Origin of the sequence: Streptomyces sp. NPDC004629, from assembly GCF_042873595.1 — a bacterium.
Taxonomy (GTDB): Bacteria; Actinomycetota; Actinomycetes; order Streptomycetales; family Streptomycetaceae; genus Streptomyces.
The window spans coordinates 114,105-161,233 of sequence record NZ_JBIALO010000021.1 but is presented as its reverse complement, the minus strand read 5'-3'; the positions used below and the strand labels follow the sequence as shown (position 1 = coordinate 161,233).

At 70.6% G+C, this 47,129-nt stretch carries 50 protein-coding genes, 1 tRNA gene and 1 pseudogene (1 of these 52 only partly in view); 30 read left to right on the top strand and 22 right to left on the bottom strand.

The window, feature by feature from the left end; genetic code table 11:
- Window positions 1-424: 424 nt before the first annotated feature.
- Window positions 425-1,081, top strand: coding sequence for an SDR family oxidoreductase (locus ACFYTE_RS29000; RefSeq protein ID WP_388716489.1), 657 nt, complete (start codon window positions 425-427; stop codon window positions 1,079-1,081).
- A 95-nt stretch (window positions 1,082-1,176) separates the two neighbouring features.
- Here ACFYTE_RS29000 and ACFYTE_RS28995 read toward each other — a convergent pair whose 3' ends face one another.
- From ACFYTE_RS28995 to ACFYTE_RS28980, 4 genes are all read right to left on the bottom strand, one after another.
- Window positions 1,177-1,389 carry a hypothetical protein gene (locus ACFYTE_RS28995; protein WP_388716517.1) on the bottom strand — a complete coding sequence of 71 codons (213 nt, stop codon included), beginning with the start codon at window positions 1,387-1,389 and terminating at the stop codon, window positions 1,177-1,179.
- 83 nt (window positions 1,390-1,472) lie between these two features.
- Window positions 1,473-1,973: a Dps family protein gene (locus ACFYTE_RS28990; protein ID WP_388716486.1), complete on the bottom strand. Its 501-nt coding sequence runs from the start codon at window positions 1,971-1,973 to the stop codon at window positions 1,473-1,475.
- A gap of 486 nt (window positions 1,974-2,459) precedes the next feature.
- Complete coding sequence (locus tag ACFYTE_RS28985) at window positions 2,460-3,227, bottom strand: GntR family transcriptional regulator (RefSeq protein ID WP_388716483.1); 768 nt, start codon at window positions 3,225-3,227, stop codon at window positions 2,460-2,462.
- A gap of 1 nt (window position 3,228) precedes the next feature.
- The gene (locus ACFYTE_RS28980; protein WP_388716481.1) at window positions 3,229-3,774 is read right to left on the bottom strand and encodes a GntR family transcriptional regulator; all 546 of its coding nucleotides are present in this window, start codon (window positions 3,772-3,774) and stop codon (window positions 3,229-3,231) included.
- Between the two features lie 1,413 nt (window positions 3,775-5,187).
- Here ACFYTE_RS28980 and ACFYTE_RS28975 point away from each other — a divergent pair.
- From ACFYTE_RS28975 to ACFYTE_RS28890, 18 genes and pseudogenes are all read left to right on the top strand, one after another.
- Complete coding sequence (locus ACFYTE_RS28975; protein ID WP_388716478.1) at window positions 5,188-5,457, top strand: DUF6284 family protein; 270 nt, start codon at window positions 5,188-5,190, stop codon at window positions 5,455-5,457.
- Window positions 5,454-5,900, top strand: coding sequence for a Pycsar system effector family protein (locus ACFYTE_RS28970; protein WP_388716476.1), 447 nt, complete (start codon window positions 5,454-5,456; stop codon window positions 5,898-5,900). Before ACFYTE_RS28975 ends, ACFYTE_RS28970 begins: the two co-directional genes overlap by 4 nt.
- Window positions 5,897-6,163, top strand: coding sequence for a hypothetical protein (locus ACFYTE_RS28965; protein WP_388716473.1), 267 nt, complete (start codon window positions 5,897-5,899; stop codon window positions 6,161-6,163). The genes ACFYTE_RS28970 and ACFYTE_RS28965 overlap by 4 nt, the downstream gene beginning before the upstream one ends.
- Window positions 6,160-6,414, top strand: coding sequence for a hypothetical protein (locus tag ACFYTE_RS28960; protein WP_388716471.1), 255 nt, complete (start codon window positions 6,160-6,162; stop codon window positions 6,412-6,414). The genes ACFYTE_RS28965 and ACFYTE_RS28960 overlap by 4 nt, the downstream gene beginning before the upstream one ends.
- A pseudogene (locus ACFYTE_RS28955) lies at window positions 6,411-7,085 on the top strand (protein spdB); the annotation flags it as partial. The gene ACFYTE_RS28960 and the pseudogene ACFYTE_RS28955, both read left to right, overlap by 4 nt.
- A 410-nt stretch (window positions 7,086-7,495) precedes the next feature.
- The gene (locus tag ACFYTE_RS28950; RefSeq protein ID WP_388716468.1) at window positions 7,496-7,843 is read left to right on the top strand and encodes an RRQRL motif-containing zinc-binding protein; all 348 of its coding nucleotides are present in this window, start codon (window positions 7,496-7,498) and stop codon (window positions 7,841-7,843) included.
- Window positions 7,844-7,845: 2 nt separating this feature from the next.
- Window positions 7,846-8,163 (top strand): hypothetical protein, encoded by a 318-nt coding sequence (locus ACFYTE_RS28945; RefSeq protein ID WP_388716465.1) that lies wholly within the window; start codon window positions 7,846-7,848, stop codon window positions 8,161-8,163.
- Between the two features lie 161 nt (window positions 8,164-8,324).
- Window positions 8,325-8,627: a hypothetical protein gene (locus ACFYTE_RS28940; RefSeq protein ID WP_388716461.1), complete on the top strand. Its 303-nt coding sequence runs from the start codon at window positions 8,325-8,327 to the stop codon at window positions 8,625-8,627.
- Between the two features lie 95 nt (window positions 8,628-8,722).
- Window positions 8,723-10,849 (top strand): FtsK/SpoIIIE domain-containing protein, encoded by a 2,127-nt coding sequence (locus tag ACFYTE_RS28935; RefSeq protein WP_388716458.1) that lies wholly within the window; start codon window positions 8,723-8,725, stop codon window positions 10,847-10,849.
- Window positions 10,850-11,055: 206 nt separating this feature from the next.
- Window positions 11,056-11,547, top strand: coding sequence for a hypothetical protein (locus tag ACFYTE_RS28930; RefSeq protein WP_388716455.1), 492 nt, complete (start codon window positions 11,056-11,058; stop codon window positions 11,545-11,547).
- An 11-nt stretch (window positions 11,548-11,558) separates the two neighbouring features.
- Complete coding sequence (locus ACFYTE_RS28925) at window positions 11,559-11,741, top strand: hypothetical protein (protein WP_388716452.1); 183 nt, start codon at window positions 11,559-11,561, stop codon at window positions 11,739-11,741.
- A gap of 19 nt (window positions 11,742-11,760) precedes the next feature.
- Window positions 11,761-12,066 (top strand): hypothetical protein, encoded by a 306-nt coding sequence (locus ACFYTE_RS28920; RefSeq protein WP_388716449.1) that lies wholly within the window; start codon window positions 11,761-11,763, stop codon window positions 12,064-12,066.
- 86 nt (window positions 12,067-12,152) lie between these two features.
- Window positions 12,153-13,403 (top strand): DNA cytosine methyltransferase, encoded by a 1,251-nt coding sequence (locus ACFYTE_RS28915; RefSeq protein ID WP_388716446.1) that lies wholly within the window; start codon window positions 12,153-12,155, stop codon window positions 13,401-13,403.
- Window positions 13,404-13,414: 11 nt separating this feature from the next.
- A complete protein-coding gene (locus tag ACFYTE_RS28910; RefSeq protein WP_388716514.1) occupies window positions 13,415-14,293 on the top strand; it encodes a bifunctional DNA primase/polymerase in 879 nt (292 codons plus the stop codon).
- Window positions 14,290-14,631: a hypothetical protein gene (locus tag ACFYTE_RS28905; protein WP_388716444.1), complete on the top strand. Its 342-nt coding sequence runs from the start codon at window positions 14,290-14,292 to the stop codon at window positions 14,629-14,631. The genes ACFYTE_RS28910 and ACFYTE_RS28905 overlap by 4 nt, the downstream gene beginning before the upstream one ends.
- A complete protein-coding gene (locus tag ACFYTE_RS28900) occupies window positions 14,628-15,773 on the top strand; it encodes a DUF3631 domain-containing protein (protein WP_388716442.1) in 1,146 nt (381 codons plus the stop codon). Before ACFYTE_RS28905 ends, ACFYTE_RS28900 begins: the two co-directional genes overlap by 4 nt.
- Window positions 15,774-15,964: 191 nt before the next feature.
- Window positions 15,965-16,150, top strand: a complete 186-nt coding sequence (locus tag ACFYTE_RS28895; RefSeq protein WP_388716439.1) for a helix-turn-helix transcriptional regulator — start codon at window positions 15,965-15,967, stop codon at window positions 16,148-16,150.
- A 63-nt stretch (window positions 16,151-16,213) separates the two neighbouring features.
- Complete coding sequence (locus tag ACFYTE_RS28890) at window positions 16,214-17,593, top strand: tyrosine-type recombinase/integrase (RefSeq protein ID WP_388716436.1); 1,380 nt, start codon at window positions 16,214-16,216, stop codon at window positions 17,591-17,593.
- 174 nt (window positions 17,594-17,767) lie between these two features.
- Here the strand turns inward: ACFYTE_RS28890 and ACFYTE_RS28885 are convergent.
- A tRNA-Tyr gene (locus ACFYTE_RS28885) sits at window positions 17,768-17,849 on the bottom strand.
- 227 nt (window positions 17,850-18,076) lie between these two features.
- Between ACFYTE_RS28885 and ACFYTE_RS28880 the strand changes: the two genes are divergently transcribed.
- Window positions 18,077-18,565 (top strand): YajQ family cyclic di-GMP-binding protein, encoded by a 489-nt coding sequence (locus ACFYTE_RS28880; protein ID WP_388716433.1) that lies wholly within the window; start codon window positions 18,077-18,079, stop codon window positions 18,563-18,565.
- A gap of 110 nt (window positions 18,566-18,675) precedes the next feature.
- On the opposite strand, the gene ACFYTE_RS28875 is transcribed toward ACFYTE_RS28880, so the two are convergent.
- Window positions 18,676-18,942 carry a GlsB/YeaQ/YmgE family stress response membrane protein gene (locus ACFYTE_RS28875; RefSeq protein WP_388716430.1) on the bottom strand — a complete coding sequence of 89 codons (267 nt, stop codon included), beginning with the start codon at window positions 18,940-18,942 and terminating at the stop codon, window positions 18,676-18,678.
- Between the two features lie 201 nt (window positions 18,943-19,143).
- Complete coding sequence (locus ACFYTE_RS28870; RefSeq protein WP_388716427.1) at window positions 19,144-19,620, bottom strand: carboxymuconolactone decarboxylase family protein; 477 nt, start codon at window positions 19,618-19,620, stop codon at window positions 19,144-19,146.
- A gap of 72 nt (window positions 19,621-19,692) precedes the next feature.
- On the opposite strand from ACFYTE_RS28870, the gene ACFYTE_RS28865 reads away from it, so the two are divergent.
- Window positions 19,693-20,577 carry a sigma-70 family RNA polymerase sigma factor gene (locus tag ACFYTE_RS28865; RefSeq protein WP_388716424.1) on the top strand — a complete coding sequence of 295 codons (885 nt, stop codon included), beginning with the start codon at window positions 19,693-19,695 and terminating at the stop codon, window positions 20,575-20,577.
- Window positions 20,578-20,901: 324 nt separating this feature from the next.
- Here the strand turns inward: ACFYTE_RS28865 and ACFYTE_RS28860 are convergent, their stop codons facing one another.
- Entirely contained in the window at window positions 20,902-21,468 is a 567-nt protein-coding gene (locus ACFYTE_RS28860; RefSeq protein ID WP_388716422.1) for an SMI1/KNR4 family protein, read from the bottom strand.
- A 549-nt stretch (window positions 21,469-22,017) separates the two neighbouring features.
- Between ACFYTE_RS28860 and ACFYTE_RS28855 the strand changes: the two genes are divergently transcribed.
- Complete coding sequence (locus ACFYTE_RS28855; RefSeq protein WP_388716420.1) at window positions 22,018-22,419, top strand: YccF domain-containing protein; 402 nt, start codon at window positions 22,018-22,020, stop codon at window positions 22,417-22,419.
- Window positions 22,420-22,482: 63 nt separating this feature from the next.
- Here the strand turns inward: ACFYTE_RS28855 and ACFYTE_RS28850 are convergent, their stop codons facing one another.
- The 12 genes from ACFYTE_RS28850 to ACFYTE_RS28795 form a co-directional block, all read right to left on the bottom strand.
- Window positions 22,483-22,995, bottom strand: a complete 513-nt coding sequence (locus ACFYTE_RS28850) for a DUF2231 domain-containing protein (protein WP_388716418.1) — start codon at window positions 22,993-22,995, stop codon at window positions 22,483-22,485.
- Between the two features lie 123 nt (window positions 22,996-23,118).
- Window positions 23,119-23,982: a zinc metalloprotease HtpX gene (gene htpX / locus ACFYTE_RS28845; protein ID WP_388716416.1), complete on the bottom strand. Its 864-nt coding sequence runs from the start codon at window positions 23,980-23,982 to the stop codon at window positions 23,119-23,121.
- A gap of 241 nt (window positions 23,983-24,223) precedes the next feature.
- Window positions 24,224-25,747, bottom strand: coding sequence for an NADH-quinone oxidoreductase subunit N (locus tag ACFYTE_RS28840; protein WP_388716413.1), 1,524 nt, complete (start codon window positions 25,745-25,747; stop codon window positions 24,224-24,226).
- Entirely contained in the window at window positions 25,744-27,372 is a 1,629-nt protein-coding gene (locus ACFYTE_RS28835; protein ID WP_388716410.1) for an NADH-quinone oxidoreductase subunit M, read from the bottom strand. Before ACFYTE_RS28835 ends, ACFYTE_RS28840 begins: the two co-directional genes overlap by 4 nt.
- Before the next feature lie 6 nt (window positions 27,373-27,378).
- Complete coding sequence (locus tag ACFYTE_RS28830; RefSeq protein ID WP_388716407.1) at window positions 27,379-29,373, bottom strand: NADH-quinone oxidoreductase subunit L; 1,995 nt, start codon at window positions 29,371-29,373, stop codon at window positions 27,379-27,381.
- Entirely contained in the window at window positions 29,370-29,750 is a 381-nt protein-coding gene (nuoK, locus tag ACFYTE_RS28825; RefSeq protein WP_388716404.1) for an NADH-quinone oxidoreductase subunit NuoK, read from the bottom strand. The genes ACFYTE_RS28830 and nuoK overlap by 4 nt, the downstream gene beginning before the upstream one ends.
- Window positions 29,750-30,361: an NADH-quinone oxidoreductase subunit J gene (locus tag ACFYTE_RS28820; RefSeq protein ID WP_388716401.1), complete on the bottom strand. Its 612-nt coding sequence runs from the start codon at window positions 30,359-30,361 to the stop codon at window positions 29,750-29,752. Before ACFYTE_RS28820 ends, nuoK begins: the two co-directional genes overlap by 1 nt.
- Entirely contained in the window at window positions 30,358-30,909 is a 552-nt protein-coding gene (locus ACFYTE_RS28815) for a NuoI/complex I 23 kDa subunit family protein (RefSeq protein ID WP_388716398.1), read from the bottom strand. The genes ACFYTE_RS28820 and ACFYTE_RS28815 overlap by 4 nt, the downstream gene beginning before the upstream one ends.
- 2 nt (window positions 30,910-30,911) lie before the next feature.
- Window positions 30,912-31,880 (bottom strand): NADH-quinone oxidoreductase subunit H, encoded by a 969-nt coding sequence (locus ACFYTE_RS28810; protein ID WP_388716396.1) that lies wholly within the window; start codon window positions 31,878-31,880, stop codon window positions 30,912-30,914.
- Entirely contained in the window at window positions 31,877-33,883 is a 2,007-nt protein-coding gene (locus ACFYTE_RS28805; protein WP_388716393.1) for an NADH-quinone oxidoreductase subunit C, read from the bottom strand. The genes ACFYTE_RS28810 and ACFYTE_RS28805 overlap by 4 nt, the downstream gene beginning before the upstream one ends.
- Window positions 33,880-34,503: an NADH-quinone oxidoreductase subunit B gene (locus ACFYTE_RS28800; RefSeq protein ID WP_388716390.1), complete on the bottom strand. Its 624-nt coding sequence runs from the start codon at window positions 34,501-34,503 to the stop codon at window positions 33,880-33,882. Before ACFYTE_RS28800 ends, ACFYTE_RS28805 begins: the two co-directional genes overlap by 4 nt.
- Complete coding sequence (locus ACFYTE_RS28795; protein ID WP_388716387.1) at window positions 34,494-34,901, bottom strand: NADH-quinone oxidoreductase subunit A; 408 nt, start codon at window positions 34,899-34,901, stop codon at window positions 34,494-34,496. Before ACFYTE_RS28795 ends, ACFYTE_RS28800 begins: the two co-directional genes overlap by 10 nt.
- A 239-nt stretch (window positions 34,902-35,140) precedes the next feature.
- On the opposite strand from ACFYTE_RS28795, the gene ACFYTE_RS28790 reads away from it, so the two are divergent.
- From ACFYTE_RS28790 to ACFYTE_RS28770, 5 genes are all read left to right on the top strand, one after another.
- Window positions 35,141-36,334, top strand: a complete 1,194-nt coding sequence (locus ACFYTE_RS28790) for a sensor histidine kinase (RefSeq protein ID WP_388716384.1) — start codon at window positions 35,141-35,143, stop codon at window positions 36,332-36,334.
- A 120-nt stretch (window positions 36,335-36,454) separates the two neighbouring features.
- Window positions 36,455-37,792 carry a sensor histidine kinase gene (locus ACFYTE_RS28785; RefSeq protein WP_388716511.1) on the top strand — a complete coding sequence of 446 codons (1,338 nt, stop codon included), beginning with the start codon at window positions 36,455-36,457 and terminating at the stop codon, window positions 37,790-37,792.
- A 536-nt stretch (window positions 37,793-38,328) separates the two neighbouring features.
- Entirely contained in the window at window positions 38,329-38,988 is a 660-nt protein-coding gene (locus tag ACFYTE_RS28780; RefSeq protein ID WP_388716509.1) for a LuxR C-terminal-related transcriptional regulator, read from the top strand.
- A gap of 303 nt (window positions 38,989-39,291) precedes the next feature.
- On the top strand, window positions 39,292-41,220 hold the full coding sequence (locus ACFYTE_RS28775) for a 2-oxoacid:acceptor oxidoreductase subunit alpha (protein WP_388716380.1): 1,929 nt from the start codon (window positions 39,292-39,294) through the stop codon (window positions 41,218-41,220).
- Window positions 41,213-42,292 carry a 2-oxoacid:ferredoxin oxidoreductase subunit beta gene (locus tag ACFYTE_RS28770; protein WP_388716377.1) on the top strand — a complete coding sequence of 360 codons (1,080 nt, stop codon included), beginning with the start codon at window positions 41,213-41,215 and terminating at the stop codon, window positions 42,290-42,292. The genes ACFYTE_RS28775 and ACFYTE_RS28770 overlap by 8 nt, the downstream gene beginning before the upstream one ends.
- 611 nt (window positions 42,293-42,903) lie before the next feature.
- Here the strand turns inward: ACFYTE_RS28770 and ACFYTE_RS28765 are convergent.
- Window positions 42,904-43,326, bottom strand: a complete 423-nt coding sequence (locus tag ACFYTE_RS28765; RefSeq protein WP_388716374.1) for a winged helix-turn-helix transcriptional regulator — start codon at window positions 43,324-43,326, stop codon at window positions 42,904-42,906.
- Window positions 43,327-43,417: 91 nt separating this feature from the next.
- Here ACFYTE_RS28765 and ACFYTE_RS28760 point away from each other — a divergent pair, with 91 nt between their 5' ends.
- The gene (locus ACFYTE_RS28760; RefSeq protein WP_388716371.1) at window positions 43,418-44,272 is read left to right on the top strand and encodes an SDR family oxidoreductase; all 855 of its coding nucleotides are present in this window, start codon (window positions 43,418-43,420) and stop codon (window positions 44,270-44,272) included.
- A gap of 145 nt (window positions 44,273-44,417) precedes the next feature.
- Window positions 44,418-45,446, top strand: a complete 1,029-nt coding sequence (gene rarD / locus ACFYTE_RS28755; RefSeq protein WP_388716368.1) for an EamA family transporter RarD — start codon at window positions 44,418-44,420, stop codon at window positions 45,444-45,446.
- A 486-nt stretch (window positions 45,447-45,932) separates the two neighbouring features.
- On the opposite strand, the gene ACFYTE_RS28750 is transcribed toward rarD, so the two are convergent.
- On the bottom strand, window positions 45,933-46,124 hold the full coding sequence (locus ACFYTE_RS28750) for a hypothetical protein (RefSeq protein ID WP_388716365.1): 192 nt from the start codon (window positions 46,122-46,124) through the stop codon (window positions 45,933-45,935).
- A 557-nt stretch (window positions 46,125-46,681) separates the two neighbouring features.
- Between ACFYTE_RS28750 and ACFYTE_RS28745 the strand changes: the two genes are divergently transcribed.
- Window positions 46,682-47,129 carry the 5' portion of a VOC family protein gene (locus tag ACFYTE_RS28745; protein ID WP_388716363.1) on the top strand. It continues 29 nt past the right edge of the window, so 448 of the gene's 477 nt are visible here — the first part of the coding sequence; its start codon is at window positions 46,682-46,684; its stop codon lies beyond the right edge, outside the window.

The window sequence follows — 47,129 nt, the reverse complement described above, 5'->3', positions numbered from 1 at the left end:
TCTGATCAGCGTCTCCGACGGACACCTCCCGGGCCCGGTGAACACCACCCCCCAGGTCATGCCTTCGACAGGGGGACACAGTCATGCCGGGCCCGGAGGCCAGCGGCCCTCTTGCAGGACCGCGAAAAAGATAACGGGGACAGAGGGGCTGGGCTGGGGGGGTGTGGGGCCGGGAGACGGCGGGCCGGGGCGGCGCCGACCGGCAGGGGAATCGGGTGGAGCGGGGGGAATCGGGTGGACGAGGTGAAGGGGAGCGAGGGGAAGGGGAGCGCTCGATACGGGCTCGCACGCGGGGCGCTCGCCGCGAAGAGACCGGCGGCCGACAAGGGGTGCGCGCCGGGCCGGGAGCGGCCCATGCGCTCGACGCGGGAACCGGGCCGAACTCATGCGGCGGATGCGGCTCTTCGGGCGTACGGTCGGAAACATGCGCATTGTCATTGCAGGTGGTCATGGTCAGATCGCGCTGCGGCTGGAGCGGCTCCTCTCGGCCCGCGGGGACGAGGTCGCGGGGATCATCCGCAAGGCCGAACAGGAAGGCGATCTGCGGGAAGCCGGTGCCGAACCGATCGTCCTCGACCTGGAGTCGGCCTCGGTCGAGGAGGTCGCGGAGCGGTTGCGGGGCGCGGACGCCGCCGTGTTCGCGGCCGGCGCGGGACCGGGCAGCGGCACGACCCGCAAGGAGACGGTGGACAAGGGTGCGGCGGTGCTGTTCGCGAGCGCGGCCGTCCAGGCGGGTGTGCGTCGCTTCCTGGTCGTCTCCTCGATGGGCGCGGACCCGGCGCACGAGGGAGACGAGGTCTTCGACGCGTATCTGCGCGCCAAGGGCGCGGCCGACGCGTACGTGACCGGCCTGGACGCACTGGACTGGACGATCCTGCGCCCCGGCAGGCTGACGAACGACCCGGGCACCGGCGTGGTACGTCTGGAGGCGCACACCGGGCGCGGCTCTGTCCCGCGCGCGGATGTGGCCGCCGTACTCGCGGAGCTGGTGGAGAGCCCGGCGACGGCCGGTCTGACGCTGGAGCTGATCGGCGGGTCGACGCCGGTGTCGGTCGCCGTGAAGTCGGTGGCGGGGAACTGAGGCCGCCCGCGGCCCGTTGGACCTGTTGACCGGCAGGACCCGCAGACCTCGCAGGACCGGTCGGCGTCACCCGGCAAAATCCATCAGAAGATCCATCAGAAAAGGGGCAACTGCCCGGGGAAGTCCGGCACGGCGTACCCGTCCAACGTCGGCTGGGCCGCGTCCAGTTGAGCCTGTCGCCGTGAGCCGGCGCACGAGACGAGTTCGCCGCTCTCGCGCGCGCCGGGCGGGTCGTGCCGCGCGAAGCGTCCCGCGACGACGGCGATGTCACGACGGCACACCGGGCAGGTTCTACGACGGGAGGCCATGGAGCCAGTCTCCTCCATGCCCACGCGATCCCGGCCGCGCGCAGGAACCGCCGTGGCGAACACGGGCAACGCGGGGATCGGTATCAGCCGGTCCGGTTCTCCGCGCTGATCATCCAGGCGTGCTTCTCCAGGGAGTCGATGATCGCGTGCAGCAGGTCGGCGGTCGAGGGATCCTCGTTGTCGACCTGGTCGTGATAGGTGCGCACCGTGTCGACGGTGGCACGCAGGCGCGCGGTGACAAGATCGACGACGGCACTCACGCTCACCTCCCCCTCCGGGAACGCGGGCAGTGTGGTGTTCGCCGCCACGGTGTCGGAGCGACCGTCCGGCCAGTGGTCGAGAGCACGCATGCGTTCGGCGATGACGTCGGCCGACTCCCGGGCGTCGTCGACGATTTGATCGAGTTGCAGATGCAGGTCACGGAAGTTGTGGCCGACCACGTTCCAGTGGGCCTGCTTCCCCTGGATGTGCAGTTCGACGAGATCCGCCAGGATCTGTTGCAACGCCTGGGCCATCTGCCGTGAGGCTGTGAAGCCGCTGACATCGGCCTCCGAACGCCGGGAGCCCACAGAGGAAGCGGTCATGGCATGTCTCCTTTTGGCAGCAGTGCACAGCAACACCCGGAACGGGTGACCCGTCTCCCTACGTGATCAAGGCTACGTAGGTCCCCCACCACCGCCACCGCGCCTGATCCGCTCGGGCGACGTCCCTTCCGACAGCAACGGGGGGACACCACGCCCTGTTGGCACGGCTGGGCTCTTTATGATCTTCGTCACGACACCGGGCCCGTCCGAAGCGGCTCCGGACCCGCGCCCTCGACGAGGGGGAACGCGCACGAGCGCCGGCCCCTCCGCCCGGCCGGGCCGGGTCGCGCGCCGTGATCACACGACGAAGGGCCCGTGACCTGTCGTCTGACAGATCACGGGCCCTTCGTTCCCGTGTGGCGGCGCCAGGATTCGAACCTGGGAAGGCTGAGCCGGCAGATTTACAGCGGGCCCCTTTCGGTACCCCTGACCTGCTGTCTTCCCGGCGATCTCCTCATCCGGGGAACACCTGGGGGAATGCTCGGGTCAGACGAACTCGTACTGAAGCTCATACAGATGCCCCGCCTTGGCCATCACCGTGACCTCAATCGGGCGTTCGTCGTCGCTGTAGACCACCCGGAACGTGCGAAGCACGGGTAGGTCGCTGGGCAATTGCAGGGCCTCGAACTGCTCCTGAGTAGGCACACGGGCCGACACTCGATCCACCGTGTGGCGCGGCGGGTACCCCATCCCGGCGAGCAGGGCGGGCGTTCCGCCGCGAATCTTCCGTCGCTCGGTCATCGCTGTCCCCCTGGCAAGCTCGACAGGGTAGTAGGACTTCACCAGTTCAACTGGCACGTCGTCATACGAGAGGACTTGGCTCCTCATGACGGCCGTTCCCCCCTCGCTCAGCCCGAGCGCTGCGGTCACGTCCGCTGGTGGCTGCACTTCCGCGACCTCCAACAACTCGATGCTTCCGCGTTTGCCTCTCCTGCTGGCCACGGTGAGCCATGAGTACTGCTCACCAGGGGGTGCAGGCTGCCCGGTGTCGGCCGGTCGGATGGTTTCCTGCCGGTGCTCCCGAACGGTGACGCTCGCACCGGCGCGGCCGATGACGAGTCGTTCATCCTTTAGGACTTGGAGCGCCTTCTGTACGGTCGCGTTGGACGCCTCGAACCGATCCTTGAGCCGCTGAGTCGACGGGAGACTGACCCCGGGCGGGAGATCGCCCGACATGATCTCGTCGCGCAGATCGGCCGCGATGCGCTCGTGAAGGGGACGCCGATCGTGGGCGTCCTGCTCTGCCTTGGGCACGTCAGCTCCTCGGTTCGAGTTCGTAGCAAAGTCGCTGCCCGCTTGCAGGGAAGACGGACACGTCAACCTGGAAGGGCCGACCGGCGACATCCAGCGTCACTCGGGTCATGCACAGAACGGGGACCGTGTCTGCGAGGACGAGTACTCGCCGCTCGGCCTCAGTAGGCATCCGCGCTGAAACCTCCTCGCGGACGCGATGCGCGGTGTAGCCCAGTTCGGCGAGGAGCGTGACCGCGCCACCCCGAATCTTGGCGGTCCCCTCCAGTCGCGTGCCCCGGGCCACGTCCACCGGATAGTAGGTGTCGGTCAGCTCGGTCGGCTGGTCATCCAGATAGATCACCCTCTGTCGCACTACGACGTCAGTGCCGCCCTCGATCGCGAGCAGCGCCGCTACCTCCGCGGGCGCGGGCACCTCACCAGCCCAGACGATGCGCTGACTGCCCACACCCCCCTTGGCTGCGGCTTCGTCCTGCCACGCGTCACCCTCGCCCTTCGCCCTGGGCACCACGTACGGCACCGAGCTACTGACCCAATCACTGCTACTCATCTGGTCCCCATCTCAGGCCGTTCGGCTGCCAACCTCACTGCTTTACACGGTAAGCGATACGCCCACCACCCCAACCTTGCCACCTTTCGCGAATAGCGATACGGTCAGTCTATCGCCGCCGCGCATGCGGAAGCGAAACGGAGGGGCCTTCTTTGGGCTGCTTCGAGCTGCACGACCGCAGAGCGCCCGGCGGGTCTCGTGAGGACGAGAGCCCCTCTGACCAGGGGTTACCGCGCTTGCCGGGGAGGGTCTGTTCCTTGAGAACTGCATAGGTGGGTCCCGTCTCCCCGAGTCGAAAAGACGGACCGCGCGGCTACGTCGCGCATCGACCTCTCCGCAGCTCATCTGCTGCGGCCGGTTGCCTCCGCTGCGCGTCTCGTACGTGCAGCGCTGAGGGGAGCCGGAAGGGTTCCACACAAGAGCGGTCCCTCGGGTGGCACCCCGGGGGACCGCGTACAGACACCTGTGTTGGAGGCATCTGTAGTGCTGAGTCTGACAGATCAGGAGCGCGACGAGTTGTCGCGGAAGAACGCTGAGCAGAACAAGCGCAGCGAGGACAACGCCCGTGCGCGGGGTGGTCGTTGATGGCCGACACCGAGCACGGGAAGACCAAGCCGCCGCTTCCCGTCCGTCCCCCTCGCCCGCACCCGCACGCGGCCGGTCACCCGGCTGCGGGAGCTCCCGCGGGGGTGTGCTGATGGGGGCCGACCCGGCGGCATGGCACCTGCAAGCCCACGCGGACGCGTCGGCCGCTGACCTCAGTCGGCAGGACCCTGCGCCGAGTGCGGCTGAGCTGGCCTGGCAGCAGCAGGAGATCCGCACCGCCTACGAGGATGCGGCTCACCTGACCGAGCAGCCCCGCTAGCACCTCTCACGGTCCGTCCCGGTCCGCAGCTCCTCTGCTGCGGCCGACTGCCTCTCCCGCCCGTACGGGCCCTGCGTCATCGGGGTCCGGACGGGCGGGGGCGCGGGGAGTCGGAGCTACCGGCTCCAACGGCAAGTACCACCAACAACCGTCGACAGCTGGAAGGACCCGTCATGCGGTACGTCCACAATGCGCGCAGCTTTTTGACCAAGAAGGGTCTGTGGATGTGGGAGTGCTCCTGCGGACGCAGGTCGGCGCGAGGGCACGCCTGGGATGTGAATCTCAACAACAAGATGGCCCATGAGCGAACGCACCTCCAGACGCGGGCCTGACCTGCCACAACGCCGGGCCCGCATACATCCCAGGCGTGAGCCGGGGCTGAGCTTCAGGCCCGCCGGGTCATGGGATCCGGCCCGGCTATCGACTGTCCCACGCTGCCCGCCGCACCGCCGATGTGCGGTTTCAGTCCACAACGGCGCGCACCCCCGGAGTTGCAGCTCCGGGGGTGCTTTCGGGCCGTTTCCACCTACTGAGGAGAACCACGACCCATGAACCCCATCGTCACTGTTCAGGACGCTGTTACCGCGTTCGCCGACCGGATCGAACCGACGGCCGCGGAGCTGGACGCGATCGAGCAGGAGATGCCGCTGATCCTGGCGGACGTCGACCTGATCGACGCGCAGATCATCACGCTCGACCGCACCCCGAACGAGCTGGACACCCGCCGTACGCGCCGTGCCCTGGCGCGGGTGCTTGCCGAGCGTGCGGTGCTCGCCAACCGCACCACCGGCCGCGTTGCCCCGGGCGGTGCCGCGTGAGCGCCGCCGACGCGAACCTGACGGCCGCGCACGCTGAGGTGAAGGCGGAGATTGCGCGGACGGACAACAAGACTGCCCTGTTGCTGGCGTTCGTCGGTGCGGTGCTGGCCGGTTGCTGGACGGTCGCCCGCGGGCTGCCGCTGAACCTGCCCGCCGCGATCGTCGGCGGTATGGGCACGGCGACGTTGGTCGCTGCTGCGGGACTGCTGCTGCGGTCGGTCCGTCCGAACCTGAGCGGCCGGCACGGCTTCCCGCTGTGGGCCACCCTCACCCCCGACGAGGTCAGCGAGGCTGTCTCGCGTGACCTTGCGGCGGACATCGCCGGACTGTCCCGGCTGGCCGTGGTCAAGTTCATGTGCCTGCGCCGCGCCGTCGACCTCATCCGGGCCGGCGGGGCCCTGCTCATCCTCGCCGCCCTGCTCGCGGTCGGGGGTGCGGCGTGAACGACGACACCCGCGAGTTCCTGGCCGCCGTCCTGGACGCCATCAGCATCCCCGCACCGGCCACCTTCGCCGACCGCGAAGCGTTCCGGCTCCTGCTGGAAGACCGTGTGCTGGACGCGGTCATTGCTCTGACCGGCGCGTTGGGTGAGCCGCCGGCCGCTGACTGGGGGCTGGGCTGGCACACCGATTACCTGCGTAAGCAGCTCGCGAAGAAGCCGCCGACCACCTACCGCCACTACGGCGCGGACGGGGGTGCGGCATGAGCGAGCCGTTCGTGATGCCCGCTGGCGGGTGGCACCCCGCCGGGTTGGCGAACCCCAACATCCCGTGGCGCTACGTGCGCAGCCGGACCGGTTTGCTCCACCTGCGCGCTCAATACGGCGTGGTGGAGGACGACGGCCTGTCCAAGACGATGGCGGCTTGTGGCGTGGAGGGCTCCAGCATCTACGTCACCCCCGCGATCGGACCCGAAGGTCGTCCGCTGTGCAAGCGGTGCGTAAGGACGGTGGCATGAACGCCAAGACCGTGCTGCCCGCTGTCGCGATGACGGCGGTGTCCATGGTGCTCACCCTGGCCGTGGTCGTGATGTGGCTGGGCACGGCGATGCCGTGGCTGGTCGCGCTGGTCGTCGGTCTCGGGATCGACGGGGGATGGCTGGCCACCCTCGCCTATGAACGACGCCTCGCCGCGCAGGGCGACCACTCCCGCACCGTGACCGGCGTCGGCTGGTCGTTCGGCCTGATCGCGACCGGCGTCCTGATCGCCCACGCACTCACCGCCAATCAGTCCGTGGGCGCATGGCTGGCCGTGGCCTGGCTGCCGATCGCTGCCAAAGCCCTGTGGCTGGTCCACGGGCTGTGGGAGCGGACCGCGCTCACCCCGGACGCGCTCGACCAGATCCGCGACATCCAGCAGGATGCACGGGACCAGGCGGCTGTCTCCCGCGCCAGGCTCCGGGCGCAGGCTGGCACCGAGGAGACCCGGCTGGAGGCCGTGACGGAGGCAGGGGCCCGCGTCGCACGGGTCCAGGCCCGGACAGCCGAGCGGCTGTCCGGAGCGTGGTCGACGCTGGAGGCCGCCCGCCAGGGCGACGGCACCGGCCGGGCACTGGCCAGCGTCACACCCGAGTCCCACTGGGAACTGCCGGTATGGGGACCGGTCGAGCCGGTGACCGCGACCCTGGAACACGACCAGGTGGACACGCCCGCGGCCGTCGCCCCCGCGCTCACCACGGGCGAGGCACACGACCAGGAAACCGACCCTGCCGTGTCCACCATGACATCGCAGGTCACCGACCCCGCCGCAGCCACCTGGGAGAGCGAGTCCCGCAAGCAGGTCGACTGGCTGTTCAACGGCACCGCAGGGCCCATGCCGACCCGGACCGTGGACGCCACGGACAAGCCGCTCCCGACCGAGGTGGACACCACCCCCGCGCCTGCGGAGCGACTGGACGCCACCGCCGCCCGCGCAGCCATCGAGGCAGCATGGAAGAACGGTCTGACCATCCGTGAGGCAGCGGTCGCGGCCACCCGGTCCGCGTCCTACGTGGGCAGCATCTACGCCCAGCTCGCCAAGGCACGCGGCGCCGCCGCCTGATGGCCGCGCTGCCGGTCTTCCGGTGGCATCTCGCACCGGACGGATACGCCACCTACCGGCAGCTCCGGGCACGCGGCCTGCGGCCCGGCGGTCAGGGTGTGGCCGCGCAGCTTGAACGGCCGCGCCGCCGCCGGGGCCCGCTGGTGGCCTACCTGTACCGCGTCGACGCTGCCAAGCCCGTCCGGCCAATGACGCCGGCCAAGTGGGCGGCCCTGGCCAAGGCGAATGCCGCCCGCCGCCTGTGCCCGCAGTGCCGGCGCGATGCGGGCTACGTCATCCCCCCGTCGCTCGGCACCTGCACTCCCTGTGCCTTCCCCGATCCCTGCGACCCCCTGAGGAGTTCCTGACCATGGGCAAGCCCGATACCCGCCGCCTGGACAAGGCGATCCGGGAGACGACACGCAAGCTGGAAGCGGTCCGTAACCGGGAGATGTGGCCGCTGGACGGCCGTGAGCGCCGCGCTGTCCTCGCCGCGTTGGCGGGCGGTTCGTACCGGATCGTGAAGGGCCGCAGCGCCGGCGGTGCGGAGCAGCGGATCGATGCGGCATGGAGTGCTGCCGAGACGCGGCTGACGGCTGAGATGGCCGCGTTGCAGGCCGAGCGGGTCCGGATCGTGACGGAGAACGCGAAGGTCAAGGCCGCGAAGAAGTCGTCGGGGTGGTGGTGAGCATGGCCCGTGCCGCCCACTGCTGCGGTCCGACCCACGGAGGATGCCGTGAACTGGCTTGAGATCATCTGCCGCATCATCGTGCCAGCGGTGCTTGGCTGGCTCGCGGTGTGGGCCGGTATCACCCGTATCCCCTGGACGCCCGGCGACGAGGACGACCAGTGACCGACACCCGCTGCCCAGCCGCTCACCCCGACGACCCGACCCCGTGCGGGGGCCCGGTCGTCGTGACCGTGCTCGACGTCCGCAACGCTGGCGCGGACGGGTGCGAGCACCATGCCGCCCGCCTGCTGGCCTCCCTGCACCGGGGCCGCGTCTACGCCCCGCCGGACGCCCCCGAGGGCGCCGCCATCCGCGTGTTCAAGGCCGCGGACACTATCCGCCCGTTCTGCTGGATCGACGGCCCGCGTACCGACCCGTCCCAGCTCGGCCACGCCGAGAACCGCGCACGTCACGGCCGCTGATACCGCGTCCACCGCGCCCGCGCCGACGCACGGGCGCGGTGGACGCCCCCTCAACTTCCCGCCCCCGTACGGGGCAGTCAGGAGACCTCCCCATCATGAGCGGCACTGTCGTTCACCTGCACAAGAACACCGATCCCCCGGCCGGTGCGGATGCGCCGACCGTGCTCACCGTCGTCCCCGACCCGCCGCCGGCGCCGGTCGTGCCGTTGTGGGTGCGCTCCGGGCGTGCGCTGAAGACCGCGGTCACCCATGAGGCGACGCGGACCGGGGCCCGCGTGGTGGCCCGGCACGCCCTGTACGTGGCGGGTGGGGCGCGGATCGTGGCCAAGCGCACGTGGGACGGGCGGACCGCTGCCCGCTATGAGCGCATGCTGCGGGCTGCTGAAGCGGCCGGGAACCATGAGTCGGCTGCGGAGTGGGAGGAGCGGGGGCAGCGTTACCGCGAGGCACGCCACCGCCGTCGCATGGAGCTGCTGCACTCCCCGCTGGATGCCGCCAAGGGCGCGGCCGTGAGCGCCGGTATGGGCGTCGGCGGGCTGGTCCTGCTCGGTATTGCCATGGCGATAGCCACCAAGGACGCCACCGAGGTCGTCACGCCCCTGATGGCGGTCATCAAGTTCATCAACCTGATGATCACGATCGTTCAGGTGGTGTGGGGACCGGCCCTGGCGATCGGCCCGTTCCTCGCCCTGCTCGCCCTCTGGTCGGTCGGCAGCAAGCAGCAGGCCGCACCCGGGTGGGCGCTCCCCGCGAACGCCCGGTCGGGCGAGGGTGAGCCCATCACCCCGTCGATTGTGGTCAAGGCCCTGCGCGACCTGGGGGTTCCCGCGCTGCGTAACGCCATCAAGGAGATGGGCGACGCCGGCGCGAGCATGCTCGGGCCGATCCGGATCGCCGGATGCGGTGTGGAAGTCGACGTCACCCTGCCGTCCGGGGTCTCCACGAACGAGGTGCAGAACAAGCGGCGCAAGCTGGCAGAGAACCTGACCCGGCATGAGCACGAGGTGTTCATCACGATCCCCGAGGCGGCCCGCACGGTCCGGCTGTGGATCGCCGACTCGGGGGCGCTGGATGAGCCGATCGGCCCGTCCCCGCTGGTCACAGACGAGACCCTGACCGCGAACTACAAGACCGGCAAGGCCCCGTGGGGCCAGGACCTGCGCGGCGACGCCGCCGCCTTGAGCCTGTATCAGCGCCACCTGCTCATCACCGGGTTGTCGAACCAGGGCAAGACCGCTTCCCTGCGGGCTCTGGCCCTGTGGCTGGCGCTGGACCGGTCGGTGCAGTTCTGGATCGCCGACCTGAAAGGCATCGGCGACTGGGCCATGTTCGACGGCATCGCACAGGTACTGATCGAGGGACCCTCCGACGACCACGTTATCCAGGCAACCGAGATGGTCGAGAACGGGGTCGAGGAGATGAACCGGCGGATCGAGACCCGCCGGATGGACCCGACCGCCGTCTTCCCGCCCCTCATCGTCCTGGTGGACGAAGCACAGCTCGCGTTCATGTGCCCGGTCGTCGGCGACGACAAGCGGCCCTACGGCGGCGCCAAGGCCACCTCCCGATACTTCATGGCCGTCCGCAAGATTCACAACCAGGGCCGTGCGGTGGATGTGCTGATGTGGCAGGGCACGCAGGACCCCACCGACCAGAACCTTCCCAAGCTGGTCCGCGAGGGCGCCCACACCCGCGCCTCCCTCGTGGTAGGCACCGAGTCTCAGGCGGAGATGGCGCTCGGCGCCAAAGCCGTCAACGCCGGCGCGGCTCCGCACCTGCTGCGCCAGGGCCTGGACAAGGGAACCCTCGTGGTCGCCTCGGACGGCATCACCATCCCCGCCGGGCAGGCGTCCATCACGGTCCGCACCCACTTCATCGGTGACGAGCCGGCAGCCGAGATCGCGGAGCGGGCCAAGGCCCTGCGCGACGGCACGACCACCCTGCGCACCGTCGACCGGGGCGAGGAGCGTGATCCGCTCGCCGACGTCGCCGACGTCATCGGCGACGCACCGAGGCTGCGGACCAACGAGGTGCTGAAGCGGCTGCACGCGCTGGATGCCAAGGCGTACGGCGACGAGTGGACCAACGACCGGCTGAAGCAACTGCTGGAGGAGCACGGCGAGGAGCCGAAGAAGTCTCACGGAGTCATGGTCGTCCACCGTGATCACGTCCTGCGGGCGCTCGCCAACCGCGACATGGACGGTTCCGCTTCCGCCTGCTGATCACGGGGAGGCAAGCCGTCCCGCACAGGGGAGGCGGGGAGAACTCCCCAACCGCCTCCCCACCCCGCCTCCCCCGCGTTGATCAGCGGAAACACCGTTTCGGGGAGGCGGGGAGGCGCCCCAGGTCAGAGCCCCGAACCCCCCTCTGAAGCCACCCGGCAGGGGGTGCCCCCGCCTCCCCAACCGCGTACCGGAAGGGATTCCGCATGTATCCCGAGCACACCCCCAGCACGGTCCGCCCGGACACCCGGATGACCGACGACGAGGCAGCAGCCGAAGCCGCGCGGATCATCGCCGACGCCTACCGGCCCGCACCCCAGACCCCCACCGCACACCGCGACGACAGCCCGGTGCCCGCCTACGGCAGCGCCCCGCCCGTCGCACAGCCGGGCCGCCCGCCGATGAGCCAGGGCGCCACGGACGCGAGCGTGCTCATGCTCGCCGGCGGCGCCACCACCGCCATGATCGGCGGCACCGCGTCCGTGCTCATGTACGTGTCCCAGTTCGCCGACCCGATCGTCTGCGCGATCGTCTTCGGCGCCCCGACCGCCCTGGTGCTCGCCCTCGCCCGGCTCGCCAAGCGCGCCAAGCCCGCCCCGGACGTCCATCACCACTACGAGGGGCCCGTCTACCAGGACCAGCGCAACGTGCGGAGCAAGACGACTGGCGTGTGGGCCAGGACCAACAACCAGCAGTGACGGAGAGGCCCATGAAGCGCACCTACCGCTGGACCGCCACCGTCAGCGACGGCAGGCACCACGACGGGGAAGCCGCCGGAACCGTCCGCGCCCGCTCCGAGGCCGCAGCCCGCCAGGCAATCGCCGAGTGGGTCCGCCAGGACGGTGCCCGCAAGAACCGCACCTGGGCTGCCACCCGCATCGAACTCAACTGACCAGGAAGGAACACCCTGCATGACCTCCCGTCCCCTGCCCCGGCTGCGCATCCAGGTCGCCCACTGGCCCCGTCGGGCCCTGGTCCTGACCGACACGCCCCGTCCCGACTGCCGTACGTGCGAGGGATTCGGCGGCATCGAGCACCCCTACGGCGACGAGAACGGCGAGTACGCCGGGAGCGACATCGAGTTCTGCGGCTGCTGGAACCAGACCTGCCGCTGGCTTCTGATGCCCCTGCCGCGTCGGCCCCGGTGGCTGCGTCGCCGTGACACCAGCCGGGACCCGTGGGGGCCCGGCGGCTACAGCGACGAACCGCCCTTCTAGCTACGCCAAGGGCAGCCCCCATCCCGCCAAGAACGCGGGGCTGCCCTTGTCCAGCCAGCACCTTCGAGGAACTGGAGAACTCCAGCATGACCTATCCCGCTGCCGCCCCGCACGAGGGCGGCAACGTCAGTCTGTGCACCGGATCCGCCGCTCTGGACCAGGCCGTGGAAGCCGTCACGGGCCTGTCCACGATCGTGGTAGCCGAGAAGGACCAAGCCGCATCCAAGCTGCTGGCCGCCCGGCTGCCGCACGCGCGCAACGTGGGTGACATCACCGCGGTCGACTGGCCGGCGCTGGCAGCCACACTGCCCCGCCCTACGGCACTGACCGCCGGGTTTCCCTGCCAGGACATCTCCAACGCCGGACCTCGGGGAGGGATCGCCGGTGACCGCTCCGGACTGTGGAAAACCGTCGCCCACGCCATTCGCCACCTTCGACCCCGACTTGTCTTCCTGGAGAACGTCGCCGCAATCCGCAGCCGGGGACTCGACGTCGTCGCCGCGGACCTGGCCGCGTGCGGGTATGACGCACGGTGGATGTGCCTACGCGCTGGAGACCCCGAAGTCGGAGCCTGCCACCGCCGCGACCGCTGGTTCGCCCTCGCCTATCCCGCTGCTGAAGACCCCCACGTCACAGTTGGGGCGGAATGGCGGACCGCAGCACCCGGACAAGCGCAGGGCGGGCGGGCACGGGCCCACGCTGGAGGACGAAGTGGTCTTCTTGCTGCCCCCGACGGACGGATGAGCCTGCTGCCCACCCCCGCCGCCGCCGACGGAACCGGCGGCCCCGGCACCTCCCCCAAGCGCAAGGGCGGCATGAACCTGCGCACCGCCGTGACCCTGCTGCCCACCCCCGCGGCCCGTGACTGGAAGTCCGGCGCATCCAACCTGCTGGGCACCAACTCCCGCCCGCTGAACGAGGTGGTCGTCAACCTGCTGCCCACCCCCAAGGCGTCCGACGGCCCGCACGGCGGTCCCAACCAGCGCGATACGGCGGGGAACTACTACCTGCCCAGCCAGGCCGTCCGCCTCGACAGGCGGTGGGTGGCCACCAACGGCACCGACTACGGACCTGCCATCCGCCGCTGGGAAGCCGTTCTCGGACGGCCGGCGCCCGAGCCGACGGAGCCGGGCACCAAAGGCAACCGCCGCCTGTCCCCGGCGTTCGTGGAATGGATGATGGGCGCCGACCAAGGCTGGGTGACCGGCGCGGACCTGGACCTGTCCCGCTCCGACCAGCTCAAGATCCTCGGTAACGGTGTCGTGATCCACCAGGCCATCCACGCCTACACCCTCCTCCTCGACACCCTTGCCCAGTCTCTGGGGGTGGCCGCGTGAGTGAGCACCTGATGCGCGCCGCCCTGGACGCGGCCGAACGCGGCTGGTACGTCTTCCCCCTGCGGCCCGGAGGCAAGCCGCCCGCGCTGCACGGGGAGAAGTCCTGCCCTCGCACCGGTGAATGCGCCTCCGGGCACCGCAAGTGGGAGCAGCGGGCCACCACCGACCCCGACCGTATCCGCGCCGCCTGGTCGCGTGCCCCGTTCAACGTCGGCATCGCGTGCGGCCCCTCCGGGCTGCTCGTGGTCGACCTGGACACGCCCGAGCACAAGGGCAGTTCGGACGCGCCTGACGGCGCGACAACCTTTCGAGCGCTCTGCGAGCGCGCCGGCCACGCAGTCCCCACCACCTACCGCGTGCGGACCGCGAGCGGTGGACAGCACCTGTACTTCACCGCCCCGGAAGGGGTGCGGCTGTCCAACACCGCCGGGACCGTGGCGGATTCGGTCGACACCCGCGCGTGGGGCGGCTACGTCGTCGCGGCGGGCAGCATCACCCCCGCCGGACGGTACGAGGCTCTGTGCGGCTCTGAGACCGCCTCTCTGCCCGTCTGGCTCCAAACCATCCTGCAACCCGCCCCCAAGCCGTCTCAGGCGCCCTCAGTGGCCATCGTGGGGCAATCCCGCCGATATGCGGATGTAGCACTCGCCAACGAGACACGGAACGTCGCCACGGCTCAAGTCGGCGAGCGGGAAGCGAAGTTGTTTAGGGCCGCCCGCGCCCTGGGACGGTTCGTCGCGTGGGGCGACATCCCCCGGCACGTGGTCGAACAGGCTCTTCAGGAGGGGGGCGAGGCGGCCGGACTGTCCGCGTCCGAGTGCCGCTCCACCCTCCGCAGCGCCCTCAACTGGTCCATCGCACACAACCAGCGCAGGCGGGAGGCGGCATGAACCCCCGCTCCCGCCCCCCTCTGAAGAGCATCACCACCACGGCGGACCCGCGCGCCGCCGAACCGGCCGCATCGCGCCCGGCCGTGGGCGAGCCGACAGGCGCCGCCCGCAAGGGCGTCCGTACTGCTCTTGGCTCTGACCCGCAGACGGTCACCGTCACCGGCATCACCCCGGGGCTTCAGATCCGGTGCTCGGGTGTACCGGTCGCGGACTGGCTGTGTGCCTGCGGGCACCACGAACGCGCCCGGGGCCGCGCCGCCGTCATGGAACTGCAAGCCCGCGTACGGGTCGGCACCTGCCCGCACGCCACCACCACGGAAGGAAGGGCCGCCGCATGACCCCCACCATCGACGGGGCCGCGCTGCTCAACGAGGTGGAAGCCTTCCACCGCCGGTTCAACGTCTTCCCGACCGAAGCCGCCTACGTCGCCGTGGCCCTGTGGGACGCGCACGCCCACCTGCTCGACTGCTTCGACTCCACCCCCCGTCTCGCCTTCCTCTCCCCGGAACCCGGCTCCGGGAAGTCACGGGCGCTGGAGATCGTAGAGACGCTGGTCCCACAGCCCATGACGGCCGTCAACGCGTCCGCCGCAGCCCTGTTCCGGTCCGTGTCCAACCCCAGCGGTCGGCCGACGATCCTGTTCGATGAGATCGACACGATCTTCGGCCCGAAGGCGGGGGACAACGAGGAACTGCGCGGGTTCCTGAACGCCGGTCACCGCCGCACCGGGGTCACCTACCGGTGTATCGGCGACGGCGGCAACCAGAGCGTGCAGGCGTTCCCCTCGTACTGCGCCGTCGCGGTCGCCGGACTCGGCTCCCTGCCCGACACGATCATGACCCGTTCCGTCGTCATCCGCATGCGCCGACGGGCCCGCAACGAACGCGTGGAAGCCTTCCGGGCCCGCGTCCATGAAGCCGAGGGACACAAGCTCCGTGACCGCCTCGCGCAGTGGGCGGAAGGCGCCCGGGGGTTCGTCATGGGGGCGTGGCCGGACATGCCCGACGGAGTCACCGACCGGCCCGCCGACGTGTGGGAACCCCTGCTCGCCATCGCCGACGCGGCCGGAGGGGACTGGCCGGAGCGGGCGCGGGAAGCGTGCGTGACGCTGGTCACCGCCTCCAAGACCAACGACAAAGGCAGTCTCGGGGTCCGGCTGCTGACCGACCTGCGCGATCACGTCATGGTCGGTATCGACCGGCTTCCCACCGTCGCCATCCTGGACCGGCTGAACTCCCTGGACGACGCCCCGTGGGCCGATCTGCACGGCAAGCCGCTCGACAACCGGCGCCTGTCCCGGATGCTCGCCGAGTACATGACGGCCGACAACGAGCCGATCGCTTCCCGCAACATCAAGACCGCCGGGAGCGTCCTCAAGGGCTACCACGCCGCCGATCTGCACGACGCATGGGCCCGCTACTGCCCCCCACCCCCGGAAAGTCCGCTACCTCCGCTACCCGGCACCGAAAACGTGGCCTGACCTGCGCTAACGCGGTAGCGGCAACCGGCCCCGGTTGCCGCTACCGAGCCGCTACCCATCCGCTACCGCTACCCCTTCCCGCTACCTCCAACAGGCCCCTGACCTGCACGGTAGCGGCGGTAGCGGAAGTAGCGCCCCTCAGAAGGGGGCCGACGGGCCCCCGCTCCTCACCCCGAGAAGGAGTTGCCGTCTTGGCAGGCACCGAGAGGCTCAAACTCTGCGAAGTCCTCAGTGAGATCAAGATGAGCCGCGCCGCGTTCTACCGCATGCGCGCCCGTGGCAAGGCTCCGAAGCTCATCAAGCTGTCGAACGGGCAACTCCGTTGCCGTCGCAGTGACCTCGACGCCTGGTGGGCGTCCATGGAAGACGCCGCCTGACCACCTCCCCACCACACCCGAGACACGAGGGGCCCGCTTCCGGCGGGCCCCTCTGGAGTTCATATGGCACTGACCTACGACGTTCGCCTCTACTCCATCGAGGTTCGCAAGGATCGCCCGAAGCCCTACCGCCTGCGCTGGCTGGTCGGGGAGCGGAAGCACTCCAAGAGCTACACGCTCAAGGTCCAGGCCGAGGGGCGTCGCTCGGAACTCATGTCCGCCGTGCGGCGCGGCGACCAGTTCGACGAGGAAACTGGCCTGCCCGTATCCGAACTGCGCGCCAAGCAAGGCTCCATCACGTGGTACGAGCACAGCCGCGCGTACATCGACCGCAAGTGGGCGCTGGCCCCGGCGAAGTCGCGGAAGAACTACGCCGATGCGCTGGCAACTATCACTCCCGCGCTCGTGAAGACCAAGACGGGGATGCCCGACACTGCGCTGATGCGGCGCGCACTATACGGGTGGGCGTACAACCGGAACCGCTGGAACGAGACCCCGCCGGACGATGTGGCCCGCGCCCTCACCTGGATCTCCAAGCACTCCATGCCGGTCGCGGCGCTGGAGGACCCAGCGACTGTACGTCTGGCCCTGGACGCGCTGTCCCTACGGCTGGACGGGAAGGAGGCAGCACCGCGCACCGCGAAGCGCAAGCGGGCCTGCCTGAGTGACGTTCTCGGGCTCGCCGTGGAAGAGCAGTACTTCACCATGCCGGTCAACCCGATCACGGCCGTGAAGTGGACCGCCCCGAAGTCGGTGGAAGCGGTGGACCCCGAGAGTGTCGCCAATCCCCGCCAGGTCCGCGCGCTGCTGGCAGGGGTGCGTGAGCAGGGCCCGCGTGGGCGGCACCTGGAGGCGTTCTTCGGGTGCCTGTACTACGCGGCCATGCGTCCCGCCGAGGCCGCCGGACTGCGCGTGAGTCAGTGCCACCTCCCGGAGACGGGGTGGGGGATGCTCACCCTGCGGCAAGGAGTTGTCCGGGCCGGACGGAGCTGGACCGACGACGGAAGGGCGCATGAGACGCGCCATCTCAAGGCACGCGCCAAGAAGGACTCCCGTCCGGTCCCGATCCCGCCGCACTTCGTTCGTCTGCTGCGGCAGCACATCGCCACGCACGGCACGGCGCCCGATGGTCGGCTCTTCCGGACGAACCGTGATGGCCTGCTACAGGAGACCGGCTACGGGGAGGTGTGGGCGAAGGCGCGGAAAGATGTGCTGAGCGAGGCGGAAACGGCTTCGCTCCTAGCTCGCCGCCCCTACGACCTGCGGCACGCCGGGGTGTCGTTCTGGCTCAGTTCCGGCGTGGACGCCATGGAGTGCGCCCGGCGGGCCGGGCACAGCATCGCGGTACTGCACAAGGTGTACGCCAAGGTGCTTGACCAGACCCGGGAGCGTGCCAACAGCCGGATCGATGCAGCACTTCGGGAGTGGAACGAACCGGAGTGATCATCCTCACTCCCGGGGGACGCCTGGGGGACACACGCTGATCAACGGTGGGATGCGGGCGATACGAGGTGAGACACGTCCGCGTCTCGTCCACGCTGCATCGAACAGGACCGATCAATGAGAAACCCCCTCTGACCAGGCTAAGAACCTGATCAGGGGGGGTCTCCCTCAGCGTGGCGGCGCCAGGATTCGAACCTGGGAAGGCTGAGCCGGCAGATTTACAGTCTGCTCCCTTTGGCCGCTCGGGCACACCGCCGGGTTTTGCTGCCGGATGGAGCCCGCTTTTCGGCGGTGCCCCCTGGCAACGACGTAAACAATACCCGATGCCGAGGGGTGGTTCGCCACCCGATTGATCGGCACCCGGCCCACGTCGGATGGCTAGGCTGGTGCGGATGCGGCCCGGTCTGGCACCGGGCTCGGCGGCTGCCTTCGCGCACGCCGGCACGCACCCGATACACACCCCGATACAAGGAGCCACAGGACATGGCCGACTCCAGTTTCGACATCGTCTCGAAGGTCGAGCGGCAGGAGGTCGACAACGCCCTCAACCAGGCCGCCAAGGAAGTCTCGCAGCGCTACGACTTCAAGGGCGTGGACGCTTCGATCGCCTGGTCCGGCGAGAAGATCCTGATGCAGGCGAACTCCGAGGAGCGGGTCAAGGCTGTCCTCGACGTCTTCCAGTCCAAGCTGATCAAGCGCGGCATCTCACTGAAGGCGCTGGAGACGGGCGAGCCCCAGCTCTCCGGCAAGGAGTACAAGATCTTCGCGTCGGTCCAGGAAGGCATCTCCCAGGAGAACGCGAAGAAGGTCGCGAAGATCATCCGCGACGAGGGCCCGAAGGGCGTGAAGGCCCAGGTGCAGGGCGACGAGCTGCGCGTCAGCTCGAAGAGCCGGGACGACCTCCAGGCCGTGATCACCCTCTTGAAGGGCCAGGACTTCGACTTCGCGCTGCAGTTCGTGAACTACCGGTAGTCCCGCCGGTCCGCGCCCCGCGCGGGTACGGGAACGACGCAACCCCGAGGAAGGGTGGGCATCCGAGGCGGCCCGCCCTTCTCGTCCGTCGGTGTCGCGTCCGGCATCGATCAGTCGCGCGAGTTACCGAACAGGATGCGGTAGAGGATCAGGAGCACCAGCGAGCCGCCGATCGCGGCCGCCCATGTTGCCCCGTCGTAGAAGTCCTTGGTGATGGGGTGGTCCAGCCAGCGGGCCGAGATCCAGCCGCCGATGAACGCGCCCGCGATGCCGATCAGGGTCGTGCCGATGAAGCCGCCGGGGTCACGCCCCGGCAGCAGGATCTTGGCGATGGCGCCGGCCAACAGTCCCAGGATGATCCAACCGATGATGCTCATGCCGTGAACCTGCCCTCCCGCGCTGTGCTCGCACTGTCCAGGCACTGTGATGTCCGTCAGCGCCGGCTGTGCTACGCAGGCCGGACGGCCGGTGGTCCGTGCCGTACGGCCTGCGCATGATTCGTGCCGTGTCGCTCCGGAAGACGCCACGACTGCCCTGGTCGGTTGCAGCCGGCCGTGGCGGGGGTTCGGCAGCGTCGGTCACCAGGTGGTGCCGGCCGGCTCTTCGATGGTGGTGTTGATGCGGTTGAAGAAGTTGGTGAGGCTGATCATCAGGATGATCGCGGAAAGCTGCTCCTCGTTGAAGTGGTCCGCGGCCTCGTCCCACACCTCGTCGGGTACGGCCTTGCCGGAGCGGTCGGCGATCCGGGTGGCGGCCTCGGTCAGGGCCAGGGCGGCGCGCTCCTCCGCGGTGAAGAACGGAGCCTCGCGCCAAGCGGCCACGGAGTGAAGGCGTTCGTCACTCTCGCCGTGCTTCTTCGCGTCCGCCACGCCGGCGAACACGCAGGCGCTGCAGCCGTTGATCTGGCTGGCCCGCAGGTGGACCAGTTCCAGGAGCTGCGGGGCGACGCCGCCCTGGTACATGGCCTTGTAGATGTTCTGGATGCCCTTCATGGCCTCCGGCAGGACCAGGGCGGGGTTCTTCATCCGGGCAGTGGTCGCGGCTGCGGTGTTCATCTGATGCTCTCCTGGTGAATCCGTTAGCGTCTGTCACTGAACCGACGGATCACGGCGCGGGGATGTGACGGGATGAGCGGCGACCTTTCTCTGGCCGACCGTTTCGAGACGGAGCGGCCAGGGCTGCGGGCGGTGGCCTACCGGATGCTGGGCTCGCTCGCCGAAGCGGAGGACGCCGTCCAGGAGACCTGGCTCAAACTCAGCCGCACCGACGTGAGCGATGTGAAGAACCTGAGCGCCTGGCTCACCACGGTCGCCGGCCGGGTGTGCCTGGACATGCTGCGCTCGCGTACCTCCCGGCGCGAGGATCCGCTGCCCGAGCAGGACGAGCAAGTCCGGCTGCCGGACCCGGTGGTCACCCAGCTCGGCCGCGCCGATCCCGAGCAGCAAGTCTTGGTCGCGGACGCGGTGGGCATCGCCCTCATGGTGGTGCTGGAAACCCTCTCCCCTGCCGAGCGACTCGCCCTTGTTCTGCACGACTTGTTCGACGTGCCCTTCGACGACATCGCCGCCGTGCTGGGCCGCACCGCCGTCTCCACCCGGCAGCTCGCCAGCCGTGCCCGCCGCCGTGTCCGCAGCGCCACCCCTGCGGCCGACGCGGACAACGCCCGCAAGAGCGATGTCGTCAACGCCTTTCTGACCGCCTCCCGCAACGGCGACTTCGAGGCGCTCCTGGCCGTCCTCGACCCCGATGTGGTCGCGCGTTCCGACGGCGGCACGCTCCTTCCCAGCATCCTGCGGCGCGGCGCGACAGACGTGGCATCCCAGGCCATCGCCTTCGCCCGCTTCGCGGCGCACGCGCGTCTGGTACTGGTCAACGGAACACCCGGCGTTGTCTCGTTCGCCGAAGGCCGACTGCTGTCCGTCATGTCCTTCACCATCCGAGACGGCCGCATCACCGGACTCGACGTCCTCACCGATCCTGACCGACTGACCACGCTCGGCCTGACCGCCTGACCTACCTTCTTACCTACCTCCTGGCTTCCTGGCTTCCTGGCTTCCTGGCTTCCTGATCGATGCTGACCTCCTTCCGGTCGCTCGTGCTGGTGGGGTGTGGTGTCGGCGTTCGCCGTGGCTGGGACCGCGGGGCCGTGGGCGCGGTTGCTCGGCGGCGGGGCAGCCGCTTACGGCGTACGCGGGTGGATGGGGACGTGCTCAAGGGCGCTGGGACAGGGGTGGGGCCGCGCCCCGGCCGCCGGCAGGCGGGGCGCCGGGGTGGGGCGCCGGGGTGGGGCGCCGGGGTGGGGCGCCGGGGTGGGGCGCCGGTGGTGGGGTCTGGCTTCAGGGGGTGGGTGAGGGGGTTGTGCGGCTCCGGAAGTCGGCCCAGGGTTCCAGATCCATACCGTCGTTGCTCTCCTCGTACCAGCCGGTGCCGTCGAGCCAGGCATGGAGCCAGTCGGTGAGGCTGGGCGCATCCACATACCAGGCGTGGTCGGCCTCGTCGGCGTTCGGCTCGTAGAGCAGGACGGTGGCTTCGGGGGTGCGGCAGTCCACGCACGCGTACATCCCGCATCCCCAGTGGGATATCGGCAGGACGCCCTCGGGCCAGGGCCAGTCCGGGTCCTTGCGGCCCTCCTCTCGGTTGGTGAGGTACTGGGCGACGGCGGCCGGTTCGCCGGAGGGCGGGCTGTCGAGCAGGGGCAGCAGGCCGTACTCCGGGCCGAAGCCGCCGTCCGCTATGCGGCTGTAGAGCGAGGCGAGCAGCGGCGGCAGGGCGAAGCCCAGGGCGGCCTCCGCCTGGGCCGGCGCGGCCGGCTCGACGGGGCCGGGCAGCGAAGGCCAGCCCCAGGGACGGGAGGTGCGGGCCTGCGCGGCCACCCGTGTCAGCAACTGCTCGATCTCGGTCATGGCTTCATGATGCAGGCCGCCTCTGACAAACGGGCGGGCCTGTGGACAACCCCGAACCTGTGGAAAACCCTGCTCGTCGGCGTTGGTTGAGGGGCGGTCAGGTCAGCCGGACGTCGATGCCTTTCCCGGTCAGGAACTGCGGCGGTGGCGTCGCGGCCCCAGCCGAAGTCTTCCGTTCTAGTGGTCGTCGGGGCCGTTCACGGCCTCGCCGAGCGCCCAGAAGAAACCGGGGGTGCAGGGGACTCGCGGACTTCCCCTTCATCGTCCATGACGGCCTACCTCGGTGCCCCCCACCTGCGGCTTCCCTCCCCCGGCCGTGCTCCCCGTCGCGGTCCGCGACGCCACGAACAGCCGGTCCGTGGGACGCCCGCACGGTCCGGCGGAAGCGGGGACACCGGCATCAGCTCGAAGTCGGCACTGCCGAACCGGATCGCTTCCCTGCGCTCACAACTCTCCCACAAGGCCGCTGCGGTTCCGGCTTCATACTTGAGCGCCGGATACTGGCTGGTGAGACCGCGTACGAGCGTCACTCCTGAAGGGGCAGCGATCATGAAACCGATCAACCTCGTCCTCAACGTCCTGTGGTTGATCTTCTGCGGGATCTGGATGGCCATCGCCTACGCCGTGGCCGCGCTGATCTGCTTCGTCCTCATCGTGACCATCCCCTTCGGCATCGCCTCGCTCCGGATCGCCGGGTTCGTGCTCTGGCCGTTCGGCCGCACTACGGTGCCGAAGCAGAACGCCGGGGCACCCTCGTGCATCGGCAACGTGATCTGGATCGTCTTCGCGGGCTGGTGGCTCGCCCTCGGTCACCTGATCACGAGCATCCCGCTCTTCCTGTCGATCATCGGAATCCCCTTCGGCTGGGCGAACCTCAAGCTGATTCCGATCTCCCTCATGCCCCTGGGCCAGGAGGTCGTCCCGACCGATCAGGCCTTCGGCGGACGCTGACCCCTCTGCGCCGCCACGGACAGGAGTGAGGTCCGGGCCCGGACTGTGTGGGCCCGTGCCAGGTCAGGAGCCGTCGTCTGTCCCCGTCGCCGTCTTGGAGACGGTGTCGTGCCAGGCGGCCTTCGCTCCGGAGTCGCCGATCCGGTAGACGTCCACGACCGCTCCCACCGCGACGGCCAGCGAAAGGACTCCCACGACGATCCGGACGGGCGCGGCCGACCAGCGCATACGGCCGCCTCGCCCAGGCTCCGCCGGAGCGCTCCTTGCCGCCCACCACACGACTGCGGCCAGCACGAACAGACCCAGGACCCAGGGCAGCAGTCCGTCACCCATCTCGGTGTGCCGCCGTACCAGTGCGTCGTTGTTCACGTGCTGTTCCAACCACTCGCCGGCCTGTGTGGTCAACGGCACGCTGACCAGGGCGATCAGGGCGAGAAGCGGCAGCAGCGGGCCCAGCCGCTGAGCCGCGCGCGGCCACAGTGCCGCCACCACCAAGGCCAGCGCGGTGAGCGGCACCAGCACGACGACTATGTGAACCAGCAGGACATGGGCGGGCAAGCCGTTGATCAGACTCATGGAGGCGCTCCTCAGCGTGGTGGGGCGCGCCAGCCTGGCACAGCAGTCTCTCAGTTTCCTCTCAGGCAGGACGATGACGAGGGACGCTGCTCAGGACGGGTCAGCTGGTGCTCAGGGCGGTTGTCACCGGTTGCGGCCCGCCATCCTTTCGAGTCGGGCGATGCGGTCGGCCATGGGCGGGTGCGTCGAGAACATCCTGGACAGTCCCTGGCCCGGGCGGAACGGGTTCGCGATCATCATGTGGCTCGCGGTCTCGATCCTCGGCTCGGGGGGCAGGGGCAGCTGCTTGGTGCCGGCTTCGAGCTTGCGCAGGGCGTTGGCGAGGGCGAGCGGGTCGCCGGTGAGCTGGGCTCCGGAGGCGTCCGCCTCGTACTCCCTGGACCTGCTGATGGCCAGTTGGATGAGGCTCGCGGCGAGCGGGCCCAGGATCATGATCAGCAGCATGCCCAGCAGGCCGGGGCCCTCGTCGTCGTCGGAGCGGCCGATCGGGATCAGCCAGGCGAAGTTGACCAGGAACATGATCACCGAGGCGAGGGCGCCGGCGACCGATGAGATGAGGATGTCCCGGTTGTAGACGTGGCTCAGCTCGTGGCCGATGACACCGCGCAACTCGCGCTCGTCCAGGAGGCGCAGGATGCCCTCGGTGCAGCACACGGCGGCGTTGCGCGGGTTGCGGCCCGTCGCGAACGCGTTCGGCGCCTCCGTGGGTGAGATGTAGAGGCGAGGCATGGGCTGACGGGCCTGCGTGGACAGCTCGCGGACCATGCGGTAGAGGGCCGGGGCTTCGAACTCGCTCACCGGGCGGGCACGCATCGCGCGTAGCGCCAGTTTGTCGCTGTTCCAGTACGCGTACGCGTTCGTGCCGAGGGCGATCAGCACCGCGACGATCAGGCCCGTACGACCGAAGAAGCTGCCGATGACGATGATGAGTGCGGACAGTCCCCCGAGGAGTACTGCGGTCCTGAGCCCGTTGTGCCGGCGGTGCACGGTACGCCCTCCAAATCGTGCAGCAGGGGAACCCTTTGCTTGCTGGTGTGCTTGCTGATCTGCGAAGCCACCGGTGCCGTGGTGTCACGTCCAGTGGACCCTCCCGTACTGGTCAACGCCAGGCGAGGGCCGCGAGTTCCCTTGGGAGGGCGGGGCCGCGGTTCGGCCGTCCGGGTGACGGCGCCCGCTGCGGCGGGCACGCGCGCGTGGCCCGGGTGCTCTACGCGCGCGTGCGGGGCGCTCAGAACAGGCCGGTGCCGGCGAAGCGGAGGACGAGTTGGGGCGCCCCGGACAGGGCGACACCGAGGGCTCCGGTGAGGGCGATGGCGGCCGTCAAGGGGGCGGGGACGCGGTGCCGCGCGGGCTCCTTCTCGGGGGCACGGAACAGCAGCGCCGTCCATTGGAGGTAGTAGACGAGCGCGATGACCACGTTGACGGCCATGACGACGGCCAGCCAGCCGAGGCCCGCGTCGACGGCGGCCGAGAAGACGGTGACCTTCGCGAAGAGGCCGATGATGCCGGGCGGCAGCCCCGCGAGGCACAGCAGGAAGAAGGCCAGGAGCAGGGCGGTCATGGGGTTCGAGGCGTACAGGCCGCGGTAGTCGCTGACGCGGTTGAGCGTCCTCGTGCGGCCCACCAGGGCGGCGACGGCGAAGGCACCGAGGTTCACGGCGGCGTACATGAGGGCGTAGGCGACCGTGGACCCGATCGATTTCCGGGCGTCCCCGGAGTATCCGGCGGCGGCGATCGGGACCAAGAGGTAGCCGGCCTGGCCGACGGAGGACCAGGCGAGCAGCCGTACCGCGCTGTACGCGCGCGTGGCCTGCTGGCGCAGGGCACCGACGTTGCCGACGGTCATGGTGAGGGCGGCCAGCGCGGCGAGGGCGGGGCCCCAGGCGTCGGCGTACGACGGGAAGGCGACGACGGTGACGAGGATCAGGCCCGAGAAGCCGACGGCCTTGCCGACGACCGACAGGTAGGCGGCGACGGGCAGGGGCGCTCCCACGTAGGTGTCGGGCACCCAGAAGTGGAAGGGCACGGCGGCGGTCTTGAAGGCGAAGCCGACCAGCGTGAGGACGACGCCGGTCTGGGCGAGCGTGTGGAGCTGTCCGTCGACGTGCTGGATGCGGTCGGCGATCCCGGTGAGGTAGAGGGTGCCCGTGGAGGCGTACACGAAGCTGATGCCCAGCAGGCTGACCGCGGTGGCGGTGACCGAGGACAGGAAGAACTTCAGGGCGGCCTCCGAGGACCTGCGGTCGCCGTGTCGGATGCCGACGAGAGCGAAGGCGGGCAGCGAGGCGACCTCCAGGGCCACGACGAGGGTGGCGAGGTCCCGGGAGGCGGGCAGCAGGGCGGCGCCCGCGGCGGAGGAGAGCAGCAGGAACCAGAACTCCCCTTCGGGGAGTCTCCTGCGTCCGTCCTTGAGGGCGGTGACCGACAGGAGGGCGGCGAGGAGGGCGCCACCGAGGACGAGGAACTGGATGACGAGGGTGAAACGGTCGGCCGTATAGCTGCACAGCCGCGGGTCGCCGGACTGGCAGAAGGTGCTGCGGTCGGCGTCGAGGAGTGGCAGTAGCAGGAGGGCCGAGACGGCGAGTCCGGCCACCGCGCACCAGCCGAGTACGGCCTTCTTCGCGTCGGGCACGAACAGGTCGGCGACGAGGATGCCGAGACCGACGACCGCCGCGACGGTGGGCGGGGCGATCGCGAGCCAGTCGACGGACTGGACCAGCGACTCGGCCAGGGGCTGGGCCGGGTGGCTCATCGAGTGCCTCCTGCGAGGAGTTGCTGCACGGCCGGGTCGGTCAGGCCGAGGAGTGCCCTCGGCCACAGTCCGGCCACGACGGTGAGGGCGACGAGCGGCGTCCAGGCCGCGAACTCGTACGTGTGGACGTCGGCGAGCTTCGGGGCCTGGTGCGGTACGGGGCCCATGCAGACGCGGCGGACCACGATGAGCAGGTACGCGGCCGTCAGCAGCGTGCCGAACGCGGCGATGGCCATGAACGTGAGGAAGGCGGGACGGCTGAGGCCGGCCGCGGGACGGAACGCGCCGAACAGGGCCAGCATCTCGCCCCAGAATCCGGCCAGTCCGGGCAGGCCGAGGGAGGCGACCACGGTGAAGGCCAGCAGGCCGCCTAGGCGCGGTGCCTTGCCGTACAGCGCGGCGCCGGACGGAAGTTGATTCGGCGCGGTGGAGCCGCTCGTCGGGGGCTGGTGGTCGGGCGACGGGAGGGAAAGAGTGTCGAGGTCGGTGCTGCCCGTGCGTTCCTTGACCGCGCCGACCAGGAAGAAGAGGAGGCCGGTGATCAGGCCGTGGGCGATGTTGGCGAACAGTGCGCCGTTGACGCCGGTCGGGGTCATCGTGGCGATGCCGAGCAGGACGAAGCCCATGTGGCCGACGGAGGAGTAGGCGATGAGCCGCTTGAGGTCGCCCTTCGCGCCCTGCTTGGCGAGGGCCAGGCAGGCGAGGGATCCGTAGATGATCCCGACGACGGCGAAGGCGGCGAGGTAGGGGGCGAACGTGCGGAAGCCGTCGGGCGCCGCCGGCAGCAGAATCCGGACGAACCCGTACGTACCCATCTTCAGCAGGACACCGGCCAGCAGGACCGAGCCGACGGTCGGCGCGGCGGTGTGGGCGTCCGGCAGCCAGCTGTGCAGCGGCCACATCGGCGTCTTGACCGCGAGCCCGATCCCGACCGCCAAAACGGCGATGACCTGCACGGATGTGGTCAGCGACCGGCCGTTGTCAGTGGCGAGTGCCATCATGTCGAACGTGCCCGCCTTGATTCCGATCAGGAGCAGGCCGAGCAGCATGACGACGGACCCGAGCAGGGTGAACAGGATGAACTTCCAGGCGGCCTGGGTCCGCCCCTCGCCGCCCCAGCGGGCGATGAGGAAGTACATCGGGATGAGCACCATCTCGAAGGCGAGGAAGAACAGCAGCAGGTCGAGGACGGCGAAGGTGGCGAGAGTGCCGGACTCCAGCAGGAGCAGCAGGGCGACGAATGCCTTCGGGGACGGGCCCGCAGGCGTCTTGAAGTAGGAGTAGAGCGCGCAGAGGAAGGTCAGCAGCGCGGTCAGGACCAGAAGGGGGAGAGAGATGCCGTCGATGCCGAGGTGGATCCGCACGTCGAGTGCGGGGATCCAGCTGATGTCGGTCGTGGCCTGCATCTTCGACGGATGGTCGTGGTCGAAGCCGAGCGCGAGGACGATCGCGGCGGCGAGTATGGCCCCGGTCACGGTCACGCCGTGGCGCAGCACGGCCTGCTCGGGCGACTTCCCCTTCAGTCCGGGCGGCGCGGGCAGCAGAGCGGCGACGGCACCGAGGAGCGGGCCGACGACGACGAATGCCAGAAGGAACTGCATCACGGACTCGTTGATATCGATCACGCCTGCTCACGCTCCCGTGGCGACGAGGAGGACGGCGACCGCCAGGACGACGGTGCCGGCGAGCAGCGCGCTCACATAGGTCTGTACGTTGCCGGTCTGGGCGCGCCGTACGGCGGCCCCGAGCAGCCGGGGCAGCGCCGCCGCGCCGCGTACGTAGGTGTCGACGACCTCGCGGTCGAGGAACCGGACGAGACTCGCTCCGGCCTGGACCGGTCGGACGAACAGCGCCGCGTACACGGCATCCAGGTGGAAGCCGGTGGCGGCGGGCCGGTGGAGCGGGCCGAGCAGCAGCCGTCCGGGGTCGGCCGGATCGGGGGCGTAGGCCAGGTCACCGTAGGCGGGCCGGTGACTGGCGATGGCCTCCGCCTCGACCAGTCCGGCGTCGGCGTCGGGGTGGGCGGCGACCGCTCCCATCGGGGTGCGCGCGGCCAAGGCGGTGGTGCGCTGCCAGGCACCGTAGGTGACCAGCCCGCCCACCAGGGCGAGGCCCGTGCCGAGCACCGAGGTGGTGAGGGTCGGGGCCAGGCTGCCACCGCCGAACCAGTCGGGCAGCAGCCGGAACACGAAGCCGCCGAAGGCGAGTGACGGGATGGCGAGCACCCACAGCACGACGGTCATGGTGAGCGGCTGTCGGCCGTGGTCCGGGGCCTCGGTTCCCCGGCCGCGGAAGGCGAGCAGCCACAGACGGGTCGCGTACGCGGCGGTGAGGAGTGCGGTCAGCAGGCCGGCGAGCAGGACGATCCAGCCCGCGCCGCCGGGGGCGTGCTCGGTGTGGCCGGTGGCGACGTGCTCGGCCGCGCCGAGGACGGACTCCTTGGAGAAGAAGCCGCTGAAGGGCGGGATCGCGGCGAGCGCGAGGAGCGCCACGGTCATCGTCCAGTACGCGTCGGGGACGCGGTCGCGCAGACGGCTCATGCGGGACATGGCGGCCAGTGAGTTGGTGCCAGCGGCATGGATGACCACGCCGGCGGCGAGGAACAGCAGCGCCTTGAAAGCGCCGTGGGACAGGAGGTGGAAGACGGCGGCACCGCGGTCGCCGACGGCCAGGGCGCCGGTCATATAGCCGAGTTGGCCGATCGTGGAGTAGGCGAGGACGCGTTTGATGTCGTCCTGGGCGAGCGCGGCGAGCGCCGAGCCGGCCATGGTGACGGCGGCCATGACGGCGAGGACGACCATCGCGGCCGTGGAGGCCTGGAAGACGGGGAGGAGACGTGCGACGAAGTAGACACCGGCGGCGACCATCGTCGCGGCGTGGATCAGCGCGGAGACGGGCGTGGGGCCCGCCATCGCGTCGGGGAGCCAGGTGTGCAGCGGAAACTGCGCCGACTTGCCCGCCACGCCCGCGAGGAGCAGCAGGGCGATCACGGTCGGGTGGTGGAGTCCGCCGCTCGCGACGGTGCCGAGGACATGTGTGATGCGGAAGGACCCGGCGTCGGTGGCGAGGGCGAACAGGCCGATCAGGAAGGGCACGTCACCGAGCTTGGTGACGAGGAAGGCCTTGAGGGAGGCGGCGCGGGCCTCCGGGGTCTCCCAGTAGTGGCCGACCAGGAAGTAGGAGCAGATGCCCATGACTTCCCAGCCGACCAGCAGCACGATCAGGTCGCCGGAGTAGACGACCAGGAACATCGCGGAGGTGAAGAGGGAGACGAGGGCGGCATAGGAGGGATAGCGCGGGTCGTGGCGCAGATAGCCGGTCGAGTAGACCTGCACGCAGGTGGCGACGAAGCCGACCAGGAGGGCGACGAGGGCGGCGAAGCCGTCGATGTGCAGGGCGAGTTCGATCGGGACCGAGCCGGTGGGCGTCAGTTCGGTGGCGGAGTCGATGGCGTCACCGCCGCCCTGCCGCACGGCGACCAGTACGGCCAGCAGCAGGGAGGCGAGGGTCGGCAGGACGGCGAGCGGGCGGACGAAGCCGGGGGCCGTGCGGCCGAGCAGCAGCCCGGCCGCGGCGCCCAGGAACGGCAGGAGGGGGACGAGGACGGCGAGGGTGGTCGTGGTCACGCGGTGGCCTCAGCCTTCTCGGCGGCGGGGTCGCCGCTGTCGGGTCCGTCGCTCTCGTGGCCCTCGGCGGTGTCGCGGAGCCGGTCGATGTCGGAGGTGCCGCGGTTGCGGTAGACGGCGAGCACGATCGCGAGGCCGATACCGATCTCGGCGGCGGCGATGGCGATGGTGAACAGGGCCAGGGCCTGGCCGGAGTGCAGGGTCTCCGCGGCGGCCTTGCTGAGCCAGACGTCGAAGGCGACCAGATTGAGGTTGACGGCGTTGAGCATCAGCTCGACCGACATCAGGACCAGGATCGCGTTGCGGCGGGCGAGGACGCCGTACAGGCCGGTGCAGAACAGGAGGGCGGAGAGCACGACGGGATAGGCGAGGTGCATCAGCGGACTCCTTCGGCTTCCTCGGCGGCGGTCCGGCCGTCGCGGGCGCCGGGGACCTGCGGGCCGGCCGCGTCCGCCTTCGCCTTGCGGGACAGGACGATCGCGCCGACCAGGGCGGCGAGGAGGAGGACGGACAGGGCCTCGAAGGGAAGGACCCAGTGCTGGAAGAGGCTTTCGCCGGTGGCCTTCGTCGTTCCGGCGGCGGCACCGTCCAGGTCGATCCAGGTGGTGCGGAAGGCATCGACGACCACCCAGACCAGGGCGGCCGCGGCGGCGACGGCCACGGTGAGGGCGGCCCAGCGGTTGCCGGAGTCCGCGTCCGGGGAGCGGCCGATGGGGGCCTTGGTGAGCATCAGACCGAACAGGAGGAGGACGACGACGGAACCGACGTAGATGAGGACTTGTACCCAGGCGATGAACTCGGCGGTGAGCAGGAGGTATTCGACGGCGAGGCCGCCGAGGGTGACCACGAGCCACAGGGCGGCGTGCACCAGTTGCCGGGTGGTGACGGTGACGAGCGCGGCGCCGAAGGTGACCAGGCCGACGAGGAGGAAGGCGATCTCGACACCCGTCGGGGACAGGAAGCCGTGGGTCGGGGCGGCGAGGCTCATGTGTCTCCCTCCTGGGGCTCGGCCTGGGCGGCGGCCAGCTTCTCGGCGGTCTTGCGGGCGGCGGCGATCTCCTTGGGTTCCTCCGCGCCGGCGTCGAGGGCGGGCGGAGCCGGGACGGTCCACATCCACTCGCGGAGCTTGTCGCGTTCGTGGGTGAGTTCGCGGATGTCGGTCTCGGCGTACTCGAACTCCGGGGACCAGAACAGCGCGTCGAAGGGGCAGACCTCGATGCAGATACCGCAGTACATGCAGAGGGAGAAGTCGATGGCGAAGCGGTCGAGGACGTTGCGGCTGCGGTCGCGTCCGCCGGGGGTGGCGGCCGGGATCGTCTCCTTGTGGGAGTCGATGTAGATGCACCAGTCGGGGCACTCGCGGGCGCACAGCATGCAGACCGTGCAGTTCTCCTCGAACAGGCCGATGACACCGCGGGTGCGGGGCGGGAGATCGGGCTGGACGTCGGGGTACTGCGCGGTGACGGTCTTCTTCGTCATCGTGCGCAGGGTGACGGCCAGGCCCTTGGCGAGGCCGCTGCCAGGGATGGGGGCCATGGCTACTGGATCACCACCTTGACGATGCCGGTGAGGGCGATCTGGGCGAGGGAAAGGGGGACGAGGAGGGTCCAGGAGAGCTTCTGGAGCTGGTCCTCGCGCAGCCGCGGGTAGGTGACGCGGAGCCAGATGACCACAAAGGCGAGGAGCGCCGTCTTCAGCAGGGTCCAGACCCAGCCGAGGCCGTCGGCGCCCCACGGGCCGTGCCAGCCGCCCAGGAACAGCACGGTGGTCAGGCCGCACAGGACGATGATTCCGGCGTACTCGGCGAGCAGGAACAGGGCGAAGCGCAGGCCGGTGTACTCGGTGTACGCGCCGAAGATGATCTCCGAGTCGGCGACGGGCATGTCGAAGGGCGGGCGCTGTAGTTCGGCGAGGCCGGCGACGAAGAAGACGAGCGCGCCGACGATCTGCCAGGGCAGCCACCACCACTCGAAGGCGTCGAGGATGCCGGGCAGGGAGACCGTGCCGGCCGCCATCGCCACGGAGGCGGCGGCGAGCAGCATCGGGAGTTCGTAGGCGAGGAGTTGGGCGGCGGTACGCAGGCCGCCGAGGAGGGAGAACTTGTTGGCGCTGGCCCAGCCCGCCATGAGCGAGCCGAGGACGCCGACGCCCATCACGGCGAGGACGAAGAAGACGCCCGCGTCGAGGACCTGGCCGACCGCGCCCTCGCCGGGGCCGATCGGAATGGCGAGCAGGACGAGCAGATACGGGAGGAGGGCGACGGCCGGGGCGAGCTGGAAGATGCGGCGGTCGGCGCCGTTCGGGACGACGTCCTCCTTCTGCGCGAACTTGACGCCGTCCGCGATGAGTTGGGCCCAGCCGTGGAAGCCGCCGGCGTACATCGGGCCGAGGCGGCCCTGCATGTGCGCCATCACCTTGTGCTCGGTCTGACCGACGATCAGGGGGAAGGTGAGGAAGACGACGAACACGACGAGGAGTCGCAGGGCGACGTCCGACGCGCCGTTCACTGCGGGCCTCCTATGGGGGTGTCGGGGGCGGGGTCGTCAGGATCGGGAACGTCAGGGGCAGGGGCGCCGGTGGCGGGACCGGCCGTGGACGGCTCGTCCGAGGAGGCCGATTCCCCGGGGACCGACTCCTCGCGCCCCGGCTCCGCAACCCTGGGCGCCTGAGACGCCCCTCTGCCGGCCCCGGCCCCCTGAGACTCCCCTCTGTCGGCTCCGGGATCCTCAGCCGCCGCTTGCTCGGACCGGGACGCCTCGGACGAGGGCACCTTGGAAGCCGACACGTCAGACGCCGCGCCCTCGGGTCGGGGCACCTCGGACGAAGGCTCCTTGGCGGCCGGCTCGTCAGACGTCGGCTGCTCGGACCGGGGGTCTCCGGGCGCCGCCGCCTGGGCCGTCGGCTGCTCGGTCTCGGGTTCGCCGTCATCGCCGTCGCCGTTGGCATGGGCGTTGGGGTTTGACGGTGCCTCGGCCGCCCGGCCGGATTCCGGCGCCGGAGGCGTTTCCGTCTCCGGGCTCGCCTCCTCAGGCTCGCGAGCGCCGTCGTTCTCCTCGGCCTGGGGGACCCGGCCGTTCTCCTCAGACTCGGGGGCTGAGCCGTTCTCGTCAAACTCGGAGGCTGGGCCGTTCTCGTCAGGCCCCGAAACCTCGCCCTTCTCCGGGGTTTGCGGAATGGCCTCGGTGGGGTTGGGTTCCGCTTGCGGGGGCCTGGGTTGTTGCGGTTCGCCGAAGGCGGGGCGGGCGTGGTGCCAGGGCGCGTCCGAGCTGCGGGGCGCCGTGGGGTGGGCGGAGCGCCGGGTGGCCGTGTCGGGTGCCGTGGGTTCCCGCCCCGCCTCGGCGTGCGCACCGGCGCGCTGTGAGGCAGACCCCTCCGACGCGCTCCGCGAGCGGCGGGGACCCGCGGGCGCCGACGGCTTCCCCGCTGCCGCGGGGTCGGTCCGTTCGGCCCCACCCGACGTCTCCGGCACCGGCCCCGTCTGCTCAGCCCCGTCGACTGCCTCGGGCAGCTCAGTCGGCTCAGGCTGCCCTACTGCCTCGGCCCCCTCTACTACCTCAGCCTGCTCCGCACGCTCAAGCTGCTCTCCTACCTCAACCTGCTCCGCCCGCTCAGGCTGCTCAGCCCGCCCTGCTACCTCGGCACGCTCGGCCCGCTGAGAGGCAGATCCCTGGCTCGCGCTGCGCGCGCGGCGCGGGGTGGCGCGCTCGGCTCGCTGAGCAGCCGCTCCTTCCGGGGCGGCGCTCGTCGCACCGGGTGCGGATGCCTCCGGGGGCGCCGCCCCCTCGGCTGCCGCCGCGCCCGCGCTCTGGCTCACGGAACCCTCTGACGCCGTGCGGGCCCGGCGGGGTGGCCGGGTTGGTGCGGCGGCGGGCTCGGCCGGTGCGGCGGAGGCTTCCGCCGTGGTGCGGGTGCGGCGGGTCGGACGGGCGGGGGCCGGGGGGAGTTGGCCCTTCAGGGGGCCCCATTCGTTGGGGTCGGGGACGCCGGGGGGAAGCATCTGGCGGCGCTTGGGGCCGCCGTGTTCGGACTCGCCCGGTTCCTTCGCGCCCGGCCATGCCTTGGCGACACGGGCGGCCAGGACGAAGTCCTTGCGCAGGGGATGGCCCTCGAAGGTCTCGGGGAGCAGGAGGTGGTGCAGGGCGGGGTGGCCTTCGAAGCGGACGCCGAACATCTCGTGCGTCTCGCGCTCGTGCCAGGCGGCGCCGGCGTAGACACCGACGGCGGAGGCCAGCGCCGGCGCCTCGTGGGGGACGGTCGTGCGGAGCAACAGGCGCCGCACCGGCGCGAGGGCGACGACGTGCGCGGACACCATGAAGCCCGTGCCGGGTTCGTCGACCGCGCTCAGCCAGTCGAAATAGGTGCAGGTCAGGGTCGTCCGCGCGGTCTCAAGCGCGGGGATCCAGGACTGCGGGGGCACGTCGACGGTGAGGACTCCGTAGGACTCCTGCGCCGTGGCCTCAGAGCCGAAGAGTTCCTCGACGGGGGCGGGAAGCCAGCCGACGGCGGTCATCGCGCGCCTCCCTCCGCGCTCGGCGGGCGGACCAGGCCGCTCTGCAGGGCGGCGGTGGACGGCCGCCCGGCCTCGTAGCGCTCCCCCAGCGACTCCCCGGCGATCTTCTCCTGGAGCTTGAGGATCCCCTGGAGCAGCGCCTCGGGGCGGGGCGGGCAGCCGGGTACGTAGACGTCCACCGGGATGATCTGGTCGACGCCCTTGGTGACGGAGTAGGAGTCCCAGTAGGGGCCGCCGCAGTTGGAGCAGGCGCCGAAGGAGATGACGTACTTCGGCTCGGGCATCTGCTCGTACAGACGCTTCACCGCGGGCGCCATCTTGTCCGTGACCGTGCCGGAGACGACCATCAGGTCGGCCTGGCGGGGGCCCGGCGCGAACGGGATGACGCCGAGGCGGATGAAGTCGTGGCGGGCCATCGACGCGGCGATGAACTCGATCGCGCAGCAGGCGAGGCCGAAGTTGAAGACCCAGAGCGAGTAGCGGCGGCCCCAGTTCAGGACGATCTTCATCGGCTCCGGGGCCAGGCGCGCGAGTGCGCCGAGCCGCCCGCTGCCTTCGGCGGGGCGACGCCCGGGCTCGGGAAGCAGCACGGGCTCGGGGGTAGTGGGGGTCACGTCCATGTCAGGACGCCCTTCTTGTATGCGTACAGCAGGCCCACGGCAAGGAAGCCGAGGAAGACGAACATCTCGACGAGCGTGGTCCCGCCGTATCCGTGGTCGGCGAAGACGGTCGCCCAGGGGAACAGGAAGACCGAGTCGACGGCGAAGATCACGTAGAGGAAGGCGTACACGTAGTAGCGGACCTGGGTGTGGGCCCAGCCCTCGCCGACGGGGTCGACGCCGCACTCGTACGTGAGCAGTTTCTCGGGTGTGGGGACGACGGGGCGCAGCAGCCGGCCGGCGCCGAAGGCGACCCCGACGAAGAGCACGCCCACCAGCGCGAGCAGTCCCACGACCGAATAGGACCGGAAGTAGTCCGCCGCGACGACGGCGGTCGAGTCCCCCAACGTCTCCCGCAACGTTCGTCCCTCGCTCCCTGACCAGGTGACCTGAGTGCCTTGGTGAATCCTGTGCCGCGACACGGTTCGACGATCTGTACGCACCGGAGTCTAGGCCCTGATAAAGAGACGGTAAGCAGCCCGTCACAGACTCCGCTCGCCCCGGTCCGCGGGCGGGACGGAAAGGTGGGGTTCTCCCCCGGGCCCCGCGGCGGCGGACCTCATGGCGCGGGAGCGCGGCGCACGGCACGCTAGCCCGTATGACCGCTCGAATCCCATCCGCCGGGACGGCCCCGACCGACTGTGACGACCGTCTGCCGCCGGCCCGCTTCGCCTTCGACGCTCACACCTGGAAGGAGATCGCGCATCTCCTGGCGAACCTGCCGGTGGCGCTGCTCGGCTTCACCTACGCGACCACGACGCTCGTCGCCAGTGGCGCGCTGACCCTCACCGTGATCGGTTTCCCGCTGCTCGCCGCCACCCTGCTCGGCGCGCGGGGGCTGGGAAAGCTGGAACGGGGGCGGGCCCGGGCGCTGCTCGGGGTGCGGGTGGACGAGCCGAGCCCGCTGCCGCTCGGCAGGGGCGGCGGGCTGCTGCAGCGGATGTGGATGGCGTTGAAGGACCCGGTGGGCTGGCGGACCCTGCTGTACGACTTCATCCGGTTGCCCTGGGGGGTCCTCACCTTCGTCATCACGCTCACCTCGCTGTTCGTGCTGTGGCCGGTACTGCCGTTCATCGCGCGGGGCCTGGCGAACGTGGACCGGGTGATGGTGCGCGGTCTGCTGTCCCCCTCCGACGAGCTGGAGCGCCGTATCGCCGAACTGGAGTCCGACCGCGGGACCGTGGTGGACACCGCGGCGGCGGACCTGCGGCGGATCGAGCGGGACCTGCACGACGGGGCGCAGGCCCGGCTGGTCAATCTGGCGATGGGGCTCGGCCTGGCGAAGGAGAAGCTCCTGGAGGATCCCGACTCGGCCGCGACGATGGTCGAGGAGGCGCACGGCGAGGTGAAGCTCGCCCTCCAGGAGCTGCGCGACCTGGCCCGGGGCATCCATCCGGCCGTCCTCACCGACCGCGGCCTGGACGCCGCGCTGTCCTCGGTGGCCTCCCGCTGCACGGTGCCGGTGAAGGTGACCGCCGACCTGGAGTCGAGACCGGCCGCCGCGATCGAGGGCATCGCCTACTTCACGGTCTCGGAGCTGCTGCAGAACATCAGCAAGCACAGTGGCGCGCGGACCGCGTCCGTCGAGGTCTGGCGGTCCGAGGACCGGCTGCTCATCCAGGTGTGGGACGACGGCCGGGGCGGGGCGCGGCTCGACGCGGGCAGCGGGATGCGCGGGCTCGCGGAGCGGCTCGGCGCCGTCGACGGGCTGTTCGTGGTCGACTCCCCGGTCGGCGGGCCGACCACGGTCACCGCCGAGCTGCCCTGGCGGGACCGTACGGAGATCTCCTGACCCGGGGTGGGGAAAACCCCCCGTCCAAGACGCCGACGGCCTCCATGGTCCGCGAACCCGCGGCACAGGAGGGTGGGGGTACGGCAGAAGGCCGCTGACGAGGAGAACGGGACGACGCCGATGGCCACGGAGTACGGACAGGGGTACGGGCACCGATACGAATACGACGGTGCGGGCCGGCACCGGCTGCCGGCCGCACTGCGCGCGCCGTTCGCGGCGCGCAGCTGGCGCGAGTTCGGCTATGTGCTGCTGAGCCTGCCGATCAGCATCCTGATGTTCTCGTACGCGGTGACGATGGTGTCGTTCGGGGCGGGGCTGCTGGTGACGTTCCTCGGGATTCCGGTCCTGGCGGGGGCGCTGGCGGGATGCCGCGGTCTGGGCGCGCTGGAGCGGGCACGGGCGCGCGGACTGCTCGGCCTGGAGGTCGCCGAACCGGAGCCGCTGCGGATGCGCAAGCCGGGCGTCATGGCCTGGATGGGCGCGGTCCTGAAGAGCGGCACGTCGTGGCGGCATCTGCTGTACGCGCTGCTGCACTTCCCCTGGGCGGTGTTCTCCTTCGTCGTCGCGGTGACCTTCTGGGCGATCGGCTGGTCGCTGGTGACGTATCCGCTGTGGTTCCGGGTCTTTCCTGCGTACGCCGGACAGGGCGGCATTCAGCTCTACGGCGACGAACACCACCGGGTCTGCCTCGACAACCCTTTCGAGATCACCGTCACGGCGCTGGTCGGGCTGCTGTTCACGCTGGCCACGCCGTGGATCGTGCGGGCGCTGACGATGGTGGACCGGCTGCTGGTGTACGGACTGCTCGGGCCGTCGCGGCTGTCGGCGCGGGTGGTGGAGCTGGAGTCGGACCGGGGCGTGGTGGTCGACACGGCGGCGGCGGACCTGAGGCGGATCGAACGGGACCTGCACGACGGGGCGCAGGCCCGGCTGGTGGCGCTGGCGATGGACCTGGGGCTGGCGAAGGAGAAGCTGACTGAGGACCCGCAGTCGGCGGCGCGGATGGTGGATGAGGCGCACGGCGAGGTGAAGACGGCGCTCCAGGAGCTGCGGGACCTGGCCCGGGGTATCCATCCCGCCGTGCTGACGGACCGCGGTCTGGACGCCGCCCTCTCCGCGGTCGCCTCCCGCTGCACCGTGCCGGTGCAGGTCGAGGTGGACCTGACACGGCGTCCCGCGCCGGCGATCGAGGGGATCGCCTACTTCACGGTCTCGGAGCTGCTGCAGAACATCAGCAAGCACTCCCGGGCCCGGTGGGCGTCGGTGGATGTCTGGCGGTCGGACGACCGGCTGATGCTGCAGGTCGTGGACGACGGGGTGGGCGGAGCCGACGTGTCCGGGGGTTCGGGTCTGGCCGGGCTGGCGGAGCGGCTGGACGCGGTGGACGGGATCCTGGTGGTGGACTCCCCGCCGGGCGGCCCGACCCGTGTGACGGCGGAACTGCCCTGGCGAGGCTGACCACGGCCGCGCGCGGCCCGGCCACCGCCCGACATGGGTGGCACCCGGGCCGCGCGGACATGCCGCGCCGGGCACGCGACGCGCGGGCGCGCAGCACACGGTCCAGCAGCACACAGTTCCGCAGCACACAGGCCCCCGGCCAACCGGCACGCAGCACACGGATCCGCAACACAGGCGCCGCACACGCATCCGCAACACATAGGCGCGCCGCACATAGACCCACAGCACACAGGCCCGCGGCCGACCGGCGCGCAGCTCACGCATCCGCAACACAGGCGCGCCGCACACCGGTCCACAACACACAGGCCCGCAGCGCATGGGCCCGCAAGCCACGCGCGCGTGCGGAACGAGGCGGCAGGCAACCGAATCCGGCATGACGCGGTCTCCTCCTCCGGTGCCGCTGATTCGTCCGTTGTTCCGATGACGCGGGCGCGGTGCGGTGGGATTGCTGGGATGCTGGACCTTCGTACGGACGGGCACCGTCGGAGGTTCGGGCTGTGGGGGGCCGGAGGATCGTGGAGGACGTGGAGGACAGGGTGCGGGTGGTCATCGCCGAGGATTCGGTGCTGCTCAGAGAGGGCCTGACCCGGTTGCTGACCGACCGCGGGCACGAGGTGGTGGGCGGCGTCGGAGATGCCGAGGCGCTGATCAAGACCATTGCGGACCTGGCGGCGCAGGGTGCGCTGCCGGACGTGGTGGTCGCGGACGTGCGAATGCCGCCGACGCACACGGACGAGGGGGTGCGGGCCGCCGTACGGCTGCGCAAGGCGCACCCGGACCTCGGGGTGCTGGTGCTGTCGCAGTATGTGGAGGAGCGCTACGCCACCGAACTGCTGGCCGGTTCCAGCCGCGGCGTCGGATATCTGCTCAAGGACCGCGTCGCCGAGGTGCGGGAGTTCGTGGACGCGGTGGTGCGGGTGGCGCGGGGCGGTACGGCCCTGGACCCGGAGGTCGTCGCGCAGCTGCTCGGCCGCAGCCGCAAGCAGGACGTGCTCGCGGGGCTCACGCCGCGGGAGCGGGAGGTCCTGGGGCTGATGGCGGAGGGGCGGACGAACTCGGCGATCGCCAAGCAGCTGGTCGTCAGCGACGGGGCCGTGGAGAAGCACGTCAGCAACATCTTCCTGAAGCTGGGCCTGTCGCAGAGCGAGGGGGACCACCGGCGGGTTCTGGCCGTTCTCACCTATCTGAACTCGTGAGGGCCCATCCGGATCGTGATGGCCTGACAGGGTGCCGGCGGCGGGTTAGCCGGTCGTATTTCCCGGCATGCGGGATGGCCGTGTGCCAGAACGGGAAGTGAGTACCGGGAACGAGCCGGGAGCGTCTTCGAAAGAGCCTGGGGGGCGGGACATCGTGACACGTCGGGGCAACGGGCCGTCTCGGAATGCCGTCCATCATGCGAATGGCCGCGGGAAGGCGACCCTAAGCGACGTAGGGTTGATCCTGGGAAGGTCCCTGGGACGACCATGCCCGGACAGCAGCCTCGAAGGAGGTCCAGTTCAGTGACCAGCCAGGTCAGCAGCCCAGCGGAGCAGGCCGACGGTGCCGTCGTAGGAGAGCAGCGCAAACCGGGCGGTACGAAGGACGTCCGGCGTCTGGAACGGGTGGTCATCCGGTTCGCGGGCGACTCGGGTGACGGTATGCAGCTCACGGGTGACCGGTTCACCTCGGAGACGGCGTCGTTCGGCAACGACCTGTCGACACTGCCGAACTTCCCGGCGGAGATCCGGGCCCCCGCCGGCACCCTGCCGGGTGTCTCGTCGTTCCAGCTGCACTTCGCCGACCACGACATCCTCACGCCCGGCGACGCGCCGAACGTCCTCGTGGCGATGAACCCGGCCGCGCTGAAGGCGAACATCGGCGACCTGCCGCGCGGCGCGGAGATCATCGTCAACACGGACGAGTTCACCAAACGGGCGATGCAGAAGGTCGGCTACGCCACCAGCCCGCTGGAGGACGGCTCGCTGGACGGCTACGGACTGCACCCGGTGCCGCTGACCACACTGACGGTGGAGGCGCTGAAGGACTTCGACCTCACCCGCAAGGAGGCCGAGCGCAGCAAGAACATGTTCGCGCTGGGCCTGCTGTCGTGGATGTACCACCGGCCGACCGAGGGCACGGAGAGGTTCCTGCGGACCAAGTTCGCGAAGAAGCCGGAGATCGCCGAGGCCAACCTGACGGCCTTCCGCGCGGGCTGGAACTTCGGCGAGACCACGGAGGACTTCGCCGTCTCCTACGAGGTCGCCCCCGCCGCGAAGGCCTTCCCGGTGGGCACCTACCGCAACATCTCCGGGAACCTGGCCCTGGCCTACGGCCTGGTCAGCGCCTCCCGCCAGGCGGACCTGCCGCTGTTCCTCGGCTCGTATCCGATCACCCCGGCCTCGGACATCCTGCACGAGCTGTCCAAGCACAAGAACTTCGGTGTGCGCACCTTCCAGGCCGAGGACGAGATCGCCGGCATCGGCGCCGCGCTCGGGGCGGCCTTCGGCGGCTCCCTGGCGGTGACGACGACGAGCGGCCCCGGTGTGGCCCTGAAGTCGGAGACCATCGGGCTCGCCGTCTCGCTTGAGCTGCCGCTGCTGGTGATCGACATCCAGCGCGGCGGACCCTCGACCGGTCTGCCGACCAAGACCGAGCAGGCCGACCTGTTGCAGGCGATGTTCGGCCGCAACGGCGAGGCCCCGGTGCCGATCGTCGCGCCGCGCACGCCGGCCGACTGCTTCGACGCGGCCCTGGAGGCGGCCCGGATCGCGCTGACGTACCGCACGCCGGTGCTGCTGCTGTCCGACGGCTACCTGGCCAACGGCTCCGAGCCGTGGCGGATCCCCGCGCTGGAGGAACTGCCCGATCTGCGCGTGCGGTTCGCACAGGGCCCCAACCACACCCTGGACGACGGCACCGAGGTGTTCTGGCCCTACAAGCGCGACCCCGAGACGCTCGCCCGCCCGTGGGCCGTCCCGGGCACGCCGGGTCTTGAGCACCGCATCGGAGGCATCGAGAAGCAGGACGGCACGGGGAACATCTCCTACGACCCGGCCAACCACGACTTCATGGTCCGCACCCGGCAGGCGAAGATCGAAGGCATCGAGGTGCCCGACATCGAGGTCGACGATCCGGACGACGCGCGCCTCCTCGTCCTGGGCTGGGGTTCCACCTACGGGCCCATCACCGCGGCGGTGCGCCGGCTGCGGCTCCAGGGGGTGCCGGTGGCACAGGCCCATCTGCGCCATCTCAACCCGTTCCCAGGGAATCTCGGAGAGGTGCTGAGACGCTACGAGAAGGTGGTGGTCCCGGAGATGAACCTGGGTCAGCTCGCCCTGCTGATCCGGGCGAAGTATCTGGTCGACGCCCGCTCCTACAACCAGGTCAGCGGAATGCCGTTCAAGGCGGAACAGCTCGCCGCGGCGCTGAAGGAGGCCATCGATGGCTGAGACGTCCACGAGCGGCACGGACACGATCGAGGCACTCTCGCTCGTGCCGAAGGCCGGGGCCCGGCAGTCGATGAAGGACTTCAAGTCGGACCAGGAGGTGCGTTGGTGCCCGGGATGCGGTGACTACGCGATCCTGGCGGCGGTGCAGGGCTTCATGCCGGAGCTGGGTCTGGCCCGGGAGAACGTCGTGTTCGTGTCGGGCATCGGGTGCTCCTCCCGGTTCCCGTACTACATGAACACCTACGGGATGCACTCCATCCACGGCCGCGCTCCCGCGATCGCGACCGGTCTGGCCGCCACCCGGCGCGATCTGTCCGTCTGGGTCGTCACGGGCGACGGCGACGCGCTGTCGATCGGCGGCAACCACCTCATCCACGCGCTGCGCCGCAACGTCAACCTGAAGATCCTCCTCTTCAACAACCGGATCTACGGTCTGACCAAGGGCCAGTACTCGCCGACGTCGGAGGTCGGCAAGATCACCAAGTCGACGCCGATGGGCTCCCTGGACGCGCCGTTCAACCCCGTCTCGCTGGCGCTCGGCGCTGAGGCGTCGTTCGTGGCCCGGACCATCGACTCCGACCGCAAGCACCTCACCGGCGTGCTGCGGGAGGCCGCGGCCCACCCGGGCACCGCGCTGGTGGAGATCTACCAGAACTGCAACATCTTCAACGACGGTGCCTTCGAAGCGCTCAAGGACCAGCACGGCGCCCAGGAGGCGGTGATCCGCCTGGAGCACGGGCGGCCGGTCCGGTTCGGCCCGGACGGCGGCCGGGGCGTGGTGCGCGACCCGCTCACCGGCGATCTGGAGATCGTCACGGTGACGCCCGACAACGAGGACCGCATCCTCGTCCACGACGCCCACGCGGCCTCGCCGGCCACGGCTTTCGCCCTGTCCCGGCTGGCCGACCCGGACACCCTGCACCACACGCCCATCGGCGTCCTACGCAGCGTCGAGCGCCCGGTGTACGAGACGCAGATGGCCGAGCAGCTCGACGCGGCCGTCGAGCAGCGCGGCAAGGGTGACCTCGCGGCCCTGCTGGCCGGCAACGACACGTGGACCGTCATCGGCTGACCGCCGCGGGCGGAGCGATCCGCCTGCCGGCGACCGACCGCACGGCAGGGCGGGGCCCGGACGCACCACCGCGTCCGGGCCCCCGCCCCAACCAACATCCGGCCACCCAAGCAGCTGCCACCTCCGCCCCGAGCGGCTGACACAGCCGGGCTGTGCCTTCCAAGCAGCCGACGCGGCCCGACGCCCAAGCAGCCGACACAACCGGGCCGCCCGCGCAACTGACATCGCCGGGCCGTGCCTTCCAAACAGCCGACACGGCCGACGCGGCCGAGCAGCCGGTGCGGCCGGGGCCGCCCGAGCAGCTGACACATCCAGTCCATGCCTCCCGAGCGGCTGACACGGCCGGGCTGTGCTTTCCAAGCAGCTGACGCGGACCGACGCCCAAGCAGCCGACGCGGCTGGGCCGCCGAGCAACTGACACGTCCGGGGCCGTGCCCCCGAGCAGCTCACACATCCGGGCCATGCCTCCCAAGCAGCTGACCCGGCGGTCTGTGCCTTCCAAGCAGCTGACGCGGCAGGCGTCCGAGCCAGTGACGCGGCCATGCCTTCCGAGCGGCTGGCGCGGTCGGCGGCCGAGCGGCTGGGGGGCGGGGGCGTTCACGCGGGGGGTGTCAGGCGGGTGGGGCGTCCGTCGTCGCGGCGCGCTTCTTCTCGTCGTACCGCTCCCGGGCCTCCCGCACCTGCCCCATCCGCGTCTCGGTCCACAGCGCCAGCGCCCGGACCTGCTGCGCCGCCTCACGGCCGAGCGCGGTGAGCGAGTAGTCGACCCGGGGCGGGATCACCGGCTTGGCGTCCCGGTGCACAAACCCGTCGCGTTCCAGGACCTGGAGGGTCTGGGCGAGCATCTTCTCGCTGACGTCCCGGCCGAAGCGCCCGACCGCCCGGCGCAGTTCGCTGAACCGGTGGGGGCGGTCCAGCAGCTCGATCAGGACGAGGACGCCCCAGCGGCTGGTGACGTGTTCGAGGACGAGACGGTAGGGGCACGTCGCCTCGCCGGCGTCCCGGGCCGTCTTCTCCACTGCACTAACTCCCATACCCGTACCTTACTTCAAAGTGGGTACTTTCCCCGGGTTAGCGCAACTCCTAGGGTTAGCGACAGACGCACCCCACTAGGAGTTCTCCACCATGAGCATCGTCGTCACCGGAGCCACCGGACACCTCGGCCGCCACGTCATCAACCAGTTGCTGGAGAAGGTCCCGGCCGAGCAGATCACCGCCGTCGTGCGCGACGAGGCGAAGGCCGCCGAATTCGCGGCCCGCGGTGTGCGGATCGCCGTGGCCGACTACAACCGGCCCGAGACCTTCGACAACCTCTTCGCCACAGGCGACAGGGTGCTGCTGATCTCCGGCAACGAGTTCGACAAGGGCCGGGTCCAACAGCACACCGTCGTCATCGACGCCGCCAGGACGGCCGGCGTCGCCCTGCTCGCCTACACCAGCGGCCCCGGCAGCCTGACGGCCGCCCTCGCCGACGACCACCGGGCCACCGAGCAGGTGCTGCTGGCCTCCGGCCTGCCCTACACGCTGCTGCGCAACGGCTGGTACCACGAGAACTACACGGAGAACCTGGCCCCGGTGCTCGCGCACGACGCCGTCGTCGCGGCGGCGGGCGAGGGCCGGATCTCGTCGGCCTCGCGCGCCGACTACGCGGCCGCCGCCGTCGCCGTGCTCACCGGCGAGGGGCACGAGAACAAGACGTACGAGCTGGGCGGCGACGAGGCGTGGAGCCTGGACGAGTACGCGGCCGAGCTGAGCAGGCAGACCGGCAAGGAGATCGCCTACAACTCCGTGCCGGGCGAGACCCTGCTGGGCATCCTGACCGGCGCCGGGGTGCCCGAGGCGATGGCCGCGATCCTGGTCGGCGTCGACGCGTCGATCGCCAAGGGCGAGCTGGTCGTCTCCACCGGCGATCTGTCCCGCCTGGCCGGGCGGCCGACCACCCCGATCACGGAGGCCGTCGCCGCCGCGCTCAAGGGCTGACCGCCGCACCGCGAGCCCCGAGCCCCGATCCCGCGCCCCTGCCCTGTCATGACCGTATGCCAATACGGGTATGACAGGCGGGGGCGCTCGGCGCTACCTTCGTCCAGGGGGAACACGCGCGCGAGGATGTGAGAGGGAGGGGCTCGTGGCCGGCGAGTCGAGGGGTGAACGGCGGACAGGTCTGCTGAACGGCTTCGCGGCCTACGGGATGTGGGGGCTCGTGCCGCTGTTCTGGCCCCTGCTGAAGCCCGCCGGAGCGATGGAGATCCTCGCCCACCGGATGGTGTGGTCCCTGGCCCTCGTCGCCGTGCTGCTGCTCGTCGTACGGCGCTGGGCCTGGGCCGGGGAACTGCTGCGCCAGCCGCGCCGGCTCGCGCTGATCACGGTCGCGGCGGCGGTGATCACGGTCAACTGGGGTGTCTACATCTGGGCCGTGAACGCCGGACACGTGGTCGAGGCGTCCCTCGGGTACTTCATCAATCCCCTGGTCACCATCGCGATGGGCGTGCTGATCCTGAAGGAGCGGCTGCGGCCCGTGCAGTGGGTGGCGGTCGGGGTCGGCTTCGCCTCGGTGGTGGTGCTGACCGTCGGTTACGGCCGCCCGCCGTGGATCTCCCTGAGTCTCGCCTTCTCCTTCGCCACCTACGGGCTGGTGAAGAAGAAGGTCAACCTCGGCGGCATCGAGTCACTGGCCGCCGAGACCGCGGTCCAGTTCCTGCCCGCGCTCGGCTATCTGCTGTGGTTGAACGCGCACGGCGACTCCACCTTCACCGGTGGCGGCGCCGGCCATGCGGCCCTGCTCGCCGCCACCGGCGTGGTCACCGCGCTCCCCCTCGTCTGCTTCGGCGCGGCGGCGATACGGGTGCCCCTGTCGACACTGGGGCTGTTGCAGTACCTGGCGCCCGTCTTCCAGTTCCTGCTGGGCGTCCTCTACTTCGGCGAGGCCATGCCGCCCGAGCGCTGGGCCGGGTTCGCGCTGGTGTGGCTGGCGCTGTCGCTGCTGACCTGGGACGCGCTGCGCGCCGCCCGTCGATCGGCCCGCACGGCCCGCGCGCTCGCCAGCGAGAGCGCCGTGCCCAGCAGGACCATGACGACCGGCATGGCGAGCGCCGCCCGGAAGGCGGAGAGCGTCGCCTCGGGACCGGAGCCGGATCCGGAGGCCGCCAGGCCGTAGACCGCGGTCACCGCCGAGATCCCGATCGCCGAACCGAACTGGGTCGAGGTGTGCAGCAGACCGCCCGCCAGACCTTGCGGTGATCATTGTGGGGAACATCGCCGGGTACGGCCAGTCCAGGCCGACCGGCAGGAACAGCCCGTAGGCGAGCACGGCCGGCAGGAAGCCGCCGACGATCACGCGGGCGTTGCCGTAGCGGGCGACCAGTTTCGGGGTGAGGGTCGCGGCGAGGACCGCGTCGCAGCCCATGATGACGAGCGCGAGCGCCGTCCGCAGGGACGACCAGCCGCGCAGTTCCTGCAGGCAGAGCGTGACCACGAACGGGAAGCCGAAGAAGGCGCCGACGAACAGCAGCGCCCCGAGGCCGGCGCGCACGACCGGGCCGTTGCGCAGGATGCCGAACCGCACCAGCGGATGCGCGGAACGCCGCTCGATCGCGAGGAAGGCGGCGGCCAGCAGCAGCGCGGCGACCGCCGCCGACAGGGTCTACGGCCAGCCGTCGAGGCCGTGTTCGAGGCGTACGACGGCGTAGGCGGCGAGCAGCAGCGCGGCTGCGGCCGTGACCGCGCCGGGCAGGTCGAAGCCGCGGAGCCGGAACGGCGGTGCGGACTGCGCCGGGATCAGCCGCACGGCCGCGAGCAGCAACGCGGCGGCCAGCAGCACCGAGGCGAAGAACACCCAGCGCCACGTGCGCGGGCAGTTCCACGACGCAAAGCGGGACCGCTTCGCGGACGCGGCCCGCACCGACGGCGCGGCGCTCGGCGCGAACGGCTTCGTTCGGCTGGGCGTCAGGGTTCGGCAGGCAGTGGCTCGTCGGCAGCCCCGCCGGGGCTGCGGGCCGAGTGGGCGGGGCATGCGTTCCCGGCTACGCCGGTTTGAGCCTGGTGGGCGCCCTTGGCCTTCCGGTTCCCCGATGCCGGAGAACGCGCCGGACACGGTAAGCCACAGCAGGAGGCATCCGGCGCCGACCGAGCACGCCGGCCGCGCCCGCGCTGCTTCAGGCGAAGTAGTGACCCGCCTTCAGGTCGGCCATCAGCCCGGGACGGGTCGGCTGCCATCCCAGCAGGTCGCGGGTGATCCGCGCCGATGCGGGACCGTCGAATCCCCAGAAGCCGCTGAGCCAGCCGACGTACTCCCCGGCCTGCTCGTGCGTGACGGAGACGACGGGAACGCCGAGCAGGGGGCCGGCTGCCGTTCGGCGGGACTGTCAGCGGCGTCGGGTATACGTGGTCGGTATGACACAGACATCCGTGCCAGGCCCCGTCCCGCTCCACTGGAAACTGGTCATCGACGCCGCCGACCCGCACGCGCAAGCCGACTTCTGGGCCGCCGCGCTGCACTACGAGGTCGAGGACAACAGCGCGCTCGTCGAACGGCTGCTGGGGCTCGGCGCGCTGTCCGGCGGGGCGACCGTCGAGCACCACGGCCGCCCCGCCTTCCGGGACCTGATCGCCGTACGGCATCCCGACGATCCGTACGACAAGGACAGCGGTACCGGGCTGGGGCGGCGGCTGCTGTTTCAGCGGGTCCCGGAACCGAAGTCCGGCAAGAACCGGCTCCACATCGACGTGCACGCGGGCACGGGCGGACGCGAGGACGAGGTCGGACGACTGGAGCGGCTGGGCGCGCGGGTGCAGCAGCGGGTGCGGGAGAACGGCGGGGAGTGGGTGGTGATGACCGACC

What these genes read in the sequence shown, in the direction of transcription:
- ACFYTE_RS28950 (WP_388716468.1), top strand. Translation starts at nt 7,496, where the DNA reads ATGGCCGCGCTGCCGGTCTTCCGGTGGCATCTCGCACCGGACGGATAC.
- ACFYTE_RS28790 (WP_388716384.1), top strand. Translation starts at nt 35,141, where the DNA reads ATGACCGCTCGAATCCCATCCGCCGGGACGGCCCCGACCGACTGTGAC.
- ACFYTE_RS28850 (WP_388716418.1), bottom strand. Translation starts at nt 22,995, where the DNA reads ATGAGTCTGATCAACGGCTTGCCCGCCCATGTCCTGCTGGTTCACATA.
- ACFYTE_RS28815 (WP_388716398.1), bottom strand. Translation starts at nt 30,909, where the DNA reads ATGGCCCCCATCCCTGGCAGCGGCCTCGCCAAGGGCCTGGCCGTCACC.
- ACFYTE_RS28995 (WP_388716517.1), bottom strand. Translation starts at nt 1,389, where the DNA reads ATGGCCTCCCGTCGTAGAACCTGCCCGGTGTGCCGTCGTGACATCGCC.
- ACFYTE_RS28760 (WP_388716371.1), top strand. Translation starts at nt 43,418, where the DNA reads ATGAGCATCGTCGTCACCGGAGCCACCGGACACCTCGGCCGCCACGTC.
- ACFYTE_RS28855 (WP_388716420.1), top strand. Translation starts at nt 22,018, where the DNA reads ATGAAACCGATCAACCTCGTCCTCAACGTCCTGTGGTTGATCTTCTGC.
- ACFYTE_RS28765 (WP_388716374.1), bottom strand. Translation starts at nt 43,326, where the DNA reads ATGGGAGTTAGTGCAGTGGAGAAGACGGCCCGGGACGCCGGCGAGGCG.
- ACFYTE_RS28935 (WP_388716458.1), top strand. Translation starts at nt 8,723, where the DNA reads ATGAGCGGCACTGTCGTTCACCTGCACAAGAACACCGATCCCCCGGCC.
- ACFYTE_RS28905 (WP_388716444.1), top strand. Translation starts at nt 14,290, where the DNA reads ATGAACCCCCGCTCCCGCCCCCCTCTGAAGAGCATCACCACCACGGCG.
- ACFYTE_RS28890 (WP_388716436.1), top strand. Translation starts at nt 16,214, where the DNA reads ATGGCACTGACCTACGACGTTCGCCTCTACTCCATCGAGGTTCGCAAG.
- ACFYTE_RS28925 (WP_388716452.1), top strand. Translation starts at nt 11,559, where the DNA reads ATGAAGCGCACCTACCGCTGGACCGCCACCGTCAGCGACGGCAGGCAC.
- nuoK (WP_388716404.1), bottom strand. Translation starts at nt 29,750, where the DNA reads ATGCACCTCGCCTATCCCGTCGTGCTCTCCGCCCTCCTGTTCTGCACC.
- ACFYTE_RS28910 (WP_388716514.1), top strand. Translation starts at nt 13,415, where the DNA reads ATGCGCGCCGCCCTGGACGCGGCCGAACGCGGCTGGTACGTCTTCCCC.
- ACFYTE_RS28820 (WP_388716401.1), bottom strand. Translation starts at nt 30,361, where the DNA reads ATGAGCCTCGCCGCCCCGACCCACGGCTTCCTGTCCCCGACGGGTGTC.
- ACFYTE_RS28805 (WP_388716393.1), bottom strand. Translation starts at nt 33,883, where the DNA reads ATGACCGCCGTCGGCTGGCTTCCCGCCCCCGTCGAGGAACTCTTCGGC.
- ACFYTE_RS28870 (WP_388716427.1), bottom strand. Translation starts at nt 19,620, where the DNA reads ATGAACACCGCAGCCGCGACCACTGCCCGGATGAAGAACCCCGCCCTG.
- ACFYTE_RS28785 (WP_388716511.1), top strand. Translation starts at nt 36,455, where the DNA reads ATGGCCACGGAGTACGGACAGGGGTACGGGCACCGATACGAATACGAC.
- ACFYTE_RS28875 (WP_388716430.1), bottom strand. Translation starts at nt 18,942, where the DNA reads ATGAGCATCATCGGTTGGATCATCCTGGGACTGTTGGCCGGCGCCATC.
- ACFYTE_RS28770 (WP_388716377.1), top strand. Translation starts at nt 41,213, where the DNA reads ATGGCTGAGACGTCCACGAGCGGCACGGACACGATCGAGGCACTCTCG.
- ACFYTE_RS28975 (WP_388716478.1), top strand. Translation starts at nt 5,188, where the DNA reads ATGAACCCCATCGTCACTGTTCAGGACGCTGTTACCGCGTTCGCCGAC.
- ACFYTE_RS28960 (WP_388716471.1), top strand. Translation starts at nt 6,160, where the DNA reads ATGAGCGAGCCGTTCGTGATGCCCGCTGGCGGGTGGCACCCCGCCGGG.
- ACFYTE_RS29000 (WP_388716489.1), top strand. Translation starts at nt 425, where the DNA reads ATGCGCATTGTCATTGCAGGTGGTCATGGTCAGATCGCGCTGCGGCTG.
- ACFYTE_RS28880 (WP_388716433.1), top strand. Translation starts at nt 18,077, where the DNA reads ATGGCCGACTCCAGTTTCGACATCGTCTCGAAGGTCGAGCGGCAGGAG.
- ACFYTE_RS28990 (WP_388716486.1), bottom strand. Translation starts at nt 1,973, where the DNA reads ATGACCGCTTCCTCTGTGGGCTCCCGGCGTTCGGAGGCCGATGTCAGC.
- ACFYTE_RS28865 (WP_388716424.1), top strand. Translation starts at nt 19,693, where the DNA reads ATGAGCGGCGACCTTTCTCTGGCCGACCGTTTCGAGACGGAGCGGCCA.
- ACFYTE_RS28920 (WP_388716449.1), top strand. Translation starts at nt 11,761, where the DNA reads ATGACCTCCCGTCCCCTGCCCCGGCTGCGCATCCAGGTCGCCCACTGG.
- ACFYTE_RS28915 (WP_388716446.1), top strand. Translation starts at nt 12,153, where the DNA reads ATGACCTATCCCGCTGCCGCCCCGCACGAGGGCGGCAACGTCAGTCTG.
- ACFYTE_RS28840 (WP_388716413.1), bottom strand. Translation starts at nt 25,747, where the DNA reads ATGAGCCACCCGGCCCAGCCCCTGGCCGAGTCGCTGGTCCAGTCCGTC.
- ACFYTE_RS28900 (WP_388716442.1), top strand. Translation starts at nt 14,628, where the DNA reads ATGACCCCCACCATCGACGGGGCCGCGCTGCTCAACGAGGTGGAAGCC.
- ACFYTE_RS28945 (WP_388716465.1), top strand. Translation starts at nt 7,846, where the DNA reads ATGGGCAAGCCCGATACCCGCCGCCTGGACAAGGCGATCCGGGAGACG.
- ACFYTE_RS28860 (WP_388716422.1), bottom strand. Translation starts at nt 21,468, where the DNA reads ATGACCGAGATCGAGCAGTTGCTGACACGGGTGGCCGCGCAGGCCCGC.
- ACFYTE_RS28980 (WP_388716481.1), bottom strand. Translation starts at nt 3,774, where the DNA reads ATGAGTAGCAGTGATTGGGTCAGTAGCTCGGTGCCGTACGTGGTGCCC.
- ACFYTE_RS28930 (WP_388716455.1), top strand. Translation starts at nt 11,056, where the DNA reads ATGTATCCCGAGCACACCCCCAGCACGGTCCGCCCGGACACCCGGATG.
- ACFYTE_RS28800 (WP_388716390.1), bottom strand. Translation starts at nt 34,503, where the DNA reads ATGGACGTGACCCCCACTACCCCCGAGCCCGTGCTGCTTCCCGAGCCC.